Raw genomic sequence first — 57,671 nt, 5'->3', positions numbered from 1 at the left:
CAAGGTGAGGGGTAGTAGGCTTGCTGGGTGTGGAGCACCCAGCAACTCCTGGAAGATTTCCTCGGGAGCTTTGTCGTTAGCACGTTTATTGGTGCGGGCCATAATGGGGTCCTATTCTTCCATGCCGAGCTGGATTGGTGACTAATTTCAAGCACTCAAAGCACGGACCTCTTTAAAGTGCCAGCGGTATGTCACGACACCTGGCCCGGATTCTGTTTAGCTCGACAGTGTCTGCTGCTTTGACGCACAGGGCGCCATTGTACAGTTGACTGGAATCGAAATCCAAAACCCTCGCGATCGCGAAAATCGTAGACGTTACACTCCCCCAAATGGCGACCATCGGCAAGCCGATCAGGTGTAGACTGACTGCCGCAATGGCGGTGTACTGCGACCGATTGACAGCGATTTCTTCCGCCAAATTGCTTCGCCCTATGATACCTTATGCGCTGCGTAGGCACCGTATGCAGCCTCTGGAATATCTTCACCGAAGGAGGGTTGTCTGAGAATGGCTCCAGATGAACACATTGTCCTGAATGGAATGCGCCAGCATTTTGATCAGCTTTTCAACTTTCCGCCGGACGAGTGGGAGGGCTTTCTACCTTGCCTCAGGGTAAAGGAGGTGGCAGCGAAGCACTGCCTACAAGTGGCCGGAGAGAAATCTACCCACCACTACTTTATTGCGGACGGCCTGGTGCGCTTCTATTACATCACCCCGGAGGGCAAGGAGCTAAACAAAGGATTTTACAAGAATAACCATATCGTCGGCAGCCTTAGCGCTGCCATTCTCGACGAACCATGCCGATTTGCTATCGAGACATTGGAGCCAAGTGTGCTGGTGGAAATAGATCTCGGGCTGATGCGAACACTGGCACCGAAAATGCCTGTCTTACAGCGACTACATCTGCATAGCTGCGAAATGATGCTGATACGCAACGAGCGACGCGAGGCGGAATTGCTGACCATGACAGCCCGGCAGCGCTTTCTGCAGTTTGTCCGCAACTTTCCCGACCTGCTGGAGCGAATTCCTCAGTATCACATCGCCTCCTACCTCGGCATTACCCCGGTTGCCCTGTCCAGATACAAGAAACAGTGGCTAAATAGCCATTAAACCCGTTTAACGCCACAAAGGCGCTTCTGGCACCTATCGTTGCCGCGTGTTTCCCGCCGATCGAGTACGATTAAGGCGTAGCACCGCTATGCCGGCCAATTTGAATCGCCCCGCCAGGCTCAACGTCCTATCCAATGGACTGGTGGAAGGTCTGCCGGCCGCCCTATACCTGGCGGACATCAATGGCGATGTGCCAGCTGCTGTCCATTGGACAATCCTGTAGGAGCACTCACATCGAGAGCGCACCGCTGCACCGATTTGCATTGATGTCCTCCTTGAAGTGTAATATTGTTATACATTTGCACCGAATTGAATATCAAAATTTCCTATTGAGAAAGCGAGTAGAAACAATGTCTGGACAGAAAGTCGTAATAGTAGGCGGTGGTCACGCCGGGATAGAACTGGCCAAGCGTCTGGACCCAACGGCGGATGTGACGCTCGTGGATGGGAAAGACAGCTTTGTACACACCCCTGCCGCAATCCGTGCAGTTACCGACAGTAGCTTGCTGGACAAGCTGATAATTCCCTACAAAAACCTTTTAAAACGAGGCCAGTTCGTCCAGGGATGGGCAGAGCGTATTGACCCGGACGGTGTCGTGCTTAGCGATGGTAGAAAGCTTAAATCCACAGTTACGGTAGTCGCTACCGGGTCCAGCTATGCCGCGCCCTTCAAGCACACCCCTGCGGGCCTCGATGAGTTCCGAGCAATCAGCAGGCAGGCAGCGTCCTCCTTGGCTAGCGCGAAAACCGTCGCGATTGTAGGAGCCGGGCCGGTTGGCGCTGAATTGGCAGGTGAAATCGCCCACGCCTACCCCGAGAAAGAAGTTCACCTGATCACCGACGAAGCTTCGCTATACCCCATGTACAAGCCGGGTTTCGGGAAAAAGCTGGAGACCGACTTTGCTGATTTGGGTGTGCATCTTCATACCGGAAAGCTGGTAGAAAACCTGCAGTCGCTGAAAGAACCCTACAGCGGCACATTGCAATTGCCGGGCGGAGAGACTATCGACGCGGATATAGTATTTCCAGCAATTGGCGCCAAACCGCAGGCAGAATTGCTGCTTGCGGTGGATGACGTACAGACGGCTCCGGATGGCCGTGTCATGCACGATGGCTGGATGCGCCCCAGTAAAAGCCACCCCTCCCTTTTCGCCTTTGGCGACGTACTCGCCTCCGGTGACGCGATGACAATCGTATCCATAGCTCGCCAGGCGCCCTGCCTGGAGAAAATCATCAAGGCAGTATTGGCCGGTAAACCGGTAGAGTCTCAAAAGCCCTACGAGGGCTGGCCCCTGGCACCAATCTTGCTGCCACTTGGCCCGAAGCGGGGCGCCAGCATGCTGCCGGTTGGCAAGGACGGCATGGCGGTGGGCCACTTTCTGACGTCGAGAATGAAAGGCAAGGATCTTTTCATTAGCAAATACCGCAAGCTGCTTGGGCAAAGCTAAAGGCCCGTACTTATCGCTGAGCACGAGCAGGAAAGGTTGCGATGAGGCAGGCCGCTTGCCCTATGTCGTTCGACCACACCTCAAGAGCGAGGGCCCTCGGTGACACGCCCGGGCCCTGACCATTCAATCGAGCCCGCCGGGCAAGCAAAATCACAGGGCTTCCAATTAATTAAATAGAAACGGGCATTAAGGTATAAAGCTTAGCGTTTCCGTAGGCCAAGCGTTTTCACCGATAAAATCGAAAGCAACAAAAGAGGTGGCATGTGAAGAAAAATCAAAGGAATGATAGCAATTCCCGGACAGACCAATTGGTCCAGCAAATTATTGAGGACACACTATCGCTTGACGAAGAGGCGCTGATGCATGGTGCCCGTCAATTGCTTAAACGGCTTCGCCGTTTCTCCAAACCTGTGGTGACCGGCATAGAAAATATTCCAGAAGCCCCCGCCCTGTTTGTGGCCAATCATTCCACAATGGCCGGCGATACAATAGTCGCGGTGCCTATCCTTGCGGAGTCTGCTGGTCGAGTGGTCAGGGGCATGAATGACCGCGCATTCTATGAAAATCCACGGCTCCGTAAGCTGTCCATCAATAATGGTGGCGTTATGGGGCACCCGGATATTGGATCCGCACTCTTCGAAGCAAACAAAGATGTTCTGGTTTTTCCCGGTGGGGCTTACGAGGCCAACAAAAACCTGGACCTGCGCTACACCATTCAGTGGAAGGAACGGACAGGGTTTGTGCGCCTTGCCGCCAAACACGGTGTGCCCATAGTGCCTATGGGAATTGTTGGGCCGGATGAGTGGTATGACCGCTATCTTGACAGGGATGAACTGCGCGACTCGGTATTTGGAAAGATACTGCGTAGAGCCGGTGTATCTGAAGAATACATGAATTCCGACCTCCTGCCGCCAATCCCGCGGGGCTTCATGGGTACCCTACTACCAAAATGGAAGCAGGTATTCGTCCATTTTGGCAAACCTATTAAGACCGGCAGATATAAGGGTAAAAATATAAGCCAGGCAAGCCAGTTTAAACTGCGCGATCAGACCAAAGCGGAACTGGAAGCGTCTATAGAGAAAATGCTCAAATTACGTGAAGAAATGCAAGAGGATAAACCAAGCCTGCTGAACAAGCTCGGCTGGTAATCGTCGAGGCCTACTGAGACTACTTTATCAAAACTAGGGGATTATGCTCGCGGTAACGAGCATAATCCCAATCCAGACATTAGCGTTAAATACTGTCAGGCTAATGATCAAGCTACAGAGCTTGAGCTATGGCTTGAAAAAAGTCCTCGTAACGCTCTTTCCAACCATCAGGGTCCTGATTGAAGTTGATATTGGCGTTATACATTGCAATAACCAGCCCTTTTTCTTCGTTTACGAAGAGGTACTGCCCGTAAAGCCCTGAGGCGTAGTATTCCCGACCGCTGGGATCTACTGGCGTCCACCATAGATAGCCATAGCCGAAGGGCTTCTCAGACAGCGGGTTATCCCGACCCGGCATCTGGTATGGCTTGGACGGCGTAGTGGACTCCAATACCCAGAACTCAGGAATGAGTTGCTCCCCCTTCCATTGGCCACGCTGCAAAAACAGCTGGCCAACTTTGGCGAGGTCTCTCAAGCTCATGCTTAAACCGCCAATGGTTATCTCCATTCCGGTGACATCGGTAGTCCAGCTTGCGTCGTCCTGAGCGCCCAGCGGCTCCCAGAGCTTCTCGTGCATATAATCGGCGAGGGTACGATCACCGATAACGCTGCGCAAAACAAAACCGAGGAGCTGCGTCTCCATACTATTGTAGCCCTGCTTCACACCTGGAGGGCCAGCAGAATCCAGTGAGAGCAGGAAGGGCTCGACCGGCTTGTCCAGAACAAAGTCAATCTGGAAGCGGCGCATGTCGGTGTCGGTACGGCTGTAGTCCTCGTCGAAGTCCACACCGCTCGACATTTCAAGTGCGTTGGCGATGGTCGCCTGATCCCAGGCGGAGCCCTTGAAATGAGGCAGGTACTTCACAACAGGATCGTTCACGTCGTCGATTAGGCCGTCACCGATGGCCATGCCAACCAAAACGGAGGTCATCGATTTCGCGACAGAAAAGGCAAACTGACGATCTGACTCCTTCAGGCCTTGCCAGTAATTTTCGTAGATGACCTGACCGTCCTTGATGACCAGCAGACCGGTGGGCCGGGATTCTTTGAGGAAGTCAGCACTTGAAATCGCCTTCCCGTGATTGATGAATGATTCCGGTAAAACGTCTTTTTTTAACTGCTTTGGAAATGCTTCAGGATTGGACGAGCGCGGGATGATATGGGTGCGATACTTAGTGTCTGCAATTCGCAAATTCTCCGCCATTGATGCTTCATCTTCCATTGTCACGGAGAAATACAGCCTATCTATGATAGGCGCGTAGTAAATACCGGCACCCACCAACATGACAGCAACAACTGCCAGAAGAATTTTTATTGGATTCATTTTATTTCCTGTTTGCGATGTAGTGTATTCCGCTGAGTTTACCGCCGTAACGGCGCCGAGATCGACGAATAAATCGCCACGACGAAAGCACGTTAATACCTTAGCCAAGTTTCAAGCCAGATACGTAGTTTTTTAACTCGAAAAGACACTTGCCCAAACCGACATAGCCGATTAAAGCCTCTGCCTACTGAGTATTCATCGGGCGATATCCGCGCGTTCAGGGTTATCAGGCCAACCCATTTTACTATTACAACACTAAGACTATGGCAGTCTCTGTATTCTGCCTCAAATCCATCGGCGGAGTAGCCGATGGATTTGAGGTCAAGACTGAGTTGCCATCCGGCTCAACAGAGATCCGTTAGAGACCCCAGTCGTAGCGGAAATCGACGGTCCACATCAGATCATCTGTGGCCAACGCCTGGTTATTGCCCGGCACGCCCGGAGCAGCAGCACCAAAAATCCGTTCCTTTTCGCGGGTCAGGTTTTTGCCATTTGCCACGATTGACCAACCACTATCAGAACGGAGCCCTAATCTAGCTGCAAACTTGGTAACCGGCTCCTGGGTGTAGAAGGGGTCTTGATCCACTTCCAGTTCACCGCGGTGGATAATGTCCAGACCCGAAATAAGGCTGTAGCCATTGTCCAAATCAAAATTTCCGTTGAAGTTAAGCGTTACCGAAACATCCGGTGAGTACGGAAGTTGTTGGCCAGACTGGTCTTCATAACGGACTTCGCTGTTAGAAGTATCGCACGATGGATGTGCAGGATCATCCGCTTCTTCATCCTGATCAGGCACTCCGCAAAAATAGTTTTCATAGGCCGCGTCGACGTAACCGGCGCTGCCGCCGATGGTTAGCCAGGGCAAGGGCGTTATCCACAGAAAGTCCATTTCCACACCGGTAGAATAGGAATCCGATGCGTTGGTTACGAATATCGTTTGGCCATCAAAGTTCTGAACCTGAAGATCCTGAAACTCTGAATGAAAGGCTGTGACGTTCAAACGAAGCGTTCTATCAAACAGCTCTGCTTTTACACCCAGCTCAGAGGAGGTACTGGTTTCCTCACCATATCTTGTGCGTGCCTCTCTGTAGACGCCCGAAGCGATACCGCCGCCCTTGAAGCCCTGGGTTCTGGTGAAGAACAGCGTGAGATCATCGTTCGGGCGCCAGGTTAAAGCAACTTTCGGTGAGAAGTCGTACTCGGTGTCGCTATGTTGCTGACTAAACGTCTGGTAGCTTAAAATTGTGGGCACGATATTCGTATTGCTAGCAGAGAAAGATTCAATGCTACCAGTCAGCTTGTTTTCGCCGTAACGCGCTCCCAATATCAACGACCACTGTGCGTTAAAGTCCCACTCTACCTGGGAAAAGAACGCGTGGCTTACTATATTTGTCTCAGTAATATTCTGATGTGATTCTCTTTCAAAATTACAGGGGGCATTCAGCGGCGTGGAGACAGGAAAACCGAAGCCGTCGCGGAGGTCAGCGCCGGACTCAGCATAGCTTTGAAACTCACACAAATTAAACGAGACTTTTGTAGACGATGTGGTGTTCACGTCGCTGTAAAACAAACCCAGCATCAAATTCAGGTTTTCGCCAATGCCCCAAGGCGTCTGTACATCAGAGGTAAACCTTGTCTCTATGTGTTTCTGCTCATAAACGTCCGGCACTACACTGCCGAAGGTAGCAAAGTCAATTGGCGACGCATCCGCGTCATATAGAAAGGTTTCTTGAAGCTCAGAATACGCCGTATTCAGGCTCAGCGCCGAATTAAAAAACAGCCCATCGTTGTCGAAGGCGTGGTTGACAATTAGACTGATTGTTTCCGTGTCCCGGGTGGCAAGCGCCGAGTCGCTAGCCGAGGTATTGTTATCATATTCATCGGTTTCATAATCCGGGTCGTGGGTAAGATACTCTTCCCTCGACTGATCGGTGACTCTTGAGGGCTGCAATGACACTTCGTTCTGCTCCAGACTGGAGGCCCATGCGTTGAGCAATAGGTCAGTCGAACTGGATACAAACCATTTCAGTTTCAATCGGAACGAGTGGTCTTCGACTGTTCCCTGATTATCGTTGGCGGAGTTGTATACGGTGTCGCTCTCACTGGCTCGACCGACGATTCTCCCGGCCAGCACTTCGTCAATCAGAGTGAAGGATTGCGCGCCCTCCACGTGCCGATCATTATTGAAGCCTACACCACCTGTCGCGTACCCACTCCAGTCAAAGTCGGGATCAAAGGTGACGACATTGAATAGACCGGCAATGGTGTTTTTGCCAAATAACGAACCCTGCGGCCCGCGCAAAACCTCAAACTTCGACACGTCAAATACAGCATCATTGACGTAGGAAGTTCTACCATAGGGAATATCGTCCACTACAAGCCCGATGGAGGGCTCCAGTCCTCGCGCAAATGGCGCAGTACCGTATCCGCGCATGGTTACGATGGGGAAGAACTTGACGGAGTCGTTAAAGGAAACATTCGGCGTGTACGCCACGATGTCTCCGACGTCAGTAAGCGCAGCGTCGGTCAGGAAGCTACTGTCGATACTCGAGACCGAAGCCGGGATATCCTGCATACTTTTCGCCTGCTTCTGAGCAGTAACTATCACCTCCTCTAGCTGCCTTTCAGCTGATAGCACATTCACACTGGAGCAAGTGGCGAGGGCGACAGCCCAGGCGTACACCTTGGTCTTGGAATCCTTTTTACTGCTAGCAAGTAACGACATAAATCATCTCAACCCGTTATGATATTGTAATACAATGCTACAGTAGCACAAAAGCAGGGAGTATGCCACCTGTTCGACTCAACAAATAGGAGGACTCAGACGTACTGACGCCTGCCGAAGACAAGAAGGAGGAGGCAAACTGCCGCCCCCAGGACCCCTTACGAAAACTCATCGCGCCCCCCGAAAGCGAAGCGATATCACCACCTGATAGATGAGATGCCGTAGCTCAGCCTTTCTCTGACTCTGCCCCGCTCATATCCATATAATAGACGACGCTTGTCTAATTAGCGCTCCCCCCTCAAGATTGCGCTGATAGCCGCAACAAGCCCACAACTGACGACAAAACGCACCACCGGCAACAGGCCTCGATAGCTCTCGGGCAGCGGGTCGATATCGCCCACGACCGTCCAAGCAAAGGTTAAAATGGTCGCGAACCAAAAATGGGCCGGAAATGCTCTCTTACATGTGTATAAAGCGGCATGAGTGGCAGCCGCACGGTGATGCCCCCGAATCGAAAGTAAGCGTCATGGTGTGAGATACAGCTGATTACCATGCGCGCAGATGGCAGTATGGGGCGGGACGGGGTAGTGTCGCGCTGACTGGGTATATCGACTGAGCAGGAGACTATTGGGCCTACCGAGTGCCAATGCAGATAATCGCGAAAGGCTCAGCCACCCCCCGCCATCCTCCTGCCTGCTCTAGCTCTCCCCACTGAGGCTTTGGACTCATGAGAATAATGCCCCCTTGATAAGATATACCGAGAAACCAATGCACAGCCTCCAGATCAATCGCCGGACGCTGATACCAATACGGCTCGTGCCGTTTGCCACAGGATGGCCGTTGCCCCCTGATAAGCTGCCCCTAGCACTGGGGCACACCGCGAGCGCTTTTTAAGGCTAAAACTTGCGGCGCTTCACTGGTCAGCCCCCACCAGTTTTCACCCGATATCACCCAGGGAATGGGACGCCGTCGAATAGCTTATAGAGCTTTTCTTTGGGTTTCGCCTGAGACACTTCCACTGCAGTAAGGGGCATCAGTCCTCTCCACGCCACGGGGGGTCTGGCTTTCACAAACACCACGCCCCCCATAATTACCCCAAAACCAGGGGTATGCTAAGGGCATCTTATCGGACAAACATGGACAAAGTGCTGACAAGCTTTCTGAAAATCAAGCTATAACGTTTCAGCTCCGCCAAAGCGGCCGCGGTCACGAAATGGTCACGAATCGAAAAATTGCTGGGTTATCGCGGTGAAATGCAGGAAGGTAAAATCGTCTGAAACTCTTATAAATCATGGCTTTCAGCGACTTTAGCAATGGTCGGAATGGGACCACTCACACTACAATCTTAACTATTTGTTTTACATCAGTAATGCGTTGGCTGAAAATGCAATCAGGCCCTTTCACGGTAGGCCGACCAAACCGGCTCTTTAGTGATACGCCGCGCGGCGCAAAAGCCAGCGAGAGTTTACAGAACCTTGATATAGACCACCATACGCTCTGACCAATGCAGAAGCCTTGGCGCTTTAGTATCTTACCTCAATAAGTTAGCGCCAAAATCACGCAACACGCTTACTACAGCGAAGCATCTCTAGGAATAACTCGAAAGCTCAAGGAACCTACGGCAGACGAAAAACTTTGATTCCTCAATTTCCTTAACGTTTGAAAGGGCACTTCCGTAACCAACTTATTCGCCAACCATACAGGTATACTTCCGCCGGGTTCCGCAAATCCGCTATACTCAACGAGAGTGGATTGATCATCCACGCGACTTAGCCTCCACTTTGCATGAAACAATGGAATCCGAACATAGCCTTTTTGCTCAGGCAAAATGCCTACTACCGCATTCAGCTCTATTACTACCAGGCTATCGCTAATCGCATTTACTTTCTGCCGTACAATCATATCTCTGTCGGCAATCATGACAGGTGTCTTTTGCCGCATATAAATTAGACGTTGAGATTTATCAATATTTTCTATCCCTTTAATTCCGTAACTCAAATGAAACCAGTCCTCCATGATCGCCAAATCAAGCATCAAATGCGCAACAGACATCAAGGGTGAATTTATTTCAGTAATTCCAAGATAACTTGTAATCTCATTACCTTGAATATATTTCGTAAAAACCTTTATGCCATCATCATCTTTCTTTAAAAGCCAATCGTCCGCGAAGGAGGCATCACCAAAGGCAATCCCAAAAAAAAATACCAGCACAGCCATAAACTTCATAGAACCCGCACCTTTAAATAGGCCTGAAAAATTTCCCGACTGAAAAACCACCCCTAAATTTCCGCAATAATTTCATAAGGACGGCACTCACCTGCTCAATTAATCTTGAAGACATCTTCAGTTTTACCTGCGGGGAACAATATAAATAAACTAACCGACCGACATATTACACATAATAAAGCTATTATTAAAAAGTCAGCCTAATTCGTATTTACAGACTGCTCGGCCAGCACCGAATTCAGTATAGTATCACTACCAATCCTTATCGCTTCGCGGTGCGCCGCTGAGCGGGGTAGTATATTAGAAAAGCAAAAGCGCGCTGCATTCAGTTTTTGACCCTTCCATATAGTGATGCTGGGAGATGAATGTGCTGCTGAGGCCTTCGCTATACGCAACCATTGGTACGCCAATGTTATATAGCCAGCATACATTAGGTAATCAAACGAGATAGATTCAATATACCCTTTCTTACCTCCCGCCTGGGCGAATATCTCTTTATTTAGCGCTTGCCACTCGGCAACACGTTTTTGCATGGCCTCAGCCAGATAGGCTAATTTCGAAATAGGCTTACACTCATCACTAAATTCCAGAATTTCATTCAAATAACGCTCTAATATAACACCACCGTCTGCAAGCACTTTTCTACCCAACAAATCCAGCCCCTGTATACCATTGGTACCTTCATATATTCGAGTAATTCTCACATCCCGTAACCGCTGTTCAATTCCCCATTCCTGAATATATCCGTGCCCGCCGAAAACCTGAATTCCAATATCACATGCTTCCGACCCCCACTCTGACAAGCACCCTTTCGCGATCGGCGTTAGCAGCGACAACAAGCCTCCGGCATATGAAGCTATGCTCTTATCGCTAGAATGACTTTGATCAACTAGCTTCGCGCAATAATGGGCAAGCACCCGTCCACCTTCGCAAAAAACCTGTTGACTTAGCAGCATTCGCTGAACGTCAGGCTGTTCAGCAATGGGATCAGCATACCGACCCTGAGAAGAAGAGCTGCATGGCGAGTGTCCTTGCAGACGAGCTGAAGCGTATGTACAGGACATCTGGTAAGCACCTTCAGCTTGGGCCAGCCCTTGTACTGCAACACCTAAACGGGACTTGTTGATGAAGGTAAACATGCACGACAAACCGCGATTGGGCGGGCCGAGCAAAAAACCTTCTGCGCCGTCAAAGTTCATTACGCAAGTTGCACTACCCTTTAGGCCCATCTTATGCTCTACAGAGCCACAATAAACTTGGTTTCGCTCCCCAAGGCTTCCATCACCTGCAACCTTATATTTTGGAACTACAAACAACGAAATTCCGCGACTACCTTCAGGTGCTTCAGGCAAACGAGCCAACACCAAATGCACAATATTTTCCGATAGATCATGATCGCCAGAGGAAATAAATATTTTGCTACCATAAATCCGGTAACTGCCATTATCGGCAGGCTCAGCTTTAGTTCGTAACAGCCCAAGATCAGAACCGGCCTGTGCCTCTGTCAAACACATCGTTCCTGTCCATGTTCCACTAATAAGTTTTGGCAAGTAAAGTGATTTTTCGTTGTCGCTACCATAAGCCAACAAAGTTTCACATGCGCCCTCCCCCAAAGCAGAATACATACACCACGCTTGGTTAGCTGACTGCCACAACTCTAAAATTACTGTAGAGAGAGAACTGGGTAATCCTTGCCCCCCGAAGTGTTCCGGCTGCGCGAGTGACGGCCAACCGCCGTCTACGTATTTCTTATAGGCTTCTTTAAAGCCGGATGGGGGAGACACCGATCCATCAACAAATTTCACACCCTCACGATCACCGGTTGCGTTAAGTGGAAAAAGATCTTGCTCAGCAAATTTGGCAGCTTCATTAAGAATAGCGGTTACTACATCCTTGCCCAAATCAAAACTTTCATAATGTGAGTCAAATTGATTAACATCATACATTGAGAATAATATCTCTTCGACAGGGGCTTCGTATACAGACATAATGAGTCTCTTTGAATTGGCACTACAACGACAATTTATTAACAGTTTAGATCACAAAAATTGATCTCGAAGCTCACGCTTCAATATTTTCCCTGAGGGGTTTCGAGGCAATGTTTCAATCCTCTCATAGCGGCGCGGAATCTTGTAGCCCGCAATATGCGCGCGACAGTATTCAATCATCTTCGCCGGGTCCAAGCCTGCATCCGGTGATGCAACACAAATTGCAACCACCGCCTCGCCAAATTTTTCATCCGGTAAGCCGATTACAGCAACATCTATAATATCGGGATGAGACATTAGTACGTTTTCCACTTCGGCGGGGTATACATTTTCGCCGCCAGACACAATCATATCCTTGATTCTATCCTTTATAAAAACATACCCATCTTGATCGATATAGCCACCGTCACCAGAATAATACCAGCCGTCTTCATCCAATACTTCCGCGGTTTTTTCCGGCTGTTTACTATAGCCTTCCATTACATGCGGAGCGCGTACTGCTATTTCACCAATTTCACCCTGAGGTAGCTCCTGGCGACTTAGCGTATCTACAATTTTAATGTCTACAAACAAACCCGCTCTACCGCAAGATCGGAGTAATTCCGGACGACCATTAATAGCTTTCAAGTGATCATCGGCTGTCAGAGCTGTAGCTGACGCTACGGTTTCAGTCATGCCGAAGCCCTGTTGAAAGCAGCAGCCAAAGGCCTTCATGGAACGCTCCAGTACGTCAACCGTAATAGGTGACGCCCCGTAAATAATTTTCTCCAGATGACCAAAGTCATATTGATGCAAATTTGGCACGTATTGCAAAATGGCGTGCAGCATCGCGGGCACTAACATCACATCGGCGATCTTTTCCTTAACCAATTCTTCAACTACTACTTGCGGATTGAAATCCTTTAAAATATGCACTGGTCGGCCCGCGCACAGCGCCATAATACTGCTACATAATGCTCCTGCATGAAATATAGGCGCGACGGCCAAGTGTGGCTTTCCCGCGTCGACTCTAGGTGGAATCCACAGAGAATGAACCACAAACGCGGCGGATTGCTGTTGCGTGACTATTACACCCTTCGGAAAACCCGTCGTGCCAGAAGTATACATTTGATATACAGGGGTATCGGGCTTAGGCTCAAAATCAACAGGTGTCTGGTCTTGCTTCGAAATAAGGCTTGAAAATGATTGCCAACGGCCATTAAGCGATTCGCTATCGTCTAGACGCACAAAAGTTGACAACGACGTTTCATCGGCAATACTTTCAATTTTTTCGGTCAACTCGTCGCTTTCAATAAATATCGCCTTAGACTCCGACTGATTGAGAATGTATTTGAATTCAGCAGGGGCCAGGCGATAGTTAACAGGTACATATACCGCACCAAGCTTCATAGTCGCGTAGAGTATAACGAACTGCTCAATACGATTAAAAGTCAGAACCGCTACCCGGTCTCCGGGACCGATACCCGACTTCGCCAACGCGTTAGCAACGACCAAACTTTGCTCGTTCCACTGAGCATAACTTAGTTGGCGTGAGTCTTGTTTTAATGCGGGCTTCTCCCCGCTAATACGCACGAAATAATCGAGCATTTCAAAAGTAGTGATGGATGACTTTCTCATCGATTAATCTCCGTAAATTGGTATTCTTAAACGCCTTGTATAGATACCGACTTCTGAATCTTTCTACCATATAAAATGGCTATTAGTATTCGTTGAAATTCCCAACATTCACATTTTCGTCGGCTAGCGTAACAGCCGCATGTATTCATTGGACAAACAGGTCTGGACCTGTCTTACAGCATGGCGCGGAGACGGGAAGAAATTGTTTCGTTACAATCTTTAACCATTCTTTGAATTAGCTCTTCGCAACTAGGAATATCTTGAATCAGTCCCATCACCATACCGACAGTCCAAACACCATCGTCAATATCGCCTGCTTCAATACAGCGTTCACGACCGCGCACACCTGCTACAAGTGGCTGCAACTCCGAGAAGTCCGTTTCCCCTTCTCGCGCCTCTATCTTTACCACTTTTTCAGAAATGGAATTTTTGAACACCCGCACCGTATTCTTTAATGTACGGAACATCAGGGTTGTTTGAAGCTCATCGGCATCAACCATGGCTTGCTTCATGTTCTGATGAACCGGCGCCTCTTTCGTCGCTACGAATCTAGACCCCATATTTACGCCTTCGGCGCCTAGCGCCAGAGCAGCAGCCATTTGCTGCCCGTTGGCTATGCCACCAGATGCAACTATGGGAATGCTAAGTTTCGCATATGCCGCAGGCAATAGAACCAAGTTGGTCACATCGTCTTCTCCCGGGTGTCCCGCACATTCGAAACCATCTACACTTACAGCGTCACACCCTATCCGCTCCGCTTTTAACGCGTGACGTACAGATGTACATTTATGAATCACCTTGACCCCATTTTTCTTGAAATAGGGCATATATTTTTCCGGACTGCGACCTGCGGTTTCTATTACCTTTATACCGCTTTCTACCGCCGCCTGCGCGTACTCATCATAAGGAGGAGGATTTATTGACGGCAATAGCGTGATGTTCACCCCAAACGGCTTGTCAGTCATTTCGCGGCAGCGAACGATCTCTTGTCGTAAAGCGTCAGGTGTAGGCTGAGTTAACGCCGTTAAAATCCCTAGCCCACCGGCATTTGAAACTGCCGCGGCCAGTTCCGCTCGACCGACCCACATCATCCCACCTTGTATAATCGGATACTTTATTCCCAACATTTCAGTAATGCGAGTCTTCAAAATTAAACCTCTTCTAATCTCTATCTAAACAATAATTGCCTACCCATTCATCCTATTTTTTACATAAATTTCATAACGGGCGTTGCAGCAGGCAATTAAGTTTCTTACTGGAAGGAAAACATTATTTCCCACTTAATCAATACCTCAAAAATTCCTTGAATTAATGGGCGTATGCTTAGAACCTAGAAGGTCATGACTGATGATAATTTTTATAACCTCGGATGAGCACGCATAAATAGGAGCAATCATGGCATCGGTAAGTTGACGAGAAATTTCCGAAAGGCGGCACGCAACAATTACACCAAATGCAGTGTGAATAACTGTACTGTATCGCCTGACGCATTTAACAATGTCCGCATTCAAATTCGCTTATAACTGTCGCATCAAGTCACACTACCCTCGTGTTCTCCCTGTATTTATTTACCCTGTATTTCAGAAATTTCCTCGTGTGAATACCCAAGTCCCCCTAATATTTCTTCATTATGTTCGCCCAAACTAGGAGCATCATTGCGAGTTGATGCAGGAGTTACGCTAAACTTGACCGGGTGCCGAATATTCAAGTACTCACCAATGACTGGGTGATTTCTCTTTTGAAAGAACGAGACCTCTTGCAAGTGCTTGTCATCCAACACCTCCTCCATTCGGTTTACTCTCATACACGGCAGTCCTGCTTCGTCCATTAGCTCGACCCATTCATCCGTGGTTTTTGTCTTAGTAATATCTTCTACCATTCCATATAATATACCTGTATTCTTCGTCCGCTTTTCAAACGAATTAAAGCGTTCGTCCTCCAGAATATTATCTATGCCGCCAAAATCCATAATTATTTGCCAATGTTCTGGCGCGTAGGGAACTATAGATATGTACCCGTCCAATGTCTTAAAAGGACGACGATTTGGGTCGATAGAGCGATCGTAGGCGATATTACCCCGAGGCGGCACAAATGAATGGTCATAGAGATTTTCGATCATATGGAAAGAAGTGAAGGTTTCAAACATTGGCACTTCGATAAACTGTCCTTCACCGGTTCGTTGCTTATGAAAAAGACCCGCCATTGTCGCGTAAGCCGCATGCAGACCTGCCGTTTTATCCGCGATCAAAGAAGGTACATAACGAGGTGCGTCGTTGCCGTCCACTCTGGGTAAGAGATCGGAAAACCCTGACGCTGCCTGAACCACATCGTCATACGCGAGTTTCCCCCCATAAGCTCCTTCAGTGCCAAAGCCTGTACAGTGGACATAGACAACTCCAGGATTTATTGCTTTAACCTGTTCATAACCAAGCCCGAGCCTTTCCAACCCTGCCATTCTTACATTGGTATAGAAAACGTCGGCGCCTTCAATAAGTTTTTTCATCGCCGCAAGCGCACTTGGCCTTTTAAGTTCAAGCGTGATAGATTTTTTGTTTCTATTCAGCGCAAGGTAAAGCGGCCCCATTCCAGGAACAGGAGAATTCCCTGGCAATCGCATATTATCTCCCCGACCACCTTCGACTTTTATCACTTCTGCACCAAGGTCGCCTAATATTTGACTGCCGTAGGGCCCAAACACGACCGTGCTTAAGTCGACGACCTTTACACCATTTAGTGCACCCTTTGCACTTCCGCTGATCCCTTCCATTCTCGCTCGCTTTATCGGTTATAGTTTCATTAACTGCAGGTATTGATATAACACCCCGCCCATCAATTGATATTGTTTAGCACTAGGCTTTTATTTTCTCCTTAACATAAGCTCTCAGCTTGGGAGAAAATGGCGGCCTGATCATTTTAAGGGGGTCTAGATTTGACTGATGATATACAGCTCTTCCATGACTGAAATTTTTGAAACCGTCGAAACCATGGTAAACGCCCATTCCACTTTTACCCATGCCGCCAAATGGAAGATTTTCTTGAAGACAGTGTGCCAGTAAGTCATTAACAACCATTCCGCCCGAACGGGTTTCGAGCGTAAGCGACTTAATTTCCTGTTTATTATTACCAAAATAGTACAACGCCAAGGGACTTTCCCCCTGATTTATCGTATCAACGATCTTCGCCAGCTCGTCGAATGGCTTTACTAAAAGAGGACCACCGAAGATCTCCTCTTGGCAAATTCGGGAATTCGGATCGGCATTTAACACTATACTGGGAGGTACACGACGGTTATTACTATTGCCCAGCCGGATTACTGTGGCGCCTTTTTCTTCCGCATCGGTGACCAATTCAACCAACCTGTCTGCGTGCCGTTGACTGATTATGTGAATATAGTCCTCGTTCTTGTCAATGTCTGGATACATAGCTTCAACGGCGCTTTTGCAGTGCTCTACAAATTCATCAATGCGCTCGTTTGCAACATAAACCGTATCTGGGCACAGGCAAATTTGGCCACCGTTCATTGTCTTAGCCCACATTATTTTATCTGCTGCAAGCTTTAGGTCAGCGCTCCTCGATACGATTACCGGGTTTTTCCCACCCAATTCCAATGTCATCGGCACTAAATTAGGCGCGGCGATACTTGCAACCTGACGACCGACCTGAGTCGAACCAGTAAATAGCAAGTGATCAAAAGGCAATCCCGCGAAGGCCTTGGAAACGTCAACTCCACCTTGGATGACAGCAAACTCATCCTCATTAAAGTTTTCTGAAACAAGCTCAGCCATTAAATTCGACGTTTCCGGTGACAGCTCGGAAGGCTTTAACATACCCCTATTCCCTGCGGCGAATACCTCGGCAAAAGGCATTAGCGATAGCTGTATCGGGAAGTTCCATGGCGCAATATTACCAACGACGCCGAGCGGGATATATTCCACGGTCGATTTTGCACCAAGCAGTCCTAATGGAAAATTACTTTTCCGCTTTTCAGTTTTCATCCACTGGCTAACGTGTTTCTTTGCATGCTTATACGCCTGCAGCACAGGTAATATATCCAGCGCTTGGGTTGAAATGCTTGACCGATTTTCGAAGTCGGCATTAACAGCGTCACAAATCTTCTTTTCATTGCGCACAGTTAAATCCAGCACTCGACTCAATCTGTCCTGTCGCACACTTACCGAAGGATAGGGGTCTTTCAAATGCGCTGTTTTTTGGGCCCGAAGGATGTAATCCAGCTTTACGGTGATATCGATATCAGTATTTTGTTGAGTCATAACTATCTCGAAAGTTTAAATACATTTATATTATCGCGATGTTCAACGTTAACTTTTCTTCCTATAAATTCAGAAGCCTCGACAGCTTTCAGAGTTTCTACATCGTCTTTTTGAACAACCGCAAGGAATCGACGGTCTCCACCCATGCAGCGGCCAATGATGAAAGCACTGGCAGGCTGTCCTTTTTTGTAAACCAGAGAATAGCTTTCTACATGTCCGACGCCTTCATACATAGCCACAACGTCTGTGTCACCAGGAACGACATCAGGTTCTATTTTGGCGCTACTATATAAGGTATTGACGTTCGGCAGAGGCGGTGTTGTGGAATATATCCCAACTGACTGTTTTGATAGATAGCCACCATTAGCTGATACCAAGCCATATTGACCAGGCGATTTTCTAAGGCGGGATGTCATTTCGGCCACCGCGTGCAAACTGTAGTTATTACCAGCACCACCAAAGTACGGCAAACCACCTGTAACTGTTAATTCCTTAGTGCTATCGATCTCTAACCCCAGTGCTTCGCATACGGTAATTACCGCTATAGGAAAACAGCTATAAATATCGAGCAAATCGATATCATTGACACATTTTCCCGCAGAGGCCAGCGCTTCGCCAACAGCCCGGACTACTGCTTCGGAAGCAGCTAAATCCCGCCGTCCGGAGACCCAGCTATCGTCGGCGTCACCTTGCCCGTGGAGATACACCCACTGGCTATTTGGTATACCGAGCTCTTCCGCGATTCCCACAGAAGTCATGACCACTGCTGCCCCCTGGCTCACAGCGTCTTGAGCAATTAGCCATTTGTTGTAGGGAATATTAATGGGGTAATTATCATCTGAGTCTGTCGCCAGAAACTCCTCGCTACGTGCGTAAGGAAACTGAGAATAAGGATTATTCGAGGCCACAGCGCTAAATCGGGCGAATAGCTTCGCCATTACACACTTATGCTCTGCTACCGAAAGCCCGTGCCGGTGTCGCCACGCGTTTTCAAAGAGCGCATATACCTGAGGAGGAAAGGTAATGCCATGAGCCCGCTCTAGCGGGTTTTGCAACGGCCTATAGCCTCGGTCTTCGATATCACCCGAGATATTTTCTGACCAGTCCAGCGCCCAGTTCCGGCGCAAGGCCGTTTTCATCGCGTGGGTAGCTTCAGCCCCGCAAATAATTGCCGCTTTGGCTTTCCCTCCACGAATTGACTGGGCCAGCTCGTTTACAAACCGCTGAGGACTCTGCCCTCCCTCTGCCCCATAAATCAACCTTTCCGGACGCGCGCCAATGCGCTGAGCAACAGAAAGCGGTGGTTTGTTACATGAACCAAACGGATGCGTAAAGACGCCCGCCGAATCCATGAACAAACGCACCATAGCCAAAGTATCAATGTGATGGATCAGCTCACCACAAAAGGTATCGCGCAGCGCTAACTGCGCTGCTTCTGCTGCAAGCTCTACAGGGGATTTCGCCGAATCCGACGCGTCGATGTCTCTTTGAACAACTTGACCGGACCCAACCAAGATCGGCGTAGTATTCATATATTTTGCTTGCTCCCATACAGGCAATTGATACAGGTTGAATGGCGCCAATATCTACTCACGTTCACGCGAATTTATTAATTTTTATATTAGAATTTCCGCGGCAAAAAAGCATACATGCGGCAGACTTGCCCAACATTGTGCCGCACAATAAATCAAATATCAACTTTTTTTACATTATTGCATTACCTATAGAAGTATTTATGACGCAATATCGCTATCGAGCGTTTAGTTAGAGACAGGATATATACTTCGCACGGCCTACCGAGCACCGAAACTGTATATGCCTCACTACCTCTCTGTTGGGACAGAAAGCTCCTTAGCTGTAGCCTATACCCCGCAGACCGCCTAATATTAGCCTCCGAGCCTGTATTTAGCCGGAGTTCCCGGCCAATTCATGACAAGATCAGGCAGTTTAATGAAAAAGTCCTTGGGATTCGGCACAACAAAGTCCTTCTCTAACTGCGCCAGATTCCCTCGGCTTTCAACTTCTAACGCGCTCAGGAAAATGCCTCCAGCCTTCGCACCCACGAAACTCGCAAAAGACTCAATGCCTTTTTTGCTCCCCATTAGTTTCCCAAAAAGGCGGAAAGAAGCGTTTACCGCGCCCCTTGACCGGAGTTTAGGACTACGATTAATCCCTATCAGCAACCTTTCTTCCGGAACCATGAGCGCTAGCGCCATATCAGAGAAGACCCGAAGGACCCACATAACAATCGTTCGCTTATACCACGGTAACTCCCCTACCAAACTACCGCTTGGAAAGTCCGCATCTACAAAAACTGCATTTATATTCCGACTCGCCAAGCCTGCAGCCCAATGTATACGTGCTTCTGCCAGATAAGAAAGTAAACCGTTGTAAGACGACGGCACATGGTCTGGGTTAACACCTATAACGGCACCGAGCACTTTTTGTTCAACAACAAATTGATCACGCTGCTCATCACTAAGGGCCCCATAGAGCGCTTCATAAGCGACTAAAAATCCAAAAGTTTGAACTGCTAAAGTCAAGGCTAACTCGTACTCAGAGTTAGCTTGAAAGGGCTTCTGGGTAATGGGCTCTATACCCTTTATCATCGTGTGACTTTTTATTACGTATTTACTAACTTTCACGGCATCACGTTTACTACCGAACCCCGCCATATACGCGAATACCGCAATACGACGAAACCTACCCAGCGGGTCGGTGAGATAAGATGTATCAAGTTCTGCCGCAGATGCGAAGGGCGGATGCAACGGAATCAACATCGAAGTACGCAGCATACCGATAAAGAAAACTGCAGGGTTACGTAGCACTTTCCACGTGACTGATCCGGGCCCCAAGGCCCAATCCGCATTACCCGAATCATTTGCCTCAGCGCCAAACTTCTGCTCGGCTCTTTGGCGTACATCGCCCGACTTTCCGCCCACTGGACAACGTCCCGCCTCTTGATAACTACCACTCATAAAATAGATTCCTTCGAGATCACTCTACGTAGAGACAATGAAACCACTTCCGTGCAAACCACTCGAGATTAATAGCATCCATAAGAGTGGCTATTTTGAGCGTCACAGCGTGGTGAAATCATCTAGATTCCGTTACGCTATTTGGACTTAATGCGATAAGTAATCGGGAGAGATTTCAATCCTCCAATAAATGAATTCGACGCCCATTTAGGCTCTCCTGCCAATTCTATAGTGTCTATTCGCTTGAATATTTCTTCAAAAAGCATACCGATCTCCATACGAGCCAAGTGCTGACCCAGACACACGTGTATGCCATATCCGAAAGCCATGTGCCAATTACGACGCCGATCAATCTGGAATTTTTCTGGATCTTCAAAAAGACTTTCATCAGCATTCGCCGATGGATGGAACACCACAACGGACTCACCTTTTCTGATAAGAGTACCGTTTAAATTAAAATCTGAGTTAGCAGTCCGGCAGAAATGCCTGACCGGCGATGCGTACCGAATAGTTTCGTTGACAAAATATTCAGAGTAGACACTATTGGATTTTAGCTTTTCAAGCTCACCAGGATTCTCAATTAATGACAACATACCGGTTGATGTAGAGGAACTAGTTGTATCATGGCCAGCTGTAGCCACTATTACGTAATACGACATTAGCTCCAACGTAGGCATCAACTTATCGTCTATTCTGGCGTTAGCGAGCAACGTGCATAGATCATCGCGGGGATTTTCTTGCCTATCTTTAGTTATTGCGGAAAAATAGGCGAAGAAATCGTTTAATGTAGCCTGTGCTGATTTAGCCTCACTGGCATCTCCCTTGGCATTATCCCGGCTTAAATCTTCATCCTCAAAGCCGAATAGCTCCATTGTCCATTTGAGCATCCGCTCTTCATCTTCCCGCGGCACTCCCATGACACTCATAATTACTCTAAGGGGATACCAAAGTGCTATATCACTTACAAAATCGCACTCCCCGCCAAGTGCGACCATTTTTTCAGCGAATTCTTCAGCAATTTTCCGCACGTCGCTGGCAAGTTCAGCCACCGACTTTTTGGAGAACCAGTCCTTAGTGACGTTGCGATACACACTGTGATCCGGCTCATCCATATCGGTCAGCGTGCGCAGAGCGAGACCATATTTATTACCGGAACGTTCTATCATCCCCTGTTCGGTTGGGATGTTGAAAAGCTGGCGACGCGGGGCATTTAAGAAAACATCGCTTCTACGAAGCACTTCTTTCATATCAGCGTATTTGGTTACTGCCCAAAAAGGGCGATAGTTATCTGGCTCAAGCCAGCAAATAGGCGCTTCCTTTCGCATCCGCCTGAACGTCGAGTGCATAAGACCTGGATCGGCGTAGAAACCTGCCTCTACCACTCGATTGAATATTTGCTTTTGTTCGCTATTCAGCTGAATACTCATAATAATTCCTCGTTCTAATTTATTGTGCACCAGCGCTTAAAATCATGTCCGCGCATTTTTCGCCGATCATTATTGCAGCTGCGTTGGTATTCCCACCCACTATTGTCGGCATGATAGAAGCGTCGGCTACTCTAAGATTTTTAATGCCATGAACTCTAAGCTCCGGATCAACAACGGAGTCTTTATCACTTCCCATTTTACAAGTACCAACTGGGTGATATACCGTGTTCGCGTGGTTTCTTATAACCTCTACCATTTCCTCGTCCGACATATCGTCTTTAAAGAAATAGTCCCGGAGCGTAAACGTGGAAAAGTATTGGTGTCGCAATATTTTCTGCCCAAGCTTAACCCCACGTAAAAGCGTCTCCATATCCTCGTTATTATCAAATAGATTCAAATCTATTAGAGGTTCTGAAAGCGGATTGCTATCCTTCAATCCGACCGTCCCCTTGGACTCAGGTCGCAAAACACACACGTGTAGACTCAGACCATGGCCAGGAAGCATTACGCGGCCGTGATCAACCCCGGCCGCGGGCATATAGTGCATCTGTATATCCGGGCGATCCTTCTCCGGCGTTGTTTTAAAAAAGCCACCCGACTCGTATAAAACAGAGGCAATCTTGCCTTTTCGGTGGAACAAGTACTCCAGAGCAGTTCTTATCGCCGGCATTAATTTACGGTTTGACTCGCCCCAGAAACTGGTATCATCAGTTTTGTAAACCAAACCAAAATCGACATGTTCCTGCAGGTTTTTACCGACGCCAGGGATATTCACTACTACCGGAATGGAATGCCTGCCTAATTCGCCCGCCTCACCCACACCCGAAAGCATTAATAGCTGTGGTGACTGGTACGCGCCAGCCGAAATAATAATTTCCTTTTTAGCTTTAACAATCTCCTTTTTCCCCTTTCGAATGATTTCAACAGCCACCGCAGTTTTCCCATCAAACACGATTTTTGTTGCCAGTGATTTAACCAGAATGTCTAAATTAGGACGATTGCGGTTCGGCTCAATAAATGCATAAGAAGTACTGCAGCGCATACGCTCCTTTTGTGTCAGCTGATACCAACCTGCACCCTCTTGCTTCGCACCGTTAAAATCGTCTGTCTTACCTAATCCAAGATCGCTACACGCTTCAATAAATAAACTGTGAGAGTGGTGCTCATATCCTCTTTCACTGACCTTGAGTGGCCCACCTGTTCCGTGATATTCATCAGCTCCACGGACATTGTCTTCCGATTTTTTGAAGTAAGGGAGCACATCCCTGTATGACCAGCCTTCATTACCCAATGCAGCCCAATCGTTAAAGTCTTTAGCGTGACCACGAACATACAACATGCCGTTTATCGCCGAGCTTCCCCCAAGCCCCTTCCCTCTGGGCTGATAGTTCACCCGGCCATTTAATCCTGGCTGCTCCACTGTCTCAAAACCCCAGTTTGCTTTGCCCTTTTTTGGTACGTTAAGCAAAACGGAAGTAAGCGGCTCCTTCATAAATCGAGTTCGGTTATTGCCGCCTGCCTCTATCAAGCAAACACGCACGTGGGGATTTTCGCTAAGACGACTTGCAACGACACAACCCGCAGACCCGCCGCCAACCACAACGTAGTCATATAGATCAGTCATGACTTCCCCCCAATACACCCTGAACCATGGCAGCGACGTGCGCCTTAATTTGTTCACTGTGCGGAGGCAACATAGGCGCTAGGAAATCCTGCTTGCATTGCGTATAAACAGCACGGGCGTGAGAAAACGTTCTGAATCCCTCTATGCCGTGATAATTACCCATACCACTTCGCCCAATACCACCAAATGGCAAATCCTCTACATTGTAGTGCGCAGCTAGAGTATTGAAGCAGAGCCCGCCGGATTGCGTTTGATAGCGAAGTTTGTCCATTTCCAGTTGATCATCCCCGAAATAATACAGGGCCAGTGGCTCGCGTAAATTTTCATCACTATTCAACCGCGTTATCACGTCATCATAATTTGAATACGGAAACACAGAGATAATTGGGCCGAAGACTTCTTCTTTCATCAACCGGGTATCGCTTGCTGGCGATTTAACGATAACTGGAGGGAAACGTCTTGCTAAAGGCACCTGCTCGGGATCGAAAAGATAAACCACTTCACCGGCTTGCTTTTCCTCGACTTCGGCTAGTAATCCTTTCAAGCGATCCACTTGGCGATCACTTATAATTTGACCATAGTCTGGATCACTCTGCATTTGAGGGAAGAAAGTATTCGCAATTTCGGTGCATTTGGCGATTAACTCATCTTCCATTACTTCCGGTACGAATAAAACATCCGGCCCAAGGCATATTTGACCGCCATTAACCATACGGATCATCATGATCTTTTTTACTATGTCACTGATGTCAGCCGTTTTTGACACAATGATTGAGTTTTTGCCGCCCAACTCCAATGTACAGGGCACCAGATTTTCCGCTGCGGCCATCGCTACTTTGCGCCCCACCGCCGACGAACCCGTAAACATCAGGTGGTTAAATGGCGCCGCTGAAAATTCCGCCGCCACATCGGCCCCACCCAGTACTACAGCAAGCTCAGTTGTATCGAAATTCGCCTCTATCATTTCTTGAATTAGTAGAGATGTACGTTCGGTGACTTCAGAAGGCTTGAGCACGATTCTGTTGCCCGCAGCAAATATTGCCCCCATAACTCCGAAACTGAGATTAATCGGCAAATTCCACGGTGAGATTACTCCGACTGATCCTAACGGCATGTACTGAACCTCGGAAACAGCACCAGCAGGCCCCGCAGGTGGTGGCGTCACTCGAATATCAGGTTTCGACCATTCTTCTATATTTTCTAACGCATATTTCAGGGTAGAAATCGTGCCCAAAATCTCCGCCATTCGCGTGGTAATTTCCGGTCGATTGCCAAAATCTGCCATAAGACAATCACATATCTTTTTATCATTTTCCGCGAGCATTTTTATCAATCGACGAATACGATCTGATCTAACTTCAATCGACGGAAATGGATCATTTTTATGCGCTTCGCGCTGGGCATCTACGAGCGTCTTAATATCAATTTTCGTTGTCATTTTTATCACCTAAGTAACTAAAATTGAGTCAAGGATAGCGAAAATACAATACCAAAATCGTCTATTCGCCAACTCATTCGTATAAGTAAAGCTTAAATTACTAGCTCGTTCTAAAATCTATAACTGACTTCAACACCATATGAATTAGGCTGCCCTGCAGGACCATAGATTCGACCAGTACTGTCACCCGCAGAGTAGAGATAATATTCAGTGTTAGTAATATTTTTACTAAAAATATTGATCGCCAATTTTTCATCGGCATTCATGATACTGAGATAGCTATTGACTAATGCATAGGACTCCTGACCGTCCTCTGGGCCGCCGTAGGGTCGATAAACAAGGTCATCACTAAGGAAATATTCCACTCGGAATCGCCAATACGACAAAAGCTCGACATCCATCTCCCAACTGTATTCCAGCCCGGTATTAACCGTATACTTTGGCGCGCGAGACAGCTGAACACCTGAAAGATCCTGTTCACCATTTTCAGGATTTGAGCTATCCGTGTCGAAAAACTCCTTGTAATAGGCATCCAGGTACGACCCAGATACTGTCAACATTAACGGCTCAAGCAGCTGTGCCTGCAACTCCAGCTCTGCACCCTGGATCTTGGCTTCGGGAGCGTTGATAATGCTTGCTGCAATACCTTCTATTTTTAGTACTTGAAAATTTGAGTAGCTGCTATCAAATATCGACAGATTGGCAATTAACCTACGGTCAAACCAGCTCGACTTCATACCCAATTCATAAGACTCTACTTCTTCGGGCTCATAAGTATCGCCGCAAGACGAAAAGTTACTGCCGCCGGATTTGTATCCGAGCGTATATTGTCCGTAAACCATATAGTCATCGCCAACGTCCCACTGAACTCCGTATTTTGGGGTGTACTTTCGTCCGCTTTCAATTGACAATGGCGCCTGTTCACAGGACTTCGGTAGTGCGGAGTCGGCGGGGATCAGCGATAAAGGTATTAGCTCTAGCGGCACTCCCCCCAATGCGTATTTATTGGTCTGGTCTGCCTCTTTCTTATCTTCCAGCGCGCGAAAGCCTACCAAAACGCGTATCGTATCCGTCAGTGAATATGCCATATCAGTGAATAATGCGACCGACTCAGCTGTTTCATCTGCGGTGAGCAAAGCCTCCAGTCCGGCGCCGCCAAATGCCTTCGGAATAGAAACCTGCAGCAGTGGAGTGTAGTCCTCCTCGAAGAAATACCCGCCAATCAACCAATCGAGGCGCTCAGTGGCCCCAGATAGCGTTAATTCGTGGCTCAAAGAGTCCGACGTAGCACCGAATCCATCTGGAGCAAAGTTATAAATATCATCTGAGGTGAAGTCGGCATCGTAAACGTATTTATACTCGTGAGTCTGGTACCCCGAGACCAACTTCAAGGTGCCAAAGTCCATTTCGTAAGCGATTGTTATATCTACATTGACCGTACTTCTATCACCGACGGGATTATAGTTTAGGCGTCTTTCCCAGGGCTCACCGTCAACATACTGGTCTTCCGAGGTAGTCTGCGCAGGGTTAAAGAACAATCCTGTAGTTTCTTTCTGCGGATCTGGTGCGACACGAATTACATCTCGAGGCGTAAGTCCGCCACCTTCATCGTCACGGTAAATCGCACCCAACTCGAAGCTCAGCAAGTCTGTAGCCAACCACGTGAGAGCAACGCGGCCGCCATATCCCTCCACATCGTCAGAAGTACCCCCTCGCTCCAACTCTTTTACATAGCCATCACTCTGATTCCACTCGAGCATCGTTCGGCCTAAAAGAACATCCTTAATCAAAGGACCCGACACAACGCCCGACATACTTTGGGTACCATAGTTAGACAACCCCGCCCTAACAGAGCCCTCCGACTCGCTTGAGGGCCTATTAAGGATAAAATTAACTACACCGCCGGTCGAATTTCGGCCATATAACGTACCCTGCGGCCCCCGCAGCACTTCGACTCGCGCGAGATCATTCAACCCTAACGGCCCGGTACTCGGGCGCGGTTGATAGACTCCGTTCACATGAACAGCCACTCCGGGCTCGACAGCACCGGAATCAACATTCATACCTACACCGCGAATACTTACCAAGGTTGATCCGCCGCTTTCGCTCACAGAAAGCCCCGGAACCTGCGTAGCCATATCCGTAATACTACCCACCTGACGGTATTTCATTTCGTCCCCAGAAACGGCGCTTACAGACATCGGCGCATCCTGAAGACCAGATTCTCTTTTCGAAGCGGTAACTATAACCTCTTCGATCTGAGCCACAGATACCGAAGGCATATACAAACTCGCCAGACCAAAACAAATTGACGCACTAATCACCCTGGATGAACGACGTGTGACAACCCCTACGCCGTTACAATCTAATATTCTTATAAACACATATGCCTCCGCAGCTTTAGATCACGCCTTTATCTGAGCCCATTCGAGCACACCCAATATAGCGCCCCCTCGCGACGAAAACAACTTTTTTGTGCGTTTATTCGACTTTTATGCTCTTATAGTCACTAATATAACCATTCACCATGCCATTATGAACCCACAATCGCCCGATGGCGCGATATTCCGATGGATTTTCCTCAAAAGAGCCCCAAAAAAGGCAACCAGAAGCGAACAGCCTCGATGATCGACACCTAAAATACCTGCACCAGGGTAGGTATAAGTGAGACCTTGTCAACGAAGCCAAACGGCTACGAGAGCTGGAAAGCGAGAACAACAAGCTAAAACGGCTGTTGGCAGAGAAGCTCCTCGAAGTTGAAGCGATGAAGGATGTGTTGTCAAAAAAGTGGTGAAGTCCGCCGGTCGCAAGCAGATAGCCAGGCATATGATCTCAGAGCATCGTATCAGTGAGCGATCGGCTTGCCGGTTAGTGGGCATCAGTCGCACAGCCTATGGCTATTTGTTGCTGCATGGCCTTCTTAAGGCCGAAGGGTTGGTTATTAATAGAAAGCGTACTTATCGGATTTACACCGAAGAAGGGCTGCAAGTGCGCACCAAGAAGCGAAGGAAACTACAGCGTCCACGTCAGCCAATGGAAGTGCCTTTAGGTATCAATCAACGATGGTCGATGGACTTTGTGTCAGATCAATTGAGCAATGGGCGGCGCTTTCGGGTACTGAATATTGTTGATGATTATTCCCGGGAGATGGTTGGGCGGCTGGTTTCCGTATCGATTAGTGGTCGGCAAGTCGCTCGCTTTCTTGGTCAGCTAATCGAGACTCGCGGCAAACCGAATACGATTATCTGCGACAACGGCACCGAATTTACCAGCAAGGCCATGTTCTTCTGGAGTCAGGAATCAGGCGTAAAGCTTGGATTCATACAGCCGGGAAAACCGACACAGAATGCTTTCGTTGAAAGCTTGAATGGAAAATTCAGAAACGAATGCTTGAACCGTCACTGGTTTAGATCAATGGAAGAAGCCAAGGCAGAGATCAAGCAGTGGAGGCACCACTACAACCATGTGCGCCCCCACAGCTCTCTGGACTATTTGCCACCTGTTGCATTTGCTGAACAGGCGGCATAATTTTTTGGGTAATCTCATCGGGGTTGTGGTACTAACTCTGGGGAAAGGTCACTTTCTCTGACTACACGATGTTTAATAGAAATCCTAAAGAGCAAAAAACCTCCAACAAGCTTACTATCGATAATGTCTTACTACAGAGAAAAACTCGAAATGACCTCTACAGTTATAGCGAAGGTTAAACCTTCGCTATAACTCCCAAGCCCCCCTTTCAGTCATCAAAATTTAACACTCATTTCAATTCCCCATGTTCTCGGTAGCGAATAGTGCCCGTCGAGTCCATCTGCCAATTTAATAACACTTTCCAAGTATTCTTCATCGGTTATATTTTTAACAAATGCACCTATATGATATCGCGATTGCGCACCATATATAGAAGCATATGCATTATATACTGCATAACTTTCTTGTTTATCATTATCCGTATTTGATGGCCGGAAATATACGTCATCTGACCAATATGCTTCAGCTCTTAAACGAAGCTCTTCAATATTATAGAAACTGAGCGGAAGCGTATAATCCAAGCCGCCAAACGCCGTATACTCCGGTGACCGGCTCAGTCGATTTCCTGCGTAATCGGAGCCGTCTGAATCAACGAAATTACCGTATGTCGCATCTAGCCAAGAAGCGGAAAAATCAATTGCGATATTTTCTGTGACCGCAAACTTAGACTCAATTTCAATTCCGTTTATTGTAGAGTCAGCTGCGTTTTCTACATAACCGACAAAATCCCTTATAAGCAGCACTTGGAGATTAGTGTAATCGTAGGTAAATGCGGCGATTGCAACAAATAGCCGGTCGTCAATCAACTTACTTTTTAACCCAGCCTCATAAGCGACAACCTCTTCTGGCTCGAAAGCTTCGCAGCCAGACTGATTGTATCCACCAGATTTGAATCCTTGCTGATACTGCGCATATAGCATAGAACCATGCGTAATATTATTCTCAAATACGAGCTTTGGCGAAACGTCATAAAATGAAATCTCAGAATCCAAATCATCACATAGCGTCAATGCACCATCGAAATTAATCACCGACTGATTTCCCTTTTTCTTTTCTTCACTATAGCGTATTCCAGCCTTAACACGCGTCTGCTCGGAAAAATGAACCGTAGCATCTGAGAAAAATCCGAGGACATCTACTTGCTCAATCAGCCTATTATACGCTAACGAGTTAAATGCAGGTACGGCAAGAAATGCCGCGTTAGCGGGATCAGAAGACCACGTAGCGAAGTCTGCTACGAATGCGGGATCCGAAAGTAAATCATTTGGGTTCTCGACACCGTACTCTCCTGCACCCATCGCAAATGCGAGAGCTGGACCACCTTTGTATTCGCCTGTCACTACATCTGTCAGCGCATAGCTTTCTTCGTGAAAGGCATACGCACCTGCAATCCAATCAACGAAATCGTCGTAGCTACCGCTAAAGTTTAATTCCTGCGAAAATGCCTCAGAATTTTCGTCTCGGCTACTGACTAAATAATCCAGCGCCGTTGCTTCACCATCTATCAGATCAAGGCGCTCAAACTTACTATAACCCGTTATCGATCGTAGCGTGAAATTATCCTTTACCCAGTCCAAGCTAAGCGAGGCAACTTGCATATCGATATCCGAACTTGGGTCGACATTGTTACGTACATGATTTGGTCTGGAATCGTACCCCACGCCCTGTATAGAAGCAAAGCCACCGGGAACGACTTTTTCAAAAGTTGGACCATGCCAATTTTGATTTATAAGCAAGTAAGACAAGTCAGATGTTAAAGTTTCTGTCAAATCGTAACTCAAGCTTCCCTTTATTGTCGTTGCTTCTACTCCACCTTCTGATTCACCGGTAAAACCGTTTTTTATATGCCCATCGCCATCTTCATATTCAACAAATACTCTTCCCCGAAATTTATCACTAAACGGACCGGACAAATACCCTCGGCCACTAACACCGCCAAAAGACGCGACACCCGCACTGATCTCGCCTTCAAATTCCTGGGTAGGCTTATTCGTTATAAAATTTATCACCCCTCCGGTCGCATTTCGGCCGTAAAGCGTGCCTTGAGGACCACGCAATACTTCTACTGCGGCTAGATCAGACAAGCCTAGTGCAGCACCATTGGCTCGACCTAAATATACTCCATCGATGTGTACCGCTACAGCCGGTTCCGCAAACCCCGTTTCGACGTTTAAACCTATGCCACGAATAGTTATTTGCGACGCGCCAGCGACGTTGCCATACTGTAAATTGGGCACCGATTGTGAAATGTCTGACGCATTCGAAATATCACGAAATCCTAGATCTTCACCACCCACTACGGATATTGAAGCACTCAGGTCTGAAAGTCCTTGTTCGCGTTTTTGTGCAGTTACTATAACCTCTTCCAGGGCAAGTCCAGCGCCATAGACTCCCTGTATCCCCAACGCTATAACTGCAACAAATGCAGAGGCCGGACATGTTCTCGACATAATACTACTTCTCATACTATTTCCTTCCTTGCTACTAATTAATAATTTGAATACCGCACGAAAGCAAAACAACATCTATTTATCCAAGCCTAGGTTGGCGCTACGTCGTAGTCATAGCGCTGCCATCTCGGCAATTATTATCTGCTTTAAACTTTTTAAATTACGAATAATGAATCAGTACTCGTACTGACTAAATCCAGACAACCCCTGCTCTACGGCTACGAAAGTAACATCATCTTTAGTAGGTATATAATCACCCCTGCCTGGATTCATGCAAAGCTCAAGATCCATGAAGCCAATTTTATCTTTATATATAAAGGTCGATATATGATCTTGACTAACGGAATAAGCCTCCCTCACAGGTGTAATAAACCCTTGGACTGAAGTCGTTTCAATCCTCAGTTCTTCGCCACTTTCCAGAGTCAATATTCCGATTGATTTCAGAGGGGTTAGCCCATCGCTGTCTAAAAGCGTGATTACGCGGAGGTCATGCACGTCATAATCTTGCCCCTCAACTTTAGCAAAGCCAGCAACCATCTTCTGGCCTCCTTTTAAATCCAGTAGGAAACAAGCAAAACTCATCTCAGGTCCTACTGTGCCGCTAAACATTCGGTAGCGATGCATAGAAACTCGAGCGTTATCGCGCACACCCCAGGAACGATCCCTGTGTGCTAGCGCGTCAATATTATATGAGCTATCACCAATACGAATTACGCCGCGAATTTTTCCTGAGCATTCTAAATGTCCGTCGGAATTAATATTACTCATAAAATCTTTGGAATGACCAGACTTAGACCAATCGCGTGGCTCATAAAATGCCTCGTAAAATTCAAGATCTGCAGATGTTTCGGGCTCCTCCCATGTAAAGCGCATTCGAGCATCGCCCAAAGCCTCTGCTGTATGCCCCCCGACAACTTGTTTGGATTCCTGACGCGCAGCTGATGTGAGCTCTTTCTCAGTACGGTCGCCATCACTCATAACAAAACGCTGAGCACCGGTTTTAAATACAAAAAGCGTAAGCTGCCCCTTACCCAATTTCGGCTTCTGCCCTATACGATGAAAGCCACCAATACCTTGCTCCGTATCGTAAAACCAGTACGCATCACTCTCCTGCCAAAGTACATCATCCACCGCTTGATGGGGCTTGTCCCAAGAAACATCGTAATTCATTAATTTCATCTCCATTTTCACACTTAGGAAATACTGCGCCACTCTATTGATCGATAAATTATAATTATCGATGACTAAATACAGATAATATCTAATTTCTTGCTAACGCAAAGTTCTCGGAAACGGCGAGAACGGCAAAAAATTCTCATTTAACTTACCGAAACTATTCTATGCATTCCTGCCTAACAATATGGACTTCATAGACCCATATTTAAGCCACAACAAGGCTATATATAATCCAAGGAAAATCGATCCGGATGCCCAAAACAGGAGCGTTGTTAGCGCACCACCTAATAATGTTTTTTCTCGATAGAATAACCATATGGAAATAAATGTATTAAACATTAAGAAATCGACCAAGACACCTCGCACCCATAAATACTCTACTGACGCATCGAGAAATTGAGGAATAGTCGCAGCGATGCCGCTTTTAATCCACGCGACTCCAAAATAATACGACACGCTTAATACAGCCGTTATGCAATAAATCACCAGCAAGGTGCCAGAATTCGATTTACCTTTATTATCATTTAACAATGAAGAATAACTTGGCATCATAGTTCTCCAACGTTGACGCTAGCTCTACAATTATTTATTATTCTTTCCATTTCTGATCGACTGGGACGCTTTGAATAAGCAATAGCAAGCCGTTTCGATTCACTTGGCATAAACACCGATTTTAGAATTCGAAACCAGTTACTTGGCTTCTTTAACCACGCCGTAGGAGAAGTTAAACCGTAAAAACCGCGTACGACTTCCCTGTACAACTCAGGATCGACCGAGACAGCGACATTTGAAGTTAAACCGGTAAATTTTGCGTATAATCCAGATAACAATGTTCTGCGACGCAATCCAACTGCTCTTTCAAATCGCATTTGGTCGTCTTTATCAACTTGTAACATGACTTCCCAATCACTTCTAAAATATTGGTTTATACTGCGCTCGTAACGAAGGGTCATCTCTGACACATCACCACCCGCAGCAATACTCTCCGCAAGAATATGTGAGCCCATCACCGCCCATGTGCAACCTCGGCCAAATTTTGGGTTGCTCCGCACCATGGTATCACCCACCGGAAAATAGCCGAGTATTTGGGGCTGTTCAGCGCTGACCAATGATCGCCAGAAAAAGTCCATATTTGCCCACGCAATGACACTCGACGTTGGCTCAGCTCGGCTCGATTCGATCCAACGCGAAGCCTTCGGAATTCGACGAACAATTTCCTCAAACACTGTGGTATCGCTCATTGAATTCCCGTATAGAAGTGGATCATCTTGATTCACCACTATCGAAATAACAAAATTTCTATTATCAGCTATAAAGGTCACCACGACGATGTCATCGAACATAGCGCTCGGCATTCCGATAAATTCAGGTGCTTCTTGACCTGGTAAAAGCCGATAATGACGGGTGTAGTAAGCTGACTTTGATTTATACGTAAAATCATCAACAATCGCACCAGCCTGACATATAGGCTTTATTAAGTTTGTGGTGCGACCAGACGCATCGACAACGTAATCGGCATCGTACCGCTTTATTTCTCCAGCGGATGCAGCCAAGCACGCCTTAACTGTAAAGGGAGCGCGAGTCCCATCGAACAGCAATTCTTTCACTCTTACATCGGGGAGTAACTGAATATTTTCCTGACGCTCAACGTAACGATACATAACCAACTCAAATGCACTGCGCCTCGCTGCAAAAAAAGTGAGGTCTGCGTCGTTATCCTTGGCCTTATAGCGGTGAGCCGCCGATGAATGAATGCATTGGCTGAGCGATATTTGCTCTACACCTGCCTCGATAAAATCCTTTAGTAAGCCTGGGTATAAATCAGCAAGATAATTACGCAATCCACTTAGAAAAAAATGTGGCTGCATCGCATGCGCAACTCCCCTGCGACGCCAAGACCAAGCATCGGCAGGAGTAATATCTGAATTTGGCGCGGAATCACTTTCGATAACGGTGACCTTGAAGCCTTTGGCCTGAAAGGCCAATGCCGCTGAAAGTCCAGAAATACTAGCGCCTATAATGAGTACGTCTTTCATCGCTAATCCAAAATATTATTATTAAAAATAAAGCATTTCTAATACAATCGACCTTCCAGATTAATTATATTATCCAGTTACTATTAAAAATAATGATCTCACCCAATATAACTATTAGAATCAGCAGCTCTCAACCTTCAACTTCAGCCCAATAAAATTCCGCCATCACCTTATATGACGCTGATACGCTTTCAGGTAAATAATTACACATAGAACCCAAGCAAACTAAAATTTGGTATGCCGCCTGCTTGCGAAAATAGTCGAAATTTTTCAGCGGTCGACCGCCAGCCTCATAGTAATACGACAACCACTGTTCCTGAGTCGGCGGGGTTACAGGTAACTGATCGGCATATGGCATATGCGCTTCCATCGACAATACCTGTATCGCCAAGTCCAGCTCAGGACTACCAATACTTGACAACTCCCAATCCAAAATAGCCGTAACTTTCCCGTTGTCGAGCATATAGTTGCCTAAATTTGGATCCCCATGCATTAACACCATATTGTTTTCTACTGGGGCATTATCAAGTAGCCACTGGCGAACGGGCACTAATCGCTCAAAGCCCTCGGGCTTTGCCCAATCCCATGTTTTCCACCACCAATTTATAAGCTTTTCCTGCGCTGTATCACCAGGCGCTATTTTTGTATAATCGGCCAACCCAAACTCAGCAAGATCAAGCGAATGTATTGAAACGAGCGTGCCAAGTATTTGCTGATATATATTTTCGCGCTGCTCATCGCTAGCTTCAACCAATGGACCACTGGCAAATAACGATGTCGGTATTGGCAAGCCAACAACGCAATCCATAATAAACCCTGAGACCCCCAGACAATCACCACTCACATCTATACCGTAAACCTTCGGGAGTGGCAGGCCACTGTCTTGCAGCTTCTTTATTAGTACGTACTGGCTTTCCAGATCATATTCAAAAAACAATCGATCATTACTTTCAGGGTCGTAACGCAGCACCAGCTTTTTGAGCTCTTGGCCCTCCTCATGTTCGATTGCAGCGTCGAAAATCAGTATCCCCGAGGATGACCCTGACTTTTCTGCACCACCTTGCACCTGCAAAATATTTACATCCGCCTCAAATATTTTTCCCAAAAATACCTTAAGCTTTTTATTATCAATAACGGCATAATTAGATTTCGCTGCGGCCACCGCCTCATCCATTGCGCTAGACATATCACTCATTGAGCACTACTCCTTATTATAGAAAAATATTTTCCGCGTAATTACAAAACTCTGTGACCTAAATTTTCATGCAATGACCCCAACGGCTCCACCAAGTGCGAAGCACAGGTCGCGCACGGTCAGCCCACATCAACTCTTAAAACAGCCCACTTGAACCCACAATACCATGCATTCATATTATACACAATTATAATGCAAAAAAATAACAACGTGACTGACACATCTATATCGCGACCATATTTTCAACTAATAGACCGCATAAATCGCAACCAAAAGGAGCTCGCACGTGCTCCCACACCCACTAAATATGGCCAATCCTTTGCGACAGTTATATGAAACAGCAGCATTCCAGCTTTTCTTTGCCAGCTGACGGTAACGCCCCCTGCTGATAAGCATTCAGCGCTCTGGCTCCAATAAATTTGCCGACGGGGCTCTATCTGAACATCGATGTTTGTCCTCACGATAGATAACATCACTCCCCTGAAGAGCAAGAAACACGGTATCCAGAAAACTTTGCTGTAGCCCAGCGATTCCCGCGCACATATAAATACTCAGCCAGCGGCCAAACTTTTTCGGCAAACCGCGCCACTTGCACCCGCGGTCGGCGACTTACAACACTGCGTTAAACACTTGCAGGTTAGAAATTTTCACGTTGCCACGCAGAATTGGGAACTAGAGTTCGATAATTTTGAATTATTGCTTTGTAATATCCGTCCGGCGATTTATAGGAATTATTGTGAACAGTTTCTAAAAAAATCTAATACAGACAGCGCCTCAGCTCCTTATCCATTGAGAGCGGAAGCTATATCTCGATAAAAGCTTTATTCACCAAACTCAGCTGATCGCAAGCTGACGAAGTACATGAATTTTTAACGATCTACTCACCTATACCGCTTAATAATTTTCATCGGCATTTTTCCTACCGGCTTAATCGACATCTGTACGCGGGGGTCCGGCAGCCTGCCGTCGGCGTGCTCAAGCAAAAATCTTTGGGACACCATCGCCAACATCAGCGTGCTCTCCATTCTAGCCACTCGCTCACCAATACAACGACGCTGACCATAGCCAAATGACATAAATGAGCATTTAGCGCGCTTACGACTTATTTCTTTAGCATGACGCTCTGGGAGAAACTTCTCCGAATCCGGCCAATAATCCTCGTTGCGATGAATTGTCCACCCCGGAAACGCGATAGGCGTACCTTTTTTCACACTGTAGCCACGTATAGTTGTATCAATCAACGCTTCTCGCGCCAAAAAACTAAAAGCCGGGTAAAGTCGCATAGCCTCGTCAAACACCATACCGGTGTAAACAAGCTTACTCAGGTCATCGAATGTCGGAATACGGTCGGCAAGCACCTCATCGATTTCGTTAAGCATGATCTGGCGTTTATCAGGATTAGCTGCCAATAAGCCAAAAGCCCAAGTTACTTCACTTGGCGTCGTTTCTTGGCCACCAAAGAAGAGCGATGTGATATTGTCCCGCAATTCTACATCGCTTAAAGCTGTACCGTCGCTAAACCTTGCCTCCAACAGGGTATCGAGCATATCTTCCGCCTCTTCAACTCGATTTTCCTTTCGATAGGCTATCAACTCATAAACCCGTTTATCGATTTTCTTCAGGTCACGCCGCCCTTTCCGTATGGCCGGCAATATCGCCGTAAAACGCGATGCATTGGTAAGATAACGGGCATTGATATAATTGTTAGACGACAGAAACAATTCCAAGATGCCAGGAATTTCATCACTCTCAATGCCGCGCACAAACAGAGTTTTCGTAAGGGCCGTGAATATTCCCAAACGCACAAACTCATAAAGTTCAACATTCGAATCCGCTAAACGCAACTCTTCAAGATGGTCGACTTCGGACTGAATAACAAGCGCAGTTTGCTCAAAATATTTTTTCAACATTTTAGGTGTAAAAGCAGGCAAAAGTATTCTGTGGAGCTGCTCCCAATAGGCATGATCTGACACTGAAGCGACGCCACGACCGAGCAAAGGCGCGAGCAGATCCTCGTGGGTAGCAGACTGCCCGTAGGATCTAAAATCAAGCCTCAGTACATTTTCGATATCACTCGGGTCATTCAGGAAGACAATCTCCTTGCCCCCCAAAGGAAGCTTAAATACCTGCCCATATTTCCTGACCGCATCCTCAAATAAGGCCAGCGGCTCTTGAAGAAAGCGCGGGATAACGCCAATAAAAGGCAAGCCTCTTGGACCTGGAATTTCTGAAGATTGCGGTATATTTTCAACTAACATCTTGTTCCTCCATGAATTACCTATTACCTAGAGATGTTCTGCACAAAACCGCCGTCGCTAACAAAATGTCGCTAAATCACCGCGTTCGTAGCGTAAAACCTTGTGACTCGCACCCCCTCTCGGCCTTACCCAGCCATCTGGCTGATTACTGGCGCACACCCTCCCTATGAGGGAGGGTAAACGCCGAGATGATGTAAAACCGATTGGCACTTTTCGCCAACCCACGGTAACGAACCTTCCCATAACCAAACTGCTGTTTGATCGTTCGGAAGGGATGCTCAACCCTGGCTCGAACGCTGGCCTTTATCTCCCCCAGCATTTCCTGCAGCGACTCTGCTAGCTTGCTTCGGCTGCCGGGACGTAGCGCGATACGCCAATCGACTTCCCGATCTTTAAATTCACCCCGATTATGGATGCCGGTATAACCCGCATCACCCCAGACTCGCTGCTCTTCTCCATGAAGAAGCTGATCCGCGGCAGTGAGATCACGCACATTCGCTGCTGTAGTTGCGACGCTGTGAATCAAGCCATCTCGGTCATCCACACTAATATGCATCTTCATACCAAAGAGCCATTCATCGCCTTTCTTGGCCTGATACATCTCTCGGTCTCGCTCCACCTCCTGATTCTTAGTTGAGCTGGGTGCAGCTCTTGGACTCGATCTCGTATAAGGCATCCTCCATCGCCGGATCGCTGAGGTTGAAGAACAGTTGCAGGCAATGCACTCGAAGCATGATGAGGAGCGGGTAAGGAGGGCCTCCATTCTCACCCTTGGGGTAGTGCTTGCGGAGCTTCTCCTCCAGCTTCGCCCTGGGAATCAAACCATCCATTTTCTCAAGGAACAGCGCCCGCCGCGTCTTACGCTTTTTGTTCAGGTATTCGGCTTCGACGAAGGTAAGCTGGCCCATACAGTAGTCCGGTTAAAATAAATGTTCGCTAAATTAGCTTAAATTATGGAGGTTGTGCGGAGATGTCCTAGAAGACCCACGCAACCCCGTATTAAGCCAACGCAACGCCGCGCCTACCATCGGCAATCAACTCGCCCGAATCAACCCAGAAAACCAAGATCATACTCCAAACTGACAATATGCAACCTAGGTATAATCCATGATACCGCAATACCAACTTTTAACGCACTATTTTTGCTGTATTGCTGCACCCAACGGACTGAGTGCACCGCCAGCTTCGGGCGCTGCTACGTTGCTCTAGTATCCGGACTAAGCTCTCATTGCTTCGCACATGAGTAGGTTTTGGCACCACGAAAAGCACATTTTTTATTTAATATCAATGCCTTACATCTGCGAAACAAATTTCTGGCCGATGCACATTACATGCGTAAGCCTCCGGCAATCCCAAGTTGATCAATGCCTCCAATTGTGCGGTAGCAGCTCCTCGATTTTTGACGCTTTCTGTGTCGGCAGTTTTTCCATCACATCTTTTAGGTAGGCTTACGGATTGAGGCCGTTGATCTTGACCGACGGGATCAGCGTCATGGTATTCGCCGCCCGCTGACCACTGCGCAGTGAACCTGCAAATAGCCAGTTTGACCGACCGAGCGCCCAGGGCCGGATTTGGTTCTCTACCCAGTTGTTGTCGATGGGCACTGCGCCGTCATCGATATAACGGATCAAGGCGTCCCAGCGTTTTAAGCTGTAGGCGATCGCTCTAGCCGTACCACTGCCATCCGGCACCTGCTGTCACTTGGCAATGAGCCGGTGATGCAATTGATCAAGGATGAGCTTTGAGTTTTCCTGCCGCTACCGTTCCTCTGGGGGCAGTTCAGCTAGCTCCAGCTCAATCAAGTACAGGTCTTGTATATAACCGAGCGCCTGCTCGGAAATCTGACTTTTATTGGCCACATGCAAATCATGGAACTTACGGCGGGCATGGGCCCAGCAGCCAATTTCGATGATGCCACTGGCAAAGCCGGCCTTGTAACCCCCATAGTCGTCGCAGACCAGTTTGCCTTGCCAATCGGCCAGGAAGTCTCTGGCCGCCTGCGCGGCACGGCCAGGCTGGAAGTCATAGAGCACCCCCTGGATGGCGGAGTACCGCATTGAGGCATAGGCCCAGACATAAGCCTTATGGATACGCATCTTCCCCGGGGCCAGCACAGACGCACCAAGCTCCGCACTAGCGGCCAGTACCCGTGCCTTAAATTCCAGAGTGTGTCGGCGACGTCGTGGCTTAACAGGTCGACAAAGTAATCCTTGCGTATCCATTTTAGGTGTCCGCTCCAAAAACAGATAGACACCATCATGTTGGCCCTGGCTCAGGAGCAAAAGGTGTACTCACCGGACGGCTACTTAGGGGACACCACCTGCAACTCGTATCGGAGAAAGGTCAGCGCAAGGTAAAGTTAGCCCTGCCTCTAAACCCGAGCACCCAATATGGACCGACAACAAAAGCAGAAAATCACCCCACATAAATGACGACGCAAATACAGTCTTTCTTGCTGCAATATATCTACTAATCCACTTTTTTATTTCCTTATGCATCTATTATGATTTTATTAAAGACGCAAAAGTTCTTGCGAGCCAGATTGAGGGAGGATACCATACATAGCAATCAATATGACCACATTCTTTGTAAATGCGTATTAAGAATGGTCTCACCAGAACACTGCGATCGCACAAATAAAGGACATCGAGATGACGACAATTAATACCCAAAGGAATTTAGTCCCGCAAGATTACGCCGACCGGATCGTTGATCCCTGCGCATGGGCTGAACCCGAAAGCATGTATGAAGTATTTACTTGGCTTCGCGCAAATCAGCCGCTAGGAAAAGTCGAGCACGAGGATTTCAATCCATTCTGGCTGGCCACTAAATTTGACGATATAAGTGAAATCAGCCGCCAAAATGACAAATTTAATAGCGCCGAGAATTCATCTGTTCTCACTAGAAAAATTGTCGACCAGCAAATTCGACACATAACCGCAGGTTCACCACATCTTTCCAGAAACCTGGTAAACATGGATCCCCCTGAGCACTTAAAGTACCGAAGCATCACTCAGAATTGGTTTATGCCTAAAAAAGTACGTGAACTCGAAGCTCGTGTTAAAGAAATAGCAAGCAGTTTTGCCGACACAATGATCGCCAATGCTCCCGAGTGTGATTTTGTCAGTGACATAGCACTCCGTTATCCCCTCCACGTCGTTATGGATATCTTAGGTGTACCTGAAAAAGACGAACCATTGATGCTTAAGCTCACCCAAGAGCTGTTTGGTGCACGCGACCCTGATCTCGCTCGCGACAGCGAGAAAATGGCTGACCCAGCAGCGGCAGCAGAAGTAATAAAGAAGGTGCTCGCAGATTTTGCCAGCTACTTCAATGGGATAGCGGAAGATCGACGCGCCACGCCCCGCGACGACGTCGCCACCGTTGTTGCCAACGCTCTCGTTGACGGCGAGCCGATCAAACCCTATGAGCTAGCGAATTACTATACAGTCCTCGCCACCGCGGGGCATGACACCACCTCAGCGTCTACTGCGGGTGCCATATGGGCCTTATGCCAATTTCCTGAACAGTTTGAAAAAGTAAAAAAAGACCCCTCATTAATACCAGGTCTTGTTGATGAAACATTTAGGTGGATCACACCAGTTAAGCATTTTATGCGCACCGCAAATGAAGACTATCAAATACGCGGACAAACAATTAAAGCGGGCGACTGGGTAATGCTATCTTACCAAAGTGCAAATTTTGATGAAGAGAAGTTCTCTAACCCCTTTGAGTTTCGCATTGATCGTCAACCCAACAAGCACCTAGCGTTTGGGCACGGCCCCCATGTGTGTATTGGCCAACATTTAGCAAAACTTGAACTACGAGTACTGCTTGAAGCGTTACTACCACGAATTAAATCCCTAAAATTCAATGGTGAAGTAAAGTTCACAAAAGCAAATTTTATTAGTGGACCTAAAGTGCTACCAATTCGCTTTGAAATTGAATAACAAATAACTTACCGAATTAATCTCTGCACAACCCCCATAATTTGAGATAATTCGGCGAACATCTATTTCAACCGAACTACTGCATGAGCCAGCACCTTCGCCGAACCCGAATGCCTGATCAAAAAGCAAAAGACGCGGCGGGGGCTGCTCCTTGATAAAATGAATGGTTTGATTCCCTGAGAAGAAGCTTCGCAAACATTACCTCAAGGGTGGGAATGAAAACCCGCCCCACCCCCTACCAATTATGTTTTGGGTGCACTGCCTAAAACTGTTCTACAACACTCAGCGATCCGCTAAGGAGTTCATAATGGCTAAATCATTCCATGGTCAATTATTTTCTAATAAAGTTGCTTTTGTTGCGGGTGGTACACGAGGCATTAATCTAGGCATTGCTAAAGCCTTTGCGGAAAACGGTGCCAATGTAGTAGTGATCGGGCGCAATGCTGAACGCGCGGCGAGGGCACAACAAGAAATTTCAGATATAGGTGGCGGCCAGGCCTTAGGCTTATCCTGTGATGTTCGTGATTACGACGCGGTAGCAGCGGCGCTTAAAACCACCGCAGAAAAATTTGGCACTATCGATATGCTTGTTTCCGGCGCGGCGGGCAACTTCTTCGCCCCCTTGGTGGGGCTTTCGCCTAATGGCTTTAAAACCGTGATCGATATCGACTTGATAGGGACGTTTAATGTATTTCGCGCCAGTTTTGACTACCTGACTAAGCCGGGCGCATCCTTGATCGCGATTACTGCCGGCCAATCTGAGCAAGCCATGCCTTTTCAGGCCCATGCCGCAGCGGCGAAAGCCGGGGTGAATATGCTCACCAAAACCTTGGCTGTCGAATGGGGGCCGGCAGGTGTTCGCGCCAATCTAATCGCCCCCGGCGGTATTGAAGGCACCGAGGGTGTGAAGTTTTTATCCAGCACACCAGAAGAGTTGGAAGCGGCAGTGAAACGAGTGCCCGCGCGACGCCTTGGCCAGATAAATGAAATTGCCGATATGGCCGTGTTTTTATGCTCAGACGCCTCAGCTTATGTTTCTGGCCAGTTGATTTACGTCGATGGTGGAACGCTAACGGGCGATGGCAGCTTTGGATGTTTAAACCCATTGCCACGCTGAGAGGAATCGCAAAATGAGTGCTGACAAGAGCGAGCGTAATTACGAGACAATCATCCTAGAGCACAGAGACGATGCCGATTGGCTAACACTCAACCGCCCTGCTGCACTCAATGCCATGAATCGGGCGATGATAGATGAGTTAAGTGATTATTTCACCGCCTTGTATCGTAATCACAGCGTGCGGGTAGTGGTGTTAAAGGCGGCGGGGCGCGCCTTTTGCGCAGGATTGGATTTATCGGATATCGACGGTGTTGAGGGCTCAGTGCAGCAAGCCTACCAATTACAAACAGACATTCGCGACATTATGAAGGCGATGCGCCGCTGTCCACAACCAATTATCAGCCAATTGCACGGCGCCGTTTGTGGTGGTGGCTTTACAATGGCCCTAGCCTCAGATATTCGAATTGCGGCAGATAACTGCAAAATGAACGCCGCCTTTATCAAAATTGGTTTAACAGGTTGTGATATGGGAGCGAGTTATTTTTTACCTCGCCTGGTCGGTACATCGGTCGCTTCCGAGTTGATACTTACCGGACGATTTATCGATGCGGAGCGAGCGCTTAGGGTCAATCTGGTATCCGATGTTGTGGCCAAAGGCGAGCTAGAGAAAATCGCCCAAATTTTCGTGGATGAAATGCTCCTAACTGCCCCTATGGGTCTGCGCTTAAGCAAAGATGGTTTAAATATAGCGATTGATGCACCGAGTCTGGACGCCGCTATGGCGCTGGAAGACCGCCAGCAAATTTTAGTGGGGCAGACCCGAGATCATCTAGAAGCCGTAACCGCATTTTTTGAAAAGCGGCCACCTGTTTACCAAGATAAATAGAGTTTAAATATGACAATAAATAATAAGGGTTCGATCAACACCCGTATTGACCTAACAGGGCAAATTGCCATGGTAACCGGCGCTAGCTCAGGTCTCGGTTGGCAGTTCGCTCGAGTCCTCGCAGCGGCTGGGGCAAAGGTGATTGCTACTGGGCGCCGTGAGAATAAACTTCGAGAACTTGAAGCCGTAATTCGTCAAGACGGCGGTGAATGCCAGAGCGTCCTGATGGATATGACCGATGCCGAAAATATTATGAACGCGGTCGATAAAGCAGAGGTTGTTTTCGGTAGGCTTACTATTTTAGTTAACAATGCAGGAATACCCGATTCTCAGCTAGCAATGAAAATGCCAGTAGAACTGATTGATCGCGTCTTAGACACCAATCTTCGCGGACCATTTATCTTGTCGTGCGAAGTAGCGCGACGCTTTAAAAGTGCCGGTATCCACGGGCGCATAACCAATATTGCTAGCGTTGCCGCCTACAATTACGGAGGTGGCGGTGCCGCGCTCTATTCGATCACCAAAGGTGCAGTGGTGCGAATGACCGAGGTTTTGGCCGTTGAATGGGCTCGCTTTCATATTAATGTTAACGCTATTGCCCCAGGGACTTTTCACTCAGAAATGACCGACGGCATGCTAGCGCGCGTAGGCGATGTATCTGGAAATTTCCCACGGAATCGCATTTGCGAACCATCGCAGCTAGACAGCACCTTGCTTTACCTTTGTGCACCGGCGTCTGACTGCGTCACTGGCACCGTGATACGGGTGGATGATGGCCAAGTGGCGCGTTAAGGCAGAGTATAAATCTGTCATTCTTGGGCAATCAGCAATGACGGGGTCATCATTTTTGCGGCTAACCGCCCACCTACAAATCGAATTTTATAAAACATATTAATCAGGTTTTAAACAATGGAAAGTCAAGTTATCTTTAATTTCAAGGCTAAGCGGGTGCTAGTAACAGGTGGAACACAAGGGATCGGCCTAGGGCTCGCGAATGCGTTCTATAAGGCTGGAGCAGACGTCGTTATTACCGGTACTCGTGATAAAGCAAGTGATTACGATACCGACCTATCCGCATTCAGCTATATACCAGTCAACCTGGCCAAGGCGTTAGAACGAGTGACGCTGGCAGACCAAGTGGGCGATATAGATATACTAATTAATAACGCTGGAGTATCAAATTCCACCGGCGGAGAATTTGAAATGGACGGCTTCAGGCTTACCTTGGAAGTGGATTTGGTGGCACCAGCAGACTTGGCGTTTCGGTTTTCCAAATCACTCACTCAGCGGCGAGGAGCTATCGTTAATATTGGTTCTGCTGCATGTTTCCTCGCTATACGAAGTTCCCCTGCATATACAGCTGCCAAAGCAGGACTTTTAGGGTTAACCCGAGCATTAGCCGATAAATGGGCACCTAAAGGCATACGGGTTAATCTAGTGGCACCGGGCTATGTGAATACCCAGCTGGTTGGCCCTTTGCATGACAATGAGGAATTCAGTAAAAGCCTTATATCCACTCTCCCAATCCCGCGATGGGGTGAGCCCGAAGATATAGCGCCGACCGTTCTCTTTCTAGCATCTGACAGTGCGAGCTATATCACCGGGCAATCAATTTTGGTCGACGGGGGACTTGTGCTTCGCTGAAAGCCGAGGTGTACCATTCTTTCGCCTAGGCGTAATTCAATAAAAACTGCAATGGGATATAAAACTGTGGCGCCAGAAAAAAACATGGATTTAGGTAAGTTCAGAAACGAGATATGCGACTTCCTCAATAACCATATACCGGATGACGTTTGGGAAGCCGTTGCGAAAACCACCAGCTATTTCCCCGCGTTTAGCGCCGTTATGACCATGCACAAATTGTTGGCCACAAAAGGCTGGAGCGTTGTTAACTGGCCAGAGGAGTACGGCGGCCCTGGTTGGAGCGATGAGCAGCGCCGAATTTTTTTTGAGGAGTACTGCTCCCGCGGTTTACCCATGATGGCTCCGCAATCTGTAGGCATGGTAGCGCCGGCGATAATGAAATTTGGAACAGCAGAACAAAAAGCAAAATATCTGCCGCCCATTGCCTCTGGCGCAGACACCTGGTGCCAGGGCTACTCAGAACCCAATGCTGGCTCAGACTTGGTCTCGCTTCAATGTCGCGCCGATTCTGATGGCGACCACTATATTATTAACGGCCAAAAAACATGGACAACCTGGGCTTTTGAGGTCGACCATATTTTCTTATTGGTGCGTACATCCAGTGAGGGCCGCCCCCAAGCAGGCATCACCTTCCTGCTAATAGACAGCATGAGCCTACCAGGCATGGAAGTGCGCCCCATCATCGGGCTTGACGGTATGCCCGAGCAAGCAGAGGTGTTTTTTGACAATGTTCGCGTCCCTAAAACCCAAGTTTTAGGGACAGAAAACCAAGGTTGGACCGTTGCCAAATACTTACTTGAACACGAGCGCGCCGCAGGTGGTAGTTTTCAGTTTGTGTTACGCCGCGAACTCGACAAATTGCGCACATTAGCTAACGTAACTGACGATGGCCACGGCAGCAAAATAAGCAGCGACCCAGTATTTAAGCAAAAGTGCGCGGAACTAGAGGTCGACTGGCGCTGCCTGGCTGCGTCAGAAAATTATGCCCGCCGGATTGGCTCAAATCACCCAGAAGCCGCACATATGGCTTCACTTATTAAGCTAGAGTCAATGAACCTCACTCAACATATTAGTGAATTAGCGCTCGACATATCAGGCACCCTCGCCCTTGTTGACCAGCAACTCGCTTTGCATATTGGCAGTGAAACACCGCCAATTGATCCTATTGAAGTCCTAACTGTTATGCCCACTTACCTGAATCAGCGCGCCAGTAGTATTTTTGGTGGATCTCATCAAATTCAACGCGACATTTTGGCAAAGCTTGTCATCAGCAAATAACAAGGACATAGCGACATGAGTAAATTGCCACCCGATATCCTAGCGCAACTGGCTGAAAGCGCTCAGAAATTTATCAGCAACGAGTACAGCTTTACACACCGCCAAGCCCTTGCAAGCTCGACTATTGGCTATAGCGAAAAACACTGGCAAATGTTTGCAGATCTCGCCTGGCTCGCCATACCCTTCAATGAAGAACACGGCGGACTCGGCGGAAATATCGCAGATATTTCTGGCCTACTAGAACAATTTGGCTACGGCCTAATTATTGAACCCTATATTAGCACCGTGGTATTAGCCGGCCATGTACTTTCTAACGCCAACGATTCGCCGCTAAGTCAGGAATTAACTGCGCAAATTATTTCCGGCAATGTACATATTTCACTAGCATGGCAAGAACGCCAATCGTCAGCCAATGTGATGAATATAAAGACAACAGCCACTGAAACCGAAGACGGCTACCTTATCAACGGTGAAAAAATTAGCGTGCTTAACGGTCTCAATGCTGACAGCTATATTATCTCAGCGCAAAGCCAAAATACTAAAACACCTAGCTTATTTTTTGTGGCTGCCGACACTAAAGGTTTGAGCGCACAACACCACCAACTTTACGACGGCCATCGTGCGACTACGCTTCAGTTACAAAATGTGCTTATACCCAAGCAAAACCAACTTGTTGTCAACGCCGAAGAACTGCTTAAAGAAACTATGACGGTAGGCATGTACGCGCTTTGCTGTGAAGCGCTTGGCAGCATGGAAAAACTACTGGAAATGACCATTGAATACGCGAAAATACGCAAGCAATTTGGAGTTCCCATAGCCAGCTTTCAGGCATTACGCCACATGATTTCTGACATGTACGTGACATTGAAAAAAACCCGCTGCCTTAATGAACAAATCGCGTCACAATGGGTTCACCACTCCCCCTCTCCTCAGGATATTGCCGCACTCAAAGTCCAGACAGGAAAAGCCGCACATTTCATTAGTCGTAACGCGATTCAAATCCATGGTGGTATCGGTATGACCAACGAGCTAGAAGTCGGCCATTATGTTAAAAGGCTTACCACCATTGATGGCTTACTAGGCAATAGCCAATACCACCTAGCGTCTTTAGCGAATTCATTATAATAAACGCCGTACTTTTCATGAGATTTTATTTATGAGCGACAAAAACAAAAAAATCGTCACCGACTTCATTCAGGCCATGGGAAATGGCGATATTGAAGCCATACAAACATTATTAGCCCACGATGTTGAAGCGGTGACCATGGGCAGTTCTCTTATTTCTGGCTCTCGGGGCTATGATGAACTCATTGCTGGCGCCGCGATGTTTAAGCAAATTACGGCGACCGGCATCGACTTTGAAATACAGCATTTAACCGCCGAAGAAAATCGCGTTTCGGCTGAAGTAAAGGGGCGTTCGGAGTTAGTTTCTGGCGCTCATTACAATAATGACTACCATTTTTTAATATTTATCCGCGACGACAAAATAATCAAGATCAAAGAGTACGTAGACACCAAACTTGTTGACGCGGTGTTGGCACCATTATTTAATTGATAAAACTCAATGCATACTGCCGCCAAGTAATGGCCCTTACCTTAAACAAGCTAGTCCGCGGCGCAGATGCAAAGTTACTGCGACCAGCGGCAATATACACAATCGTATAGCGTGATAATTTCGCTTTAAATTTTAGAGGTAGCAAGATGGAACAGCTTAGTGGTTTCGATGCATTTTTCATCAAAAGTGAATTCAAAAGTGCGCCCCAACATATTTCGCATGTGTATATTTACGACCCTAGCTCATCTGACCAAGCCGTTATTCGTTTCAAAGATATCTTACAAAATTATCAAAACCGCCTACACCTTGCGCCTGTTTTTCGGCGTCAAATTAAAGGGGTGCCTTTTTCCCTAGATGATCCTTACTGGGTTGATGCGCCAGACTTTGATATAGAGTATCACGTGCGACATATCGCCCTACCGAAGCCCGGTGATTGGCGACAACTGTGTATTCAACTGGCACGGCTACACAGCCAAAACTTGGATTTAAGCCGCCCCATGTGGCAAGCCTACGTCATTGAGGGTCTCGATGGTGTTGACGGCATGCCCCCAGGCGCCTTTGCCATTATGACTAAGATGCACCACGCCATGGTTGACGGTAAGGCCGCATTGCAGATGCTGGAATCAATACACGACCACACACCGACTGTTGATAATTCCCCACCACCTGAAATGACCTTGGAGCCAGAGCCAGATACCCCGCAGCTACTGATGCAAGCGGGAAAAAACATGCTCAAACAACCAGGAAAGTCATTCAGCAAACTAAAAAGATTGTTTCAACTGTTGAAAAGAAGCGTCAATCCGGACGTAACCACAGCGAACTAGTGATTAAACAATCTGAAAAAACGCCATTTAACTATGGGATCACCTCCAGTGCTCGTGTGTGGGGCGCTGGATTATTCAATATTAAAGACATCATTGAGATAAAACAGTCGGTAGAAGGTGCAACCCTAAATGACGTTATCCTCTGCATTACCTCCTATGCAGTCGAACAATATCTTGCCAAACACGATACCTGCCTACAAGAATCACTCATTGCAGGCATGGCTGTAGATACCCGGGCAATGACCGAATACGACACAGGAACCAACCATGCAACGCTACTCTCAGTTTGTGTCCACAGCCATATTAAAGAGCCTCTTGAACGCCTCATAAAGATTCATGCCGAAAGTGAGTTACGTAAAGAATTGCTCGCTATAAATGGCGCCGATATTATGCGCGATGTATTGGATGTCGCGCCCAGCGGCGTACTAAACATTGCCCTGAAAGTCGCCAATCGTTTCAAACTGCTCGACCGTCAAAATATGGGCTTTCACTATGCGACAACCAATATACCTGGCCCCCGAACCGAGCGCTACCTAGCGGGTTCCAAGGTCGTATACTCCTTTGGTCTTGCCCCCTTAACTGGCACAACCGGACTTGCCTTTGTTATTAGCAGCTACTGCAGCTCCCTGTCCATTTCGTTTACCTGTTGCCGAGACAGTATTAAAGATCCCGATTTCTTAGAGCAATGTATATACGATGCGTTTCAAAAAGTTCAGCTCGCGAGTCGAAGCGCAAAACCGAGTAGCAAGAAAAAAGTTGCTGCCAAACCTGTTGCCCGAAAAGCCAGCACCGCGCAAAAAACAAGCAAGTAAGTACTTTAGCTCTTAGTAGCGCATTAAACGAGGCACATAATTTTGAATGCTCAACGACCTGATGTCCGCAGCCAAGCTAAATTAGCTGACATTCCAAAACCCAATATTATCGCAATACTATTGACCTTATTTCTGAGAGTATTCAAATTTTTTCGGGGCAACTACACAGTTGAAGGCTTAAGAAATAAAACCGCTACCCTAGGTAAAAAGGACAATGCCAAGCTGCCTGAGGGGCTTAGCCATATTCAAGAGACTATCTCCGGAATTAACTGCGATAAAGTCATTAATCCTGGTGCAAAATTCCTTGTTTTACATCTCTACGGTGGCGCTGGCTGCATTCGAATGCCAAGCCTAGAGTACCCCCCTATTGCAAAATTTTGCGCCCGAATTGGCGCTGAAGGCGTTTTCCCCCACTATAGCTTGGCGCCTGAATTCAAATTTCCGCAAGGCCCCGAAGATTGTCTAGCGGTGTATAAGGCCTTGCTAGACAAAGGTGTTGAAGCCCAGCATATTATATTATCTGGCGCGTCTGCCGGTGGCGGAAACGTGCTTTCCCTTCTCGCGCTGCTTAAGCAATACAGTCTCCCGATGCCCGCCTGCGCCGTTATGCTATCTCCCAGCGGTGATGCACTGATGGTGGGGGATTCTTGGCACGAAAACGCCCGGCGCGACCCAATGTTCCACTTAAGTGATGTACTGTATTTTCAGAGCCTAATTTTTAGCGCCGAGCAGCGCTCAGACCCACTCGTAAATGTCAGTTTAATGGACAGTTTCTCTGGTTATCCGCCACTTTACTTTACCGCAAGCAGCAATGAAGTATTGAGAGATGTATCTACCATCGCCCACAACAAGGCCATGGCCGACAAGGTCATAAGCCAACTCGATATTTATGATGGCGCGGTGCACTGCATGCAATTAATGCCATTTTTCAATCAATACCAAGCGGCATGGAATAGAATAGATGAGTTTGTGCTGCATCATTTACCTGCTTAGAAAACCTTATTTTTCATTCATACGCGCCCACATCCGTTGAGAAGCAAATTATGCCCAAGTCATCATCCGATCAAACTGCAATATCATCGTATACCGAATGGTTGAGCTGGGCAGAACAGCATGACGCAAACTCTGGACTGTCGGCATGGCGCGCAGAAGAAAATAGCGACCTTTATGACTACAAGGCAATTAAAACGCGTTTGAACCGCTTACATACGCTGCGTGAATCCGGGAACGCTAGAGGCTTGTTGTTCGCCCTACATGAAGGCATTCATGGCAATATGGGTGGCATGGGCAAATTGCCTTTATACAATAAGGCCAAGACAGGCACTAAACATCTTATAGATAAGTATATTGATGAAATTATTATGAGCATACAGGCTATCGATAATACCCCAGAAACCCAAATTAGCTACGAAGAAAAAAAGGCTTTTTTCAATCGTGCGAACCAGTGCTATGGCCGCTCCGCACTAATGCTTAGCGGTGGCGGCACACTTGGCTATTTTCATTATGGCGTAGTAAAAGCACTTGCGGAACAAAAGCTGCTACCTAAAATCATCTCTGGCTCCAGCGCGGGATCAATAACAGCAGGTATGCTGGGCACCCATACCGACGCAGAACTTTATAAATTATTCTCCCCGACACATTTAGCAGAGGACGCCGAGTACGAAGTGAGCTTTCTCGACAGTATTTTCCGCTTCAGGAGCAATAGCGTTTCACTGGAATACTTGCTTGCGCTTATAGCGCGACTAATACCAGACATGACATTTGAAGAGGCTTATGAAAAAACAGGCCGATATATCAATATCTCGGTAGCCCCGGCCGAGCTACACCAAACGTCCAGATTATTGAATGCCATCACTACGCCAAATGTGTTGATTCGGTCAGCCGTACAAGCCTCCTGCACGGTGCCTGGCGTTTTCCCGCCTGTTGTCTTAAAGGCAAAAAACTTTAACGGCGAGTTACAAGATTATTTACCTTCAAGAAAATGGGTCGACGGCTCAGTAACTGATGATTTACCCACCAAAAGACTGGCTAGACTTTACGGAGTAAACCATTACATTGTTAGCCTGATCAACCCGCTAACACGGCCTTTCTTAGCGAACCCCGACGACAATGAAGTTGTGAGTTTACTATTTAAGCCAATGAAGTCATTTCTAACGGAAAGCTTAAGAAGCGCAGTGAAACTCCGCACCCACCTTGCGTTTCCCCTGCCCAAGTCAGCCACAGCAGCGGTAGATGTACTTTACAGCGTATTTGAACAAAGCTATGACGCAGATATTAAAATTATTCCAGAGAAGCTACTGATTCCCGCGTTAAGGCTATTAAGTAAACCCTCTGTAAAAGAGGTACTCACGCTGATGGAAGCAGGTGAAAAATCCACTTGGCCCAAAATACCCCGTATTCATAGCAATACCCGTATTAGCCGACTAATGGATACAATTTTGCCAAAATACGGTTTATGAGGCGTTCAACTGACTTATATAATTCGGACCCAACGTGGCTCTTGGTGATGATTCTATACAATCTGAATTCTTGATAAAAAAGCTCCATGATTTTCCGCTCGTCCTCTAAGCAGGCGTTCAGAAGCAAAGCACTACCGACCTGCTCGAAGAAAGCTAATTCAGTCGAAAACTTCCACACCTCTTCAACACACTGACAAACACGCATACAAAAAACTCAACAGCAAAACCGCAGAATACAAATTCGACGGCTTAATTCTCTTCTAGTGGATACGCCTTAGCGACGATATACATCGATAAGCGCAAAGGCATTAAGCTAAATATTGCAGCAATAATTTTATTTACCAAGCCATGAACAATCACTACTTTGCCAGACTCAACAGCATTAACCGCTTGCTGTGCAACAACGGCTGCGGACATGCCGGGGCGTTGTTTCATTTTTTCGACATCAGCAGATTCAGGCATAACATCAAATATTTCGGTTTTAGTCATACCCGGACACGATGCGGTAGCATAGACTTGGCTGTTGCGTAACTCCCCCGCCAATGTTTCAGTATAAGATTTAATAAAAGCCTTACACGCTGGGTATACACCGGCTCCCGGCGTACCCGGTAAAAATGCCGCGACGGAGGCCACATTAATAATATGCGCTGGCGCGGCCTTCTTTAAATCTGGCAAGAGCAGCTGGGTAAGTGCGACTGGGCCAGTTAACATGATTTTGAGAAAGCGTTCATACTCACTCAGCGCAGTTTCGTCTAGCCTGCCGGTAATGCCATAACCCGCATTATTTACCAACCAACCTAGAGGTGTGCCGATTTCACGCACCTTGTCGCTTATCTGCTGTTCAACTCCTTCGGCGGCTAAATCTATCGCCAGGCAATGTACAGTGATGGCGTACTTTTGCTCCAATTCGGCTTTTAGCGCCAATAGCCGCGCTTCACGACGAGCCACAATGAGCAAATCAAGACCTTTGCTGGCAAGTATCCGCGCAAACTCTCGCCCTATTCCCGCAGACGCCCCCGTAATTAATGCTAATTTTTCACTCATATTATTCTCTTAATTGTATTGAACGCAGGGGGTAAATACTTGGCTTTGAATTACTGCTCAGCGACAATCCAAAATAATTTTTCCCGCCACCGCACCCGACGCTAATTTTTCGTGGGCTAGTTGCACCTGTGCTAGCGGTAAAATTTCGGCTATCACAGGATCAATTTTTTGTGCGGCTGCCAAGCTAAGTAAAGCCTTTAAATCCGTCTGCGTTTTAACGAGATTACCAACCGACACGCCGTAAAATGAAAACCGTGACCGTAACATGGTCATTTTCACCGACAATGCGCCAACTAATAACGCTAAAAGACCACCCGACATTGTATTGCGCTCTTTATCATGCAGACCCAAATTACCATAACCAACCAACTGCCCACCCTTTTTCAGCAATTGCTTTGAGCGCTTCCAGTTAGATGGCCCGATAGGGTCTAAAATAACATCAAAACCCTTGGGTTCCAGTGCTGAGCATACTTGGACAAAGTCGTCGTTGCGGTAGTCGATCGGCACACAAGCGTATTGCTTCAATAAGTTATGCTTAGGGCTAGAGGCCGTACCATACAGCTTTAATTCTAGGTGGCGCCCCAACTGTAAAACCGCACTTCCCACGCCGCCAGCGGCACTGTGAATCAGCAGAGTGTCATTGGGTTTTAAATGGCAAGTGCGGTATAGCATTTGATATGCGGTTAAGTAATTCAAACCCAGGCACACCGCTTTCTCGGGGGCAACTGAGTCCGGTACAGCAACCACTCCGCGCTGATCTGCTACCACGTATTGCGCATAGCCGCCAAATTGCGTCAGCGCCACAACCCGAGTCCCTTCGCTAAACGCTGAGTCGATTGGTGCTTGTTCAACAATGCCAACCACATCATAACCAGGAGTAAAGGGCAGTTTGGGCGCCCCCGGATACTTACCGTAGCGCATCATGACATCTGCAAATGCCACACCGGCAAACTCAACGCGAATAAGCAGCTCGCCCTTCTGGGGTGTCGGAATATCTGCATCTACTACATTGAGCTGATCTACCCCACCATAGCCAGTTAACATTACGTGTTTGTGTTGAGCCTGTTTACTCATAATATCCTCGTTTGGTTTGGCTTAGTTTACTGCTGCCACTTTTTTTCCATATGCAGCATCAACATCCCCATCCAGCGTACAAAAGAATTTGGAAATACGCGGCTCAAAAACTCTGCTATTACTGCATCAACACCGACCAGTTGGCGCGGCCTATTTTTCAAGGCACCCCTAATAATAATTTTTGCGGCTTTATCTGAGGAGGTCAGCGCAATGCTATCAAAGGCCTTAATCATGCCTTTATGGTCAAGTCCACTGGGCATGGTTTCGTAGCGACTATTACGCATCATATTGGTTTTAATACCGCCGGGATGCACCGACGTCACATGAATATTACTGCCCCGCAGTTCTTGCATAAGTGTCTGACTAAAGGCCTTTACCGCGTGCTTGGAACAATTGTAGGCCGCACTATTAGGAAACGGAATAAACCCCACTAAACTCGACAGATTTATAATATGTGCATCTGGGCGTTGCTTTAAATACGGTAAGAATGCTTTGCAACCATACAAGACACCGTAAAATACAATGTTAAACGCCCAGTTAAAATCATCGTAATCTAACGATTCAATAGGCGCATTAGCGGCTACCCCAGCATTATTAATCAGCACATCCACATGACCATGGTAGGCTACGACATCATCAGCCCATTGATACACAGCATCTTTATTTGCAACATCCACGTTATGACTACAGACCCGTAGCCCAATATTCAATAATGCCTGAGTCTTCGCCAGTCCCGCTTCGTTAATATCAGCCAACGCCAAGCAAGCACCTAGCTGTGACAAATTAATTGCTAGCGCCTGCCCTATACCCGAGCCTGCACCAGTAATCGCTACGACTTTATTATTAAAATTTTTCATCGCTTAAGCTCTTAGATCAATGAATAGCACACATGCTTCACCCTATCCTAGGCAAGCCCTCTCACCTCAACTTGAATACCGGTCATATGTGACTGATTACTGAGCTTTTCATAACTGTTCAACCCCATTGGAAGCAGTTGATTAACGTTCACCCCGGGAGACGCCTGAGCGACTTTCATACCATGGCTCTGAACATTTCCTAAACCATGGGTCATGGCAACCACACCCACTCTGAGTTTTGGATCTAGGCCAAGTTGCGCAGTTATCTCGCCATTAACATTGCTAACGACTACCGTGTCGCCCTCTTGTAACTGCCGCAATGCAGCGTCGCGAGGATTCATCCATAAAGGGTTGCTGGCGTGTATACCTCTTTTCAGGGCTGGCAAATTCTGCAACCAACTATTGTGCATATAGTTGGTCCGCAAATTAATCAGCTTCAATTGGCCACTTTGCTCTACGACCAACTCATCGTATATTCGGGACGCGTTTTCGATGGCCTCAGCAAAAATAGCCGGGCAACAATCAACCCTGCCATCGTCATGTTGAACGCCCTGTTCGAATACCGACGCAGGTGCCGTTTGAGCTAGCACTTTGGTTTGGCTAGGCATAGCCTTTAACTTCGCAATGCTTAGGCCACTCGCAGACAACATCCGCTCCATTCCAGAAAATGCTTTAGGGGAGTCACTTTCTGGCATTTCCGCCATGCCCAACTCGTGCAGCAAACGCGCAAGTATCCACCATTCGTTTTTGCGTTCGGCTTTAGCTGCTACCACTGCATCGCTATATTGAGCAAAGGGTTCGAGCTGAAATCCCAAACCTAGACTGTTAACGTCCGCACGCTCAAGCCAATCAGTCGCTGGCAACACGTAGTCAGCAAGTTCACCAGTGGCATTACGATAGATATCGATCACCACAATAAGCTCGAGCTTGTTGAAAGCCTGCCTAAGTCGCGACTCGCCCGCCATTGACAATAAAGGATTGCCGGAATTAATGATTAAGGCGCGAATCGGCTCATGTTCAGCGTCAATAAAGTCGGCCAACAAATTACCGGGTAACACACCAGAAATCGCCCTGATCTTACCCAGTGGGCTATCCATATAATGGTCAGATACCGAGGACTTTCCTAAAGCGGATATCGAAAAGAAGCCCGGAGAATATATATTCCCACCTTTTCGGCCGAGATTGCCGGTAATAAAACTGAGCATATTCAATAGCCAATAAGCCAAGGTGCCCTGGCGGCCCATATTAACGCCCGTAGACATATGGATACTGGCCGCCTTAGCTTGTGAGAAATCCTTGGCTACTTGGCAAATGTCAACAGCATCGATACCGGTTACCGCTGCCGCTCGTTCAGGTGAATAGCGATTGACAAAATCGAACAGGCCTTCAACATTTTTACCATACTGTTCAACATGAAGACGATCGACGGCATTAATAGCTAAGACGTGATGTATCACCGCAGCTAAAAAATAGACGTCGGTGTCTGGTTTTATGAGTAATACCTCACCGGTTGCCGGGGTCGATGATTCTATATTTCTCGGGTTAAGAAAAACAACTTTGCCGCCGCGCTTTTTAATATCGCGAATTTTATCCATAGGTGCAGTGGTATGCACAAAACTCATGTGCGATACCTTTGGATTACCACCAATACACAAAAAATAATCGCTATGTAATAAATCTGGAATCGGGTGAAGTAGGCTCGTGCCAAAGACCGCCTCACTACCGGCCATCTTATTAGAGCAATCTTGCGTCGCAGAACTAAACACTCGCCGCGAACCGAGTTTCGCTAGTGTCTGCGGCAATGCCGTCGTTGAAGTGCTATTAAATGCCGTTGGATTGCCGTAAAACCCAGCTACCGCCGTATCGCCATATTTGGCCTGAATAGCCTGTATACGGGTAGCAATATCGGCCATCGCTTCGTCCCAGCTTACCGCCTGAAAATCGCCCTTATCGTCTTGCCGTTGATTCAAACGACGCAGGGGTCTATCTAAGCGGTCGGGGTCATTATGCACTTGGGTAAACGTTAAGCCCTTGTGGCAGGCGAAGCCTTTATGTACCGGATGGTTTTTATCTGGCTCTAATTTAAGGACTTTGCCATTTTCGACGTTTGCGAGTAAACCACAACCCGGCTCACAAATACGGCAGAAGGTAGGAACTTTGCGACTATTATTTTCCATACTATATCCTTTAACCTCAGTAAGTGGGAATTGCCCTGACAATCAAACCTAGCCCCGACCGCGACACCGCTCAATTGGCTACATCAAAA

40 protein-coding genes and 4 pseudogenes (1 of these 44 only partly in view) are annotated in these 57,671 nt (G+C 47.4%); 17 read left to right on the top strand and 27 right to left on the bottom strand.

All coding sequences use genetic code 11. From position 1 onward, the window contains the following. A protein-coding gene (locus tag HCU74_RS00500) for a MarR family winged helix-turn-helix transcriptional regulator (RefSeq protein WP_168448442.1) crosses the window boundary here: on the bottom strand, positions 1 to 102 show its start. The gene continues 393 nt to the left of window position 1, outside the view; the window shows 102 of its 495 coding nt (coding positions 1–102); its start codon is at positions 100 to 102; its stop codon lies off the left edge, out of view. A gap of 403 nt (positions 103 to 505) precedes the next feature. On the opposite strand from HCU74_RS00500, the gene HCU74_RS00495 reads away from it, so the two are divergent. From HCU74_RS00495 to HCU74_RS00485, 3 genes are all read left to right on the top strand, one after another. Then, positions 506 to 1,108, top strand: coding sequence for a Crp/Fnr family transcriptional regulator (locus HCU74_RS00495; protein ID WP_168448441.1), 603 nt, complete (start codon positions 506 to 508; stop codon positions 1,106 to 1,108). Positions 1,109 to 1,458: 350 nt separating this feature from the next. Continuing rightward, on the top strand, positions 1,459 to 2,556 hold the full coding sequence (locus HCU74_RS00490; protein WP_168448440.1) for an NAD(P)/FAD-dependent oxidoreductase: 1,098 nt from the start codon (positions 1,459 to 1,461) through the stop codon (positions 2,554 to 2,556). 263 nt (positions 2,557 to 2,819) lie between these two features. Next, positions 2,820 to 3,704, top strand: a complete 885-nt coding sequence (locus HCU74_RS00485; protein WP_168448439.1) for a 1-acyl-sn-glycerol-3-phosphate acyltransferase — start codon at positions 2,820 to 2,822, stop codon at positions 3,702 to 3,704. Between the two features lie 112 nt (positions 3,705 to 3,816). Here HCU74_RS00485 and HCU74_RS00480 read toward each other — a convergent pair whose 3' ends face one another. Both HCU74_RS00480 and HCU74_RS00475 read right to left on the bottom strand, forming a co-directional pair. Next, positions 3,817 to 5,028, bottom strand: a complete 1,212-nt coding sequence (locus HCU74_RS00480) for a serine hydrolase domain-containing protein (RefSeq protein ID WP_168448438.1) — start codon at positions 5,026 to 5,028, stop codon at positions 3,817 to 3,819. Between the two features lie 358 nt (positions 5,029 to 5,386). Beyond that, complete coding sequence (locus HCU74_RS00475) at positions 5,387 to 7,753, bottom strand: TonB-dependent receptor (RefSeq protein WP_168448437.1); 2,367 nt, start codon at positions 7,751 to 7,753, stop codon at positions 5,387 to 5,389. Positions 7,754 to 9,115: 1,362 nt separating this feature from the next. Here HCU74_RS00475 and HCU74_RS20380 point away from each other — a divergent pair. After that, positions 9,116 to 9,230, top strand: a pseudogene (locus HCU74_RS20380) (IS66 family transposase); the annotation flags it as partial. A 95-nt stretch (positions 9,231 to 9,325) separates the two neighbouring features. On the opposite strand, the gene HCU74_RS00470 reads toward HCU74_RS20380, so the two are convergent. The 12 genes from HCU74_RS00470 to HCU74_RS00415 form a co-directional block, all read right to left on the bottom strand. Next, on the bottom strand, positions 9,326 to 9,979 hold the full coding sequence (locus HCU74_RS00470) for an START domain-containing protein (RefSeq protein WP_168448436.1): 654 nt from the start codon (positions 9,977 to 9,979) through the stop codon (positions 9,326 to 9,328). 200 nt (positions 9,980 to 10,179) lie between these two features. Further along, a complete protein-coding gene (locus HCU74_RS00465; RefSeq protein WP_168448435.1) occupies positions 10,180 to 11,967 on the bottom strand; it encodes an acyl-CoA dehydrogenase family protein in 1,788 nt (595 codons plus the stop codon). 51 nt (positions 11,968 to 12,018) lie between these two features. After that, positions 12,019 to 13,584 (bottom strand): long-chain-fatty-acid--CoA ligase, encoded by a 1,566-nt coding sequence (locus HCU74_RS00460; RefSeq protein WP_168448434.1) that lies wholly within the window; start codon positions 13,582 to 13,584, stop codon positions 12,019 to 12,021. 173 nt (positions 13,585 to 13,757) lie between these two features. Then, positions 13,758 to 14,732 carry an NAD(P)H-dependent flavin oxidoreductase gene (locus HCU74_RS00455; RefSeq protein WP_210425053.1) on the bottom strand — a complete coding sequence of 325 codons (975 nt, stop codon included), beginning with the start codon at positions 14,730 to 14,732 and terminating at the stop codon, positions 13,758 to 13,760. Positions 14,733 to 15,148: 416 nt separating this feature from the next. Next, on the bottom strand, positions 15,149 to 16,351 hold the full coding sequence (locus HCU74_RS00450) for a CaiB/BaiF CoA transferase family protein (RefSeq protein ID WP_168448433.1): 1,203 nt from the start codon (positions 16,349 to 16,351) through the stop codon (positions 15,149 to 15,151). An 82-nt stretch (positions 16,352 to 16,433) separates the two neighbouring features. Further along, on the bottom strand, positions 16,434 to 17,855 hold the full coding sequence (locus tag HCU74_RS00445; RefSeq protein ID WP_168448432.1) for a coniferyl aldehyde dehydrogenase: 1,422 nt from the start codon (positions 17,853 to 17,855) through the stop codon (positions 16,434 to 16,436). Between the two features lie 2 nt (positions 17,856 to 17,857). Further along, on the bottom strand, positions 17,858 to 19,438 hold the full coding sequence (locus tag HCU74_RS00440; RefSeq protein WP_168448431.1) for a thiolase C-terminal domain-containing protein: 1,581 nt from the start codon (positions 19,436 to 19,438) through the stop codon (positions 17,858 to 17,860). A 303-nt stretch (positions 19,439 to 19,741) separates the two neighbouring features. Beyond that, positions 19,742 to 20,833 carry an oxygenase MpaB family protein gene (locus tag HCU74_RS00435; protein ID WP_168448430.1) on the bottom strand — a complete coding sequence of 364 codons (1,092 nt, stop codon included), beginning with the start codon at positions 20,831 to 20,833 and terminating at the stop codon, positions 19,742 to 19,744. A gap of 137 nt (positions 20,834 to 20,970) precedes the next feature. Beyond that, entirely contained in the window at positions 20,971 to 22,260 is a 1,290-nt protein-coding gene (locus HCU74_RS00430) for a cytochrome P450 (protein ID WP_168448429.1), read from the bottom strand. Positions 22,261 to 22,279: 19 nt separating this feature from the next. After that, the gene (locus tag HCU74_RS00425; RefSeq protein WP_168448428.1) at positions 22,280 to 23,884 is read right to left on the bottom strand and encodes a GMC family oxidoreductase; all 1,605 of its coding nucleotides are present in this window, start codon (positions 23,882 to 23,884) and stop codon (positions 22,280 to 22,282) included. Continuing rightward, entirely contained in the window at positions 23,877 to 25,322 is a 1,446-nt protein-coding gene (locus HCU74_RS00420; RefSeq protein WP_168448427.1) for an aldehyde dehydrogenase family protein, read from the bottom strand. The genes HCU74_RS00425 and HCU74_RS00420 overlap by 8 nt, the downstream gene beginning before the upstream one ends. Before the next feature lie 110 nt (positions 25,323 to 25,432). Continuing rightward, complete coding sequence (locus tag HCU74_RS00415; protein ID WP_168448426.1) at positions 25,433 to 27,604, bottom strand: TonB-dependent receptor; 2,172 nt, start codon at positions 27,602 to 27,604, stop codon at positions 25,433 to 25,435. A gap of 392 nt (positions 27,605 to 27,996) precedes the next feature. Here HCU74_RS00415 and HCU74_RS00410 point away from each other — a divergent pair. After that, positions 27,997 to 28,850, top strand: a pseudogene (locus HCU74_RS00410) (IS3 family transposase); the annotation flags it as partial. 215 nt (positions 28,851 to 29,065) lie between these two features. On the opposite strand, the gene HCU74_RS00405 reads toward HCU74_RS00410, so the two are convergent. The 8 genes and pseudogenes from HCU74_RS00405 to tnpC form a co-directional block, all read right to left on the bottom strand. Beyond that, positions 29,066 to 31,315, bottom strand: coding sequence for a TonB-dependent receptor (locus tag HCU74_RS00405; RefSeq protein WP_168448425.1), 2,250 nt, complete (start codon positions 31,313 to 31,315; stop codon positions 29,066 to 29,068). Between the two features lie 159 nt (positions 31,316 to 31,474). Beyond that, a complete protein-coding gene (locus HCU74_RS00400; RefSeq protein ID WP_168448424.1) occupies positions 31,475 to 32,470 on the bottom strand; it encodes a DUF7065 domain-containing protein in 996 nt (331 codons plus the stop codon). Between the two features lie 168 nt (positions 32,471 to 32,638). Beyond that, entirely contained in the window at positions 32,639 to 33,028 is a 390-nt protein-coding gene (locus HCU74_RS00395; RefSeq protein WP_168448423.1) for a hypothetical protein, read from the bottom strand. After that, positions 33,025 to 34,512, bottom strand: coding sequence for an FAD-dependent oxidoreductase (locus HCU74_RS00390; protein ID WP_168448422.1), 1,488 nt, complete (start codon positions 34,510 to 34,512; stop codon positions 33,025 to 33,027). Before HCU74_RS00390 ends, HCU74_RS00395 begins: the two co-directional genes overlap by 4 nt. Positions 34,513 to 34,642: 130 nt before the next feature. Then, positions 34,643 to 35,707: a phosphotransferase family protein gene (locus HCU74_RS00385; protein ID WP_168448421.1), complete on the bottom strand. Its 1,065-nt coding sequence runs from the start codon at positions 35,705 to 35,707 to the stop codon at positions 34,643 to 34,645. A gap of 881 nt (positions 35,708 to 36,588) precedes the next feature. Further along, positions 36,589 to 37,965: a cytochrome P450 gene (locus HCU74_RS00375; protein ID WP_168448420.1), complete on the bottom strand. Its 1,377-nt coding sequence runs from the start codon at positions 37,963 to 37,965 to the stop codon at positions 36,589 to 36,591. Between the two features lie 145 nt (positions 37,966 to 38,110). Further along, positions 38,111 to 38,873: pseudogene (locus HCU74_RS00370) on the bottom strand (IS5 family transposase). A 453-nt stretch (positions 38,874 to 39,326) separates the two neighbouring features. Next, positions 39,327 to 40,079 (bottom strand): annotated as a pseudogene (gene tnpC / locus HCU74_RS00365) (IS66 family transposase); the annotation flags it as partial. A 537-nt stretch (positions 40,080 to 40,616) separates the two neighbouring features. On the opposite strand from tnpC, the gene HCU74_RS00360 reads away from it, so the two are divergent. From HCU74_RS00360 to HCU74_RS00305, 12 genes are all read left to right on the top strand, one after another. After that, positions 40,617 to 41,915: a cytochrome P450 gene (locus HCU74_RS00360; protein WP_168448419.1), complete on the top strand. Its 1,299-nt coding sequence runs from the start codon at positions 40,617 to 40,619 to the stop codon at positions 41,913 to 41,915. A gap of 307 nt (positions 41,916 to 42,222) precedes the next feature. Then, on the top strand, positions 42,223 to 43,032 hold the full coding sequence (locus HCU74_RS00355) for an SDR family oxidoreductase (RefSeq protein ID WP_168448418.1): 810 nt from the start codon (positions 42,223 to 42,225) through the stop codon (positions 43,030 to 43,032). Between the two features lie 13 nt (positions 43,033 to 43,045). Next, a complete protein-coding gene (locus HCU74_RS00350) occupies positions 43,046 to 43,858 on the top strand; it encodes an enoyl-CoA hydratase/isomerase family protein (RefSeq protein WP_168448417.1) in 813 nt (270 codons plus the stop codon). Between the two features lie 9 nt (positions 43,859 to 43,867). Continuing rightward, positions 43,868 to 44,650: an SDR family NAD(P)-dependent oxidoreductase gene (locus HCU74_RS00345; RefSeq protein WP_168448416.1), complete on the top strand. Its 783-nt coding sequence runs from the start codon at positions 43,868 to 43,870 to the stop codon at positions 44,648 to 44,650. A gap of 117 nt (positions 44,651 to 44,767) precedes the next feature. Further along, the gene (locus tag HCU74_RS00340; RefSeq protein WP_168448415.1) at positions 44,768 to 45,502 is read left to right on the top strand and encodes an SDR family NAD(P)-dependent oxidoreductase; all 735 of its coding nucleotides are present in this window, start codon (positions 44,768 to 44,770) and stop codon (positions 45,500 to 45,502) included. Positions 45,503 to 45,568: 66 nt separating this feature from the next. Beyond that, the gene (locus tag HCU74_RS00335; protein ID WP_210425052.1) at positions 45,569 to 46,780 is read left to right on the top strand and encodes an acyl-CoA dehydrogenase family protein; all 1,212 of its coding nucleotides are present in this window, start codon (positions 45,569 to 45,571) and stop codon (positions 46,778 to 46,780) included. Positions 46,781 to 46,795: 15 nt separating this feature from the next. Continuing rightward, entirely contained in the window at positions 46,796 to 47,905 is a 1,110-nt protein-coding gene (locus HCU74_RS00330) for an acyl-CoA dehydrogenase family protein (protein ID WP_168448413.1), read from the top strand. Between the two features lie 31 nt (positions 47,906 to 47,936). Further along, entirely contained in the window at positions 47,937 to 48,335 is a 399-nt protein-coding gene (locus HCU74_RS00325; protein WP_168448412.1) for a nuclear transport factor 2 family protein, read from the top strand. A 146-nt stretch (positions 48,336 to 48,481) separates the two neighbouring features. Further along, positions 48,482 to 49,159 (top strand): wax ester/triacylglycerol synthase domain-containing protein, encoded by a 678-nt coding sequence (locus HCU74_RS00320; RefSeq protein WP_168448411.1) that lies wholly within the window; start codon positions 48,482 to 48,484, stop codon positions 49,157 to 49,159. Continuing rightward, positions 49,159 to 49,971 (top strand): WS/DGAT domain-containing protein, encoded by an 813-nt coding sequence (locus tag HCU74_RS00315; protein ID WP_168448410.1) that lies wholly within the window; start codon positions 49,159 to 49,161, stop codon positions 49,969 to 49,971. The genes HCU74_RS00320 and HCU74_RS00315 overlap by 1 nt, the downstream gene beginning before the upstream one ends. A gap of 42 nt (positions 49,972 to 50,013) precedes the next feature. Next, a complete protein-coding gene (locus HCU74_RS00310) occupies positions 50,014 to 50,964 on the top strand; it encodes an alpha/beta hydrolase fold domain-containing protein (protein ID WP_168448409.1) in 951 nt (316 codons plus the stop codon). 50 nt (positions 50,965 to 51,014) lie between these two features. Continuing rightward, the gene (locus tag HCU74_RS00305) at positions 51,015 to 52,430 is read left to right on the top strand and encodes a DUF3336 domain-containing protein (protein ID WP_168448408.1); all 1,416 of its coding nucleotides are present in this window, start codon (positions 51,015 to 51,017) and stop codon (positions 52,428 to 52,430) included. A gap of 249 nt (positions 52,431 to 52,679) precedes the next feature. Here HCU74_RS00305 and HCU74_RS00300 read toward each other — a convergent pair whose 3' ends face one another. Genes HCU74_RS00300 through HCU74_RS00285 form a run of 4 tightly spaced genes read right to left on the bottom strand, consistent with a single transcriptional unit; the run spans position 52,680 to position 57,582 of the window. Then, positions 52,680 to 53,474: an SDR family NAD(P)-dependent oxidoreductase gene (locus HCU74_RS00300; RefSeq protein ID WP_168448407.1), complete on the bottom strand. Its 795-nt coding sequence runs from the start codon at positions 53,472 to 53,474 to the stop codon at positions 52,680 to 52,682. A gap of 57 nt (positions 53,475 to 53,531) precedes the next feature. Next, positions 53,532 to 54,548, bottom strand: coding sequence for a zinc-binding dehydrogenase (locus HCU74_RS00295; RefSeq protein WP_168448406.1), 1,017 nt, complete (start codon positions 54,546 to 54,548; stop codon positions 53,532 to 53,534). Positions 54,549 to 54,574: 26 nt separating this feature from the next. After that, positions 54,575 to 55,405, bottom strand: coding sequence for an SDR family NAD(P)-dependent oxidoreductase (locus tag HCU74_RS00290; RefSeq protein ID WP_168448405.1), 831 nt, complete (start codon positions 55,403 to 55,405; stop codon positions 54,575 to 54,577). Between the two features lie 47 nt (positions 55,406 to 55,452). After that, positions 55,453 to 57,582: a molybdopterin-containing oxidoreductase family protein gene (locus tag HCU74_RS00285; RefSeq protein WP_168448404.1), complete on the bottom strand. Its 2,130-nt coding sequence runs from the start codon at positions 57,580 to 57,582 to the stop codon at positions 55,453 to 55,455. Between the last annotated feature and the right edge of the window lie 89 nt (positions 57,583 to 57,671).

Source organism: Spongiibacter thalassae, assembly GCF_012272835.1.
GTDB lineage: Bacteria > Pseudomonadota > Gammaproteobacteria > Pseudomonadales > Spongiibacteraceae > Spongiibacter > Spongiibacter thalassae.
Note: the sequence above shows the minus strand (reverse complement) of the source record. Positions and strands in the feature narration are given on the sequence as shown.

Bases quoted from the DNA above. Each gene is read 5' to 3' on its own strand.
- HCU74_RS00395 (WP_168448423.1), bottom strand. From the start codon at position 33,028: ATGATGCCAAGTTATTCTTCATTGTTAAATGATAATAAAGGTAAATCG.
- HCU74_RS00290 (WP_168448405.1), bottom strand. From the start codon at position 55,405: ATGAAAAATTTTAATAATAAAGTCGTAGCGATTACTGGTGCAGGCTCG.
- HCU74_RS00330 (WP_168448413.1), top strand. From the start codon at position 46,796: ATGAGTAAATTGCCACCCGATATCCTAGCGCAACTGGCTGAAAGCGCT.
- HCU74_RS00285 (WP_168448404.1), bottom strand. From the start codon at position 57,582: ATGGAAAATAATAGTCGCAAAGTTCCTACCTTCTGCCGTATTTGTGAG.
- HCU74_RS00325 (WP_168448412.1), top strand. From the start codon at position 47,937: ATGAGCGACAAAAACAAAAAAATCGTCACCGACTTCATTCAGGCCATG.
- HCU74_RS00385 (WP_168448421.1), bottom strand. From the start codon at position 35,707: ATGAGTGATATGTCTAGCGCAATGGATGAGGCGGTGGCCGCAGCGAAA.
- HCU74_RS00320 (WP_168448411.1), top strand. From the start codon at position 48,482: ATGGAACAGCTTAGTGGTTTCGATGCATTTTTCATCAAAAGTGAATTC.
- HCU74_RS00435 (WP_168448430.1), bottom strand. From the start codon at position 20,833: ATGAGTGGTAGTTATCAAGAGGCGGGACGTTGTCCAGTGGGCGGAAAG.
- HCU74_RS00400 (WP_168448424.1), bottom strand. From the start codon at position 32,470: ATGAATTACGATGTTTCTTGGGACAAGCCCCATCAAGCGGTGGATGAT.
- HCU74_RS00490 (WP_168448440.1), top strand. From the start codon at position 1,459: ATGTCTGGACAGAAAGTCGTAATAGTAGGCGGTGGTCACGCCGGGATA.
- HCU74_RS00340 (WP_168448415.1), top strand. From the start codon at position 44,768: ATGGAAAGTCAAGTTATCTTTAATTTCAAGGCTAAGCGGGTGCTAGTA.
- HCU74_RS00480 (WP_168448438.1), bottom strand. From the start codon at position 5,028: ATGAATCCAATAAAAATTCTTCTGGCAGTTGTTGCTGTCATGTTGGTG.
- HCU74_RS00350 (WP_168448417.1), top strand. From the start codon at position 43,046: ATGAGTGCTGACAAGAGCGAGCGTAATTACGAGACAATCATCCTAGAG.
- HCU74_RS00295 (WP_168448406.1), bottom strand. From the start codon at position 54,548: ATGAGTAAACAGGCTCAACACAAACACGTAATGTTAACTGGCTATGGT.
- HCU74_RS00460 (WP_168448434.1), bottom strand. From the start codon at position 13,584: ATGAGAAAGTCATCCATCACTACTTTTGAAATGCTCGATTATTTCGTG.
- HCU74_RS00425 (WP_168448428.1), bottom strand. From the start codon at position 23,884: ATGACTGATCTATATGACTACGTTGTGGTTGGCGGCGGGTCTGCGGGT.
- HCU74_RS00390 (WP_168448422.1), bottom strand. From the start codon at position 34,512: ATGAAAGACGTACTCATTATAGGCGCTAGTATTTCTGGACTTTCAGCG.
- HCU74_RS00305 (WP_168448408.1), top strand. From the start codon at position 51,015: ATGCCCAAGTCATCATCCGATCAAACTGCAATATCATCGTATACCGAA.
- HCU74_RS00470 (WP_168448436.1), bottom strand. From the start codon at position 9,979: ATGAAGTTTATGGCTGTGCTGGTATTTTTTTTTGGGATTGCCTTTGGT.
- HCU74_RS00375 (WP_168448420.1), bottom strand. From the start codon at position 37,965: ATGTTAGTTGAAAATATACCGCAATCTTCAGAAATTCCAGGTCCAAGA.
- HCU74_RS00475 (WP_168448437.1), bottom strand. From the start codon at position 7,753: ATGTCGTTACTTGCTAGCAGTAAAAAGGATTCCAAGACCAAGGTGTAC.
- HCU74_RS00415 (WP_168448426.1), bottom strand. From the start codon at position 27,604: ATGCCTTCGGTATCTGTGGCTCAGATCGAAGAGGTTATAGTTACCGCT.
- HCU74_RS00465 (WP_168448435.1), bottom strand. From the start codon at position 11,967: ATGTCTGTATACGAAGCCCCTGTCGAAGAGATATTATTCTCAATGTAT.
- HCU74_RS00405 (WP_168448425.1), bottom strand. From the start codon at position 31,315: ATGAGAAGTAGTATTATGTCGAGAACATGTCCGGCCTCTGCATTTGTT.
- HCU74_RS00445 (WP_168448432.1), bottom strand. From the start codon at position 17,855: ATGACTCAACAAAATACTGATATCGATATCACCGTAAAGCTGGATTAC.
- HCU74_RS00420 (WP_168448427.1), bottom strand. From the start codon at position 25,322: ATGACAACGAAAATTGATATTAAGACGCTCGTAGATGCCCAGCGCGAA.
- HCU74_RS00355 (WP_168448418.1), top strand. From the start codon at position 42,223: ATGGCTAAATCATTCCATGGTCAATTATTTTCTAATAAAGTTGCTTTT.
- HCU74_RS00360 (WP_168448419.1), top strand. From the start codon at position 40,617: ATGACGACAATTAATACCCAAAGGAATTTAGTCCCGCAAGATTACGCC.
- HCU74_RS00495 (WP_168448441.1), top strand. From the start codon at position 506: ATGGCTCCAGATGAACACATTGTCCTGAATGGAATGCGCCAGCATTTT.
- HCU74_RS00430 (WP_168448429.1), bottom strand. From the start codon at position 22,260: ATGAGTATTCAGCTGAATAGCGAACAAAAGCAAATATTCAATCGAGTG.
- HCU74_RS00450 (WP_168448433.1), bottom strand. From the start codon at position 16,351: ATGGAAGGGATCAGCGGAAGTGCAAAGGGTGCACTAAATGGTGTAAAG.
- HCU74_RS00300 (WP_168448407.1), bottom strand. From the start codon at position 53,474: ATGAGTGAAAAATTAGCATTAATTACGGGGGCGTCTGCGGGAATAGGG.
- HCU74_RS00345 (WP_168448416.1), top strand. From the start codon at position 43,868: ATGACAATAAATAATAAGGGTTCGATCAACACCCGTATTGACCTAACA.